Source organism: Lachnospira intestinalis (genome assembly GCF_040095895.1).
GTDB lineage: Bacteria > Bacillota > Clostridia > Lachnospirales > Lachnospiraceae > Lachnospira > Lachnospira intestinalis.
Map to the genome: position 1 here is coordinate 1 of NZ_JBBMFS010000009.1, position 57,671 is coordinate 57,671.

Consider the following 57,671-nt stretch of genomic DNA (forward strand, 5'->3'; position numbering starts at 1 on the left):
GTAACTTAAAAATCGTATTTTTATAGGAAAAAGAGGCTGGTACCCTAACGATTTTCAATCGTTAAAGCGACAGCCCCATTATACAAAAGGCACTTCGTGCCAGTGGTGCGCTCTTTTTATGGCAGACACGGTTAATCATTTGGTTGTGACCGGGTCTGTTTATTTGACTTCTGTGGATATACGTTGTGCCAGTTCGGCTACTGTTTCCTGTGGAAGTTCTGTATGAAATGCTACCTCTGTGATACTTTTACTGCTTTTTAGAAGCTTTACAGCAGACTGGACTTTTTTAATTCCGGCAGCTTTGGCATACCGGGTTAAGTCACCCATCTGGAAGAGCCGCCGTAAAGCTGATTTTTTAGTACCTGTGGTATTGATGTTTCTTCACTACTGATAATTTCAAAACTGGAATCCGTAATCCGTTCCTGCTCACTGCCGTCGGGCATTTTAATAAAATGCTCATTTTGCAGCAGGCAGACGGTTCCTTTCTTTTATTATACTGGACTTGTGGGATTGTCGACAAGCATTTCAATGAATTTTCTAAAATTTTTTCAAGTCTTTTGGGATTTCAAACCGGTTATAAATGGTGTCTGAACGAATATAGAATGACATTTCAGAATCCGCAGTAAATTCCAAAAACCGTGAAAAAATACAGACGAAATCTAAAAAACTTAGATTTCAACAGTTAATCAGATTTTAAACACATATTAATTGATATAAAACTGTGCTTAAACTGTGATTTAGAATATATTCTATTGGTACAATAACATATTATTGCACATTTGGCAATAGCAATGGAAAATACAATAAAATCAGTGGTTTTTACTAAAATACAGCCAAAAATCAGTTGTCGTCTCTTGTCGAATATAGTACTCTAGAACTATATAAGGCTAATTTCTATACAAAAGAAGAATGATACTAAGGGAAAAAATAAACAAAAAAGGAGAGAGAAAAATGGACAGAATTCAACGCAAAAAACCGGAATTCCGGCGGATTGCAGCGATGATTATGGCGGTAGCCATGATTATTTCCGTGATACCGTTTCCGGAAGGGCTGTTTCATGTAACAGCGGCGGCAGCAGTAAAGATGTCGGCAACATGGACAGCTGCCAATTCAACATTAACCGATTCCGACGATGCCGAGGCGGCAAGTGTAAAAGGCGGAAAACTTACCAATGATACAGGCGATACGATTCAGATTTCAGGAACAGCCACATTTACAAAAAGGGATAGTGACTTTCTGGCAAATAACGGGGTGTCTTTGGACATTCCGGTTGTAGAGGGCGCAAAGACCTGTACGCTTACAATCGTATCTTATTATGATATTACAGAAAGTAATGCAAATCCAGTGCTTGTAAGCGGCATGGAGAATGTAAAAATCACAAGAACAGGAACAGGCGACTGGTCAACTTATACGATTACCGGTACACCGGATAAAAATGTGTCGGCAGTGACACTCACCATGCAGAAGCAGGAGTATTTTAGGTCTGTACAGGCAGATTCTTCAACCAGCCTTGCAGTGACTTCTGCCGGCTTTGCCGAAGGCGGGGACACGACGGCAGAATGGACTTACAGCAACGGAAGTGTAGTAGCTTCTAATTCGGCAAGCTCCATTCAGAAGACAACGGGAACCTATACAAATACAGACGGGGATGTCTTATATGTAGATGCATCTGCAGGTAAATTTGCACCGGATACGACTCAACAGTATAGAATCCAGATTAATGCAACAACCCAGATGACGATTCCGGCAGCGGGAGAGAAAGCAACTTTAACACTTATTATTAATAAAAATAATATTAGCACAGATACACAAAGCGTGCTAACAGATAAATATTTGAGTCTTTCAGGCACAGGTCTTTTAAAGGCAGAATGTACAAAAAATGAAGTGTATTTGGAAGATAACAATTACAGAAAAGTAGAAATTACCTGCTATCTGGATGGTGATGAAGGTGAATTAACATTAACAGCATTATCAAATACTTATTTTAAGTCCCTTGCCATTGCCTGTGAAACACTCGACAAGACAACGATTAAAGGAAGTATTACATCTTCTGCAGAAATCCCTGATGGAACAGCCATTGTTGCAACCAATCAGACAACAAAACTTTCCTATACGGGTGTAATTACAAACGGAACGTATGAGATCGCCGTTCCGGCAGAAGATGAAGAAATGACTTATGAACTGTCAGTCAGTGATGCAGAATATCAGATTGCATCCGGTGTGACAACACATGTTATCAGTAAAGACAAGAGTGCAGACATTACAGCGAATTTAAAGCTGGTGAAATTAAGTACCTGTGTTGTAACAGGCAGTATCAGCGGATTTGCTGATGATTATGATATCAGCAGACTGGATGTTTTGTTTAAGGCAGCTGGGGAAACAGAGTATGTGCCGGAAGTTACAGTAGATACAAAGAACAAGACCTATACGGCAAAGCTCGAAAAGGATATGCCGTACAGTGTAGCATTACAGGGTGTCAATGACTATGAACTGACTGCACCGGCAGAAAATGTTACCTATTCAGAAGACAGTACACTGAATATGACGGTAGCATTAAAGCCTACGTATCAGGTATCGCTTACGCTGCCGGATACACCGGATTTAAGCGGTAAAAATATCACGTATACCTATATAAATCAGGATGACGGATATACTTATATATTTAGTAATAAGGAAGCAATCTCATTAAGAGACGGTACGTATCTGTTACAGCTTTCAGGAGATTTTCTTGCACAGCCGTATTGCGTAAAGAGTGGTTTATATGTAACGGTTGCAGGGAAAAAAGCTGCACAGACACTTACATTTGAAGAAGTGACAAGCTGGTCCTTTGTATACAGTGATGATGGAAATTACTATCAGCAGAGTATCAATGGAACAACCGGTTATTATAATGGACTTTATGTTGATGCAGCAACAGGTAAGCTTGTACCAAACGGTCCTACACCGAATTCAGCACAGTTTACGACAGGCGCAAAGATTTCCGTGCCGGTCAGCGGAAAATGTACGATTTCGGTTGAAGCATATCAGGCGGAGCGTGCGCTGTATACAATCGGAGGAACTGCGGCAGATACGACAACGGCGGTTTCTACCTATACCTATGATTCAGAAGAAGCCGGAACGGTAGAAATCGTATCAACGGGAAGCGCATATCTTTGTAAAATATCCGTTGTCTATGCAGCAAAGGACGTAGAATATGTTGAACAGCCGGAAATGCCAAAGACATATGATTACGGTACACCGGATGCGCTGGTTGTACAGCCGACAGGTCAAAGACTGGTCGTTACACAGACAGGTGGTACTTTAACCGGAAAAGAAAGTATCAGTGACAGTGTCAGCTACTTTGGATTTAATGAAACAGCGGATATAAATAAGCTCACGGCAGATGTGACGATTTTAGAGTGCGGCACAAGCAGTTCTAACGGCGTGTTCTTTGGCGCATTTAACGGAAACGGCATTGCAACGGCAGGTATCCGTAAAGGTACGGAATTAAAGATGATTTATTCCAAATCTTCATCAGAAATGGTGGGTGCGGCAGGTGCACTGACAGGAAATGTGACTTTAGGAACACGTGTCAGATTTGAACTTGTAAAGACAGATGAAGGTCTGGTTATCAGCATTACACCAAAAGACGATAAAGAGCAGCAGATCGTTTATAAATATAGTTCAACAATGCTGCTTCAGACAGACCGTGAAAATACAGCCGTGTCCTATGGTTTTGTATTTGCAGGGGTCAAGGCTGTGATTCAGAATATGAAATATACGGCAGAAGACGGAACGTGTCTGTATGACCAGAACGCATGTTATTATGCGCAGGGTACGGCACCGGTAGTTGAAAGTGTAACAGCACAGCAGGCAGAAACAAGAGATTATATTACCGTAAGCTGGACGAATTCAGTAGAAGCAGACGGTGACGGTATGTATGTGCTTCAGGTATCAGATGACGGCGGTCAGACATGGAAAAATGTGGACACGGCTATTACAGATACAACATACCGGTATGAGCTGAAAAATGCCGGGGATTATAATTTCAGAGTCTGCGGAAAACTCGGTGTAAGCGGAGAGTACAATGACTTTGTTCAGACCGATGCGATTACGGTGATAGCACCGTTAAGTACACCGATTGTCAGCATTTCCTCAACGTCAGACAAAGTAAAGCTTGCCTGGGATAAGGTATATGATGCAACAGCGTATGACGTATACCGTTATTCTTATGATGACACAGAGGAAAATGCTAAGAAAATTGCAACGACAACAGAATGTGCTTACGAGGATACGGACGTAACTGAAGAAATGCCGTATTACTATTATATTGTTGCCAATTCTTACATTGGAACCACATTGGATAACTACAGCAATCCGTCAGAAACGGTATGGGCAGTGCCAAGTGCCGGACATAAGGGAGATTATGTATACGAGGATGATGCGGTAGGATTTACGATTACAAAGAGGTCTTATGACACCGTATTTGATGGTAAGATTACCCTTGAAGGTGTCGTTGAAAAGATGGCAGATGTTTCACTGGTGATTAACGGAGAAACAGTAGACACACAGAGTGTGAAAGCCAAAGAAAACTTTGCATTTGACGATAAGGAGATTGCACAGGGCAGAAATGATGTGGAATTACGGTTCACGGATAAAGATGGCAATATCACAAGAGAAACCTTTAATTTTGTGTATCTGACGAATTATCAGAAAGTGGTTGATGCTGCTTATGATGGAACAGACGGCGAAGAGGTAAATGGAATTGCAACCTACAAGACCGTACAGGCAGCAGTCAATTCTGTAGCAGCGTCCAATGAACGGCGCGTTGTGATTTTTGTTAAAGAAGGCGATTACGAAGAACATCTTTCAGTGACATCACCGTATATTACACTCATTGGTGAAGACAGTGAAAAGACAAGAATTTATTATGATACCAAAGAATGGGTCGGCGGTGACATGAGCCAGCGCTGTGCAGTCAGCATCGGAAAGGCGGCAACCGGATTTTCAGCAGAAAACCTGACCATTGAAAATACATATAAATACCTTGGTGACGGTTCGCTTTCCAATGAATCCTGCGATGCATTAAGAAATGATGCAGAAAATACTTTGTATGTTAATGTAAGAATTTTAGGATATCAGGATACACTTTGTGCTAATGCAGGAACACAGTATTATTACAAGTGTTATATTGCAGGAAATGTAGACTTTATTTACGGAAATGAGCCAAGGGCATTCTTTAATGACTGTAAGCTGGTATTCCGTTATAGCGCAGCTAAAAATTCCGGCTATGTATGTGCTCCAAAGACAGGAGCTGATGCGGCATACGGACTGACATTTTACAAGTGTCGTGTGCTTTCGGAAACGGGCTGTTCAGGCAGCAGATATTACCTTGCAAGACCGTGGGGAGCAGATGCCTATATTACATGGATTGACTGTTACATGGGTAAAATTCTCCGTGCCAATACTGCAAATCCGTATTCGGATATGAGCGGAAATCCGGCAGCAGGCGCAAGATTCTTTGAATTTGGAAGCTTTGGACCGGGTTATGCAATTAATGTTAACAGAAGACAGATTTCATCCGCAAAGGCGGAAGAAATGACAACCACCGGTTATTTAGGCTGGGATCCATATACAATCGTAGCGATGATTGGCGGAAGATATGTGGGAACCGTAAATACTGGTATTGAGAACAAATTTGTTGAGAAAGAATACGTATCCGATACCTATTCCGGCATGGAAGGTGATGATACCGGACTGGATAAATATGTACTCGAAGGATACGCACAGAGCGGAAAGACAACCGGCGGCGGATTATTAATGGAATCTTCTAAGGATTATTACACCGCAGGTTCAGCCGAAGAATTTTTACAGGCTATCCAGAGTATAAAAGCAAGCGGTAGACCGTCCGTGCTCGAACTGACAAGTGATATTGCACTGGGAACGAACGAGGTTGAGGGCTTTGAGAATTACAAAGCATTTATTACGGCACATAAGCTTGCACCGCTGACACACCCGACACTGATACAGACAGGTGTATCCATGTTAAAGTTACAGGATATGAGTAACTTGACGATTTACTCAAAGAACGGTGCAAAGATTACACATACCTGCATTGATATTACAGGTTCAAGCAACATCATTATCAGAAACATCGAATTTGATGAAATCTGGGAGTGGGATGATGCAACCGAAGGCGCATATGACCGTAATGACTGGGACTACATGACAATTGAAAAGGGAAGTTCCAATATCTGGATTGACCATTGTACGTTCTATAAAGCATATGACGGTGTGATTGATGTTAAGACACCGGTAGACAGCAGCAACGTAACCATTTCATGGTGTGAATTTTTACCGGCGAGTGAAGACAGCGTATTTTTTGATACGATGATGAATGCCATGAAGGAAAATCCGGACAACTATCCGTATTATAAACATTTACTGGATGCGGGCATGACAGATCAGCAGATTTATAACTATGCATATGGACAGAAAAAGACACATCTGCTCGGACAGTCCGATACAGATACGTCAGCTAAAAACATTACCGTAACACTGGCAAACAATTACTACAAGGATTCAATGGACAGAATGCCAAGACTGCGTTTTGGTACGGCACACGTTTATAATTGTATTATGGATGCACAGGATTTAAGAAATATGCGTCTGGATATCCAGAATACAGTCGGTTCGGCATTTTCACAGAAGATTGTAAGCAACGGCGCTTCTTCGAACTGCGGTGCGCACATGCTTCTTGAAAACTGCTATATGTCCGGCATGACTAACGCATTAATCAGTGGTAACGGTGACAGTGAGGCCGGCTATATTAATGCATTTAACACGATGTATCTGCTGGATGGCAAAGAACAAGAATTAAAGATAACCTTGAACACGAATAAAGAAGGCGAAACGGCATTAGTTCAGGACAGAGGAGAATTTATAGAAAGTCTTCCATACAGCGGCTACACCCTGTACGCGGCATCAGACCTTGAAACACAGGTACAGCCTTACACAGGTGCCGGAAAGCTGACGATGACAACACTGCAGTGGGAAAAGACAGCTTACAATGATGTACATAAAGAACACACAGAGCATACATGGAATGACGGAGCAATCGAAAAAGAAGCAACCTGTACCGAAACAGGTGTAAAAGTTTACACTTGTACAGTCTGCGGAGACACAAAGGAAGAAGAAATTCCGGCAACAGGACATGTATGGGATGAAGGTAAGGTTACAACAGAAGCAACGACAGAAGCCGAGGGCGTAAAGACTTATACCTGTACGGTCTGCGGTGAAACAAAAACCGAAGTTATTCCGAAACTTGACGACAACAAGGGCGATGACAACAACGGTAAAACTGATGTAAGCATTGATGTTGTTGCAGGTGAAAATACACCGGCAGTTGCAGTTGAGGGAACAACCGATGACATTGTAAAGAAGGTTCTGACACAGGAAGAACAAAAGTCTGCGGCCAATGGTGCAAAGACAGCGATATCTCTTCATATAGCAGATATTACCGCAACCGTTTCAGATACAGAGAAGGAACTGATAGCAAAGAAGTTATCAGACGGACAGAGTGCCGGAATGTATCTTGATATTGTATTAAAAGCGGAAGTTGGAGAAAGTACCCGTGTTGTTACAGATACAAATGAGGCGCTGACAATGAAGATTACAGTTCCTGAGAGCCTTCGCAATACGGATACATCAAAGAAGAGAACGTATGATATTGTAAGAGTTCATGGAAAGGATGCAGTTGTTTTATCTTCTGAATTCAATCAGGATGATATGACCATTACATTTACAACCGGTCAGTTCTCAACTTACGCAGTTGTGTATAAAGATACAGCCGTGACACCGGAGCAGCCGACAATACCGGAACAGCCGACGACACCGGAACAGCCGACGACACCGGAACAGCCGACAACACCGGAACAGCCGACAACACCGGAACAGCCGACAACACCGGAACAGCCGACAATACCGGAACAGCCGATGACACCGGAACAGCCGACAACACCGGAACAGCCGACAACACCGGAACAGCCGACAACACCGGAACAGCCGGAAAATCCGACAATCCAGAATACGGAGAGTACGGAAAAAACAACAGCGGCAGACAATGCAGCAGAGGAAACACAGGTTCAGACAGGTGATTCTGTTTCATCTGGCAAGGTGGTCGGCATCGTGATTATTCTGATTGCCAGCATGGCAGTGATTGGTTTTGTACTTTTTAAAAAGAAAAAAAACGATACAGAAGAATAGTTGCAGATATCATAGGCGGGGAATTTTGACCGCAACATCTGATTGCATAAATAATTAAAAAAATGAAAAAAAGCGGGCGCTAAATGAGAGTTAGGCGTCCGCTTTGTCTTGTAAAAAATATAAATTTATGATATCTTTAATAAAAAGGATTGGATAAAAAATAAAAGCTGTATACAGGAATAAATTTATATGCAGAAGTTATTGGAGTAACGGATTGGAGTTATTATGATACGTGTGGATGTAAAAGATTTAAAAGGTGATGAAATACTGGCAGTCCCTGTGATGTCAGCATCTGATACGGTTCTTGTACAGTCCGATACAGAGTTAAAGGAAGAATATATTCAAAAGCTGACGGACCAGCGGATCGGCTATGTATATGTAAAAGAACAGACCGGCAGCGGACAGATTGTAAAAGAACGGAAAGAAGAAAAAGAGCCGCAGCAAAAGAAAATATACAGGCTGGATGAAACGACAGACCGTTCAAGGGAAATTGTCGCGGGGATTCTTGACAGACATATTTATAAACATAATTCGGATTTAAAAAAGATTGGAGAGGCGGCAGAAAATATTATTGATTCTGTACTTTCAGACCATGATGTCCTGACCAATGTGACGGAAATCCGCAATGTCAGTACAGATATGTATACACACTGTATTAATGTGTGTTCATTATCAACCATTCTGGCATTGAAGCTGAAGATGACAGAGCGTCAGGTACATAATGTGGCGCTTGGGGCGATTCTGCATGATATTGGTTTAAAGTATATCCGCGTACCGTATGAGAATATTAGTATTGAAGATATGAATTACAGGGATTTACTGGAATATAAAAAGCATACCATCTATGGATACAGCTCTGTAGAAAAAGAAGAATGGCTGTCCGATACGGCAAAAGAGATTATTCTTCTTCACCATGAAAACGTAAAGGGAACAGGCTTTCCGTTCCAGCAGAGAAATGGCAAGTTAAAGGCAGAAGTGCGCTTAGTATCCGTTTGTGATGATTTTGACAGCCTGGTGAGTGGAATCGGTAACCGGAAGATGAAGATTTATGAAGCCATCGAGTATATCAAGGTGCATACGGGCATGGAATATGATGCGACCATTGCGAATAAGCTGCTTGAATCGGTAGCAGTGTATCCGGTTGGCATGAATGTCATGACGAATGAAGGAGAAATCGGTGTGGTTGTACGCCAGAACCGGGAGGTTACAGACCGTCCGGTAATCCGTATGCTGCGATATGCAGATGGAACAGATTATAAAGAAGAAGTGGAAAAAGATTTGTTAAAGTATCTGACGGTATTTATTGTCGATACATTATAAGCAGAGGAGTTTATTCAAAAATAATATATGAATTTATATATGAGAGCGCTTGGATTTTCAAGGATGGATTCCAAAGCTGAGGCAGAATTTATACAAGAGGGGATAAAAGAGTGCATTGATGAGGGGCTGGTGCTGAAAAATCAAAAATTAAACAGGGGTTCAATGGTGGTAGCAGCAGGCGAATCCATGGGCGTTTATATTTATGGAAGATATGAGGAAAACCGGTTTGTCTATGAATATCATTTTCCATTTTTAATGGGAAGCGTGGGAACGCAGAATGATGAGATTACGATAGAGCGGCATCTGGATAAGGAGTCGTTTGCAGCAGTCTGTGATGAGGCAAAGACAGGGGTTACGCTGATTTTTTATTTACAGAATATTATGGATTATCTGGATTATCTGGTTAAAGCAGCAGGGAATCAGAAGCTTCCGGAACTGCTGGACACAAGAGGTGCTTCCGTAAAAAATCCGGTTCCGGGTAAACGGGCAGTCATGACGGCATTATCCATTGGCGGGATGATACTGCTTCCAATCCGCAAAAAGCAGGAAAAGGATAAAGAAGCGGAGGAAAGCAGAAGACGGCGTATTGCGGCAGCTAAAAGGGGTGATGAACAGGCAATGGAGAGCCTGACCCTTGAAGATATTGATACTTATACGGAAATCTCACACCGTATTATCCATGAAGATGTGTTTTCCATCGTAGATTCAACATTTATGCCGTGCGGTGTCGAATGTGACCAGTATTCTGTGATGGGGGAAATTCTGGAGTTGTCGGAGGTAAGAAATACTTATACAGATGAGAAAGTCTACCAGATGACACTGGAATGTAACAATATGGTGTTCCGCATGGCGATTAACGAAGCGGATCTGCTGGGGGAACCGGCAGTCGGACGGCGTTTTAAGGGACAGGTATGGCTTCAGGGCAGAGTGCAATTTTAATAAAATGTTAATAAAATATTAATTTTGCAAAATAAATGGCAATTTATAGGAGATTGTGTTAATATGAAACAGTGAATAACTATAAGAGTTTAAGAATATTAATAGGAGATGAAATTATGAGTAAGAAACTTCGTGGAATCGGAGTGCAGCTTGTCGGATTTTTTGTACTGGCAATTTTGATTCCAACATTGATACTTGCATTCAGGGCAATAGAAACAACAAAATCAGCCCAGACAGAAAATTTGAAGCTGACAAGTGTACAGACATTACAGGAAACCAAGATGGGATTTACTAATTATCTGAAAAATATCAGTCAGCCAATAGACCTTTTAACAAGAAATGATGCCGTAAAGCATCTGGAAGACAGGGGCGATTATGATACGAATGTAACAACAGTACAGGATGCATTAATTGCTTCCGTTAAAGTTACAAACGGTGCAGAAAGAGCGTATTTTTCAACTGTTACGGGACACCTGATCACAGGCTGGACAGAGTGGGATAATACAAAGAATAAGCTGGGTAACAAAAAGTCTATCCAGGACGGTGTGAATAATACAGCAAAAGACTGGTATAAGTCTACAATCGGTTCACCTGCAAGAAACAGCGTATATGCACAGTTTACAGATCCTTATACAGATTCACAGGGAAATACTGTCATTACCGTTTCACAGGAAATCAAGTATTCAGATAACAGCAACTATGGTGCAGTTGCCATGGATATTAATTTTGAAGAAATGACCAATTATGTACAGAGCATCGGTCTGTTAAATACAGGTTATGTGGTTCTTGTAAACAAAGATGGTAAGATTATTGTAAATAACGATAAGAATACATATTCTTCAGACAGTGTAAGCAGCTACAATTTCTGGAGTAAGTTAAACGCAGAGTCGCCGGAAGAAATTTACAATGTTCAGGATTTTGATGAAAAGATTAACGGAAAGACAGTACACGTTGTAGTAGCCAGAGATGAAATTACAGACTGGACACTGGTTGGTTTTATCAGTTCCAATGAAACAGCAAGCGTTGTGAATAAGATTGTTAATGCAACGATTTCATCCGGTATTATTTCATTTATCATCGGTATTGTCATTGCATTATTTGTAACAATGATGTTTACAAAGGAAATCAAGAAGATTAACAGTGTTATGCAGGCTGTTGCAGACGGTGATTTAACACAGAGAATTCCAATTAAGAAGAAGAATGAGTTTGGTGAACTTGAAGGTAACTTTAATGAAATGGTTGATAATGTATCCATACTGATTAAGGATGTGGAAGAACGTTCACAGGTTATTATCAAGGCATCAGATAATATTTCTGAGATTTCCAAGACAACAACCGAAACAACAAATCAGGTTTCTGAAGCAATCCAGAGTGTATCCATCGGGGCACAGGGGCAGGCGGAAAGCACGAACAATGCGACGAAGGAAGTTGAAAATCTCGCAGAGAGATTACACGAAACAAAGGCATATGTCAGTGATATTAACGATATGTCGATTGAAACCCAGCAGATGAGTAACAAGGGTATCACGATTGTAGAAGATTTAATCGGCAAGGGCGAGCAGTCTATTGAAAATTCAAAGATTTCCCAGTCCGTTGTAGATGAAATGATTCAGAGTATTGAAAAGATTAACTTCATTTCCAATGCCATTACAGAAATTACAGAACAGACGAATCTGTTATCACTGAATGCAAGTATTGAAGCGGCAAGAGCAGGTGAGAGCGGCAGAGGTTTCGCAGTTGTAGCAGATGAAATCAGAAAGCTTGCAGAACAGTCACAGCAGTCAACCGATGAAATCAAGCAGATTGTTGCCGAGATTACAGATAAGTCTGCACTGGTAGAAAAGACACTTGATGAAACGAACCAGATTATCACTGAACAGAACCAGTCTATTCAGGATACAAAGGATCTGTTTAATACAATTTCAACCTCTATCAACGCTTTAACGGAAGGTCTTGACAACATTGCCAAGTTAAATGAGCAGATGGATAACAGCAGAGGAAATGTAATTGACAGAATGGAAGATGTCGCTTCTATTTCTACAGAAACAGCAGCTGCATCCGAAGAAGTAACTGCTTCCGCAGAAGAAGTTAATGCAACAATGCACAATTTAAATCAGTGCACAGTAGAGCTTGATGAAATCGCAGTTGCATTAAAAGAAGCAATCAACAAGTTCAAGTTACAGTAGGCATAACGAGAAAGCAATTGACCGTTTTAGCTAATTGTGATAGAATAAGGACAGTCTGAAATCTTCAGACTGTCCTTATTTGTTCTCTTAGTTAAATGGATATAACGAGCGCCTCCTAAGCGCTAGTTGTGGGTTCGATTCCCGCAGGGAACAGTTGAAAAGAATGCAGCAATGAATTTAAAATCATTGCTGCATTTTTTGCGCGCTACAAGCACATAGCTTATGCAGATTCAAACCGTCTGCTCCTGATATCATAAAATAAAATATGGATACTTTTTCTGTAGTTCATGCCATAAATCGCTAGAAAATGGCATTAAATTACAGTATTATTATAAGTAGCAGAAATGAATGGATTATTTTATAATAAGGAGTAAATGATGGCAGTTTCACGAAAAGGACAGATTGATATGACGATAGGTCATATTATGAAAAACATTATACTGTTTGCGATACCAATTATTATTGGAAATGTTTTGCAGCAGTTATATACAACAGTCGATGCACTTGTAATAGGTCAATATTGTGGTGATACATCGCTGGCGGCGGTCGGAACGAGTTCGCAGCCGGTTGAAGTATTATTATGTGTTTTCTTGGGAATAGGAACCGGTGTGTCTATTCTTATATCACAATATGCCGGAGCAAAGGAATCCGATAAGGTTGTTTCAATATGTGGAACCTCAATAACATTTATCTATATTATAGGAATTCCGGTTGGAATTCTGGGGTGGTTTGCAGCACCGTATATTCTTGAATTTATGAAAGTTCCGCAGGATGTATGGGATGCTGCACTAATCTATACGAGATTAGTATTCTTAGGTACGCTTGGAAATCTGGGCTATAACATGAATGCCGGAATATTAAGAGGACTTGGGGATAGCAAGGCTTCATTATGGTTTCTGGTTGTATCCTGTATTTCCAATATAGTGTTTGATTTAGTATTTGTTGCAGGATTTGGCATGGATGTGGCAGGTGCAGCACTTGCTACAAGTATAGCGATGTTTATTTCATGGCTTGTAAGTATTGCTTATATAAGAAAGATGTTTCCGGAGATTCAGTTTACATTCCTGCCACGAAGATTTTCAGGAAAAATGATGAAGGATATCCTGGCAATTGGTCTGCCTGTCGGACTTAATAATTCGCTGTATTCATTAGGGCATGTTGCATTACAGACTTTTAATAACTCCCAGGGCGCCGTATTTATGGCAGGGGGTGCAGTAGCAGGAAGAATTACGGGCTGCTCCAATATAGCAATTACCGGCTTGTCTTCGGCAGCCACTACATTTTCAGGGCAGAATTACGGTGCAAAAAAATATGATAGAATTAAGGAGGGACACTGGAAAATTCCAATATGTTCCGGACTTATTACCCTTGGCTGTGGCTTATTTTTCATTATGATACATAAACCGTTGATACGTTTCTTTTCATCAGATGAAATGGTGCTGATGTATGCGAGCAGACATGTTGTTGTCATGTTGCTTTCCCAGTGGTTCTATGCTATTTTTAATTGTATAATATCTATTGTAAATGGAACAGGAAGGGTGCGTTATACGACCATTGTTAATATTCTCATGCTTTGGGCAGTCAGAATTCCAAGTGCATATATTATTAACAGATATTTTGATGGAACATGGGTAATGCTGTGTTTTCCAATATCTTTCAGTTTTGGAATGTTTGCAATGATAGGTTATTACCTGTTCTCACCGGCATGGAAGGAAGTTATGAGACTGGCAGAGAATAAACCACAAGATTATTGACATTTGTTTAACTCCCATGTATGCTGCGGCATCGCTTCCGGTGGGGGTATATGGATGCTATGCTTGTACTTCCGGCTAAAAGCTGTGGATTTATGGAGGAATAGAATAATGTCAAAGGATGAATATTTAATTACAGATGCACCTCTTAAAGCATTGACTGTTTTTGCAATGCCTATGATTCTGGGAAGCTTTTTCCAACAGATATATAATATGGCTGATTCAATTATTGTGGGTCAGTTTGTCGGTTCTTCTGCACTTGCGGCAGTTGGAGCCTGTGCTGCGCTTACGAATGTATTCATTTGTGTGGCACTTGGTGCCGGTGTAGGTGCAGGGGTGCTTGTGAGCCGCTACTTTGGTGCCAGGGATTATAGTAAAATGAAAACAATCGTATCAACATCATTGATTAGTTTTCTGATTCTAAGCATACTTCTGGGTGTATTTGGTTTTGGATTTTCTAATATAATGATGAATGCATTACAGACACCTGCTGATATACTGGATGAAGCAGTATTATACCTGCGTGTTTATTTTGTAGGATTTCCGTTTTTGTTTATGTATAATATCCTTTCAACGATGTTCACCTCAATCGGTGAGTCAAAGATTCCGCTGGGACTTCTGATATTTTCTTCTATTCTGAATATTTTTATGGATTTTTGGATGGTAGCAGGCTTAAGGCTTGGCGTGTTTGGTGCAGCGCTTGCAACGCTGATTGCACAGGGGATTTCTGCTGTTTTTTCACTTCTGATTTTCTTTTGCCGGATGCGCCGGTATAAAAGCAGCTTTAAACGGTTTGACAGGCAGGAGTTATATTCAATGCTTCAAATTGCTGTACCATCTGTTTTGCAGCAGTCTACAGTATCTATTGGCATGATGATAGTACAGGCGGTTGTAAATCCATTCGGTACACAGGCGCTTGCAGGTTATTCGGCAACAATGAGAGTAGAAAATGTTTTTTCCCTGATTTTTGTATCCATTGGAAATGCCGTTTCACCATATGTTTCCCAGAATCTGGGTGCAAAACAGAACCAGCGTATCAAAAAAGGATACCATGCTGCAATTGTATTAGATATATGTTTTGCAGTTCTTGCCTTTATAGTGATTGAAACATTACATACTCAGATTTCTTCGTTATTCCTGGGTAAGGATGGAACCGATTTAGCATATCAGGTGTCCGGGGATTATATGAAATGGCTTGGCTATTTTTTCATCTTTATGGGTATCAAGATGGCAACAGACGGGGTTCTTCGTGGACTTGGAATCATGCGGCCATTCCTCATTGCTAATATGGTAAATCTTGCAATCCGTCTGTTGGTTGCCCTTATATGTGCTCCGCGTTTTGGCATTGCATATGTATGGCTTGCTGTACCGGCCGGCTGGTTTGCCAACTTTCTAATTTCCTATGCGGCACTCAGAAAATCATGGCCGGCTGAAAAACCAGCCGGATTTTAATAAAACTGCAAATTACAATGTATAACGCCCTGTTAAAAACAGGATTGACAATTGGCAGTATAACAGATATAGTAAAAGATGCAAAAACAAATAGATGTGAACAGAGTAGAAGTCATGCGTAAAGTGTCAATGGACGGGAAGTTGCCATTGGACGAAAAATCCCTGTAAAGCGGATTTGCGATGTGCCTTCGCATCCGCTGTCAGAAAATATAAAGCATTCATTTCCTGAGAACGGGTATGAATGCTTTTTTGTTTACATAAAAAAAGAGGAAAAGATGGAGAGTGAAAAAATAAAAGCGGGTGTCCGGCTGATATTAGAAGGATTGGTGAAGACATGAAACGTGTAAATCTAATATATAGACATCCTTTATATCAGAAAAAATATAATGCGCTGCAAAAGGCTGAGGAACACCGGGAATTTTGTAATCATACGCTGGAGCATTTTCTGGATGTAGCAAGACTGATGTATATTTATTCGGTGGAACAGGAACTGTCCATATCAAAAGAGGTCATATATGCAGCGGCATTTATGCATGATATCGGAAGAATAGATCAGATAGAAAAAGGGATTCCACATGAAATGGCGGGAGCGGCCCTGTGTGACAGAATCCTGCCGGACTGCGGTTTTGCAAAAGAAGAAATCAGCCTGATAAAGGACTTTATTCTACATCACCGGATAAAAGACACCGGCGCGGACACGCCTTTATACGAAATGTTATACTGGGCGGATAAGAAATCAAGAAACTGTTTTGCGTGCGCGGCGCAGGCGGAATGTAACTGGGACAGACAGAAGATGAATCTGGAAATTGATTATTAATAAGCTGCAGGCAGCAGCAGATAAGGAATGGAGATTGTATGAAAATAGGTAATAAAGAGTTTGATTTAAGCAGCCACTGTTATATAATGGGAATTTTGAATGTAACACCGGATTCTTTTTCGGATGGCGGTAAATTTAATACGCTGGATGCAGCATTAAAGCATACAGAGGAAATGATACGGGATGGAGCGGACGTCATTGATATCGGAGGGGAATCCACCAGGCCGGGACATGTAGTGATTTCTGAAGAAGAAGAAATTGCAAGGGTAACGCCGGTGATTGAGGCGGTGAAAAAGCATTTTGATATTCCGGTTTCAATTGATACCTATAAGGGGAAGGTCACACTTGCGGCATTGCAGGCGGGAGCGGACCTTGTAAATGATATCTGGGGCTTTAAGCATGACCCGGAAGTCGCAGCATATACAGCAAAATATAATGCGGCATGCTGCCTTATGCATAACAGGAATGAAGCCGTATATGATGATTTTCAAAAAGATTTTATCCGGGATATGCAGGAGTGCATTGCAATTGCAAAGAAAGCCAATGTACCCGATGATAAGATTATGCTGGACCCCGGCGTGGGATTTGGCAAAACGTATGAAATGAATCTTGAGATTATCAATCATCTTGAAATCATGAAGCAGCTCAATTATCCGGTATTACTTGGAACGTCCAGAAAATCCGTGATTGGACTGACACTTGATTTACCGGCGGACGAGCGGGTGGAGGGAACACTGGCGACAACGGTTATCGGTGTCATGAAAGGCTGTTCCTTTGTAAGAGTTCACGATGTAAAAGAAAATTACAGAATTATTAAGATGACAGAGGCAATCCTGTCAAAATAATAACAAAGATGGCAGATGAGAAATCGCCGCTTTACAACAAGCTGTTTAGAAATGAGGATTAACGTGGATAAAATTTCAATTGATAAATTAGTTGTGTTTGGAAACCATGGTGTTTTTGAAGCCGAGAATATGTTAGGACAGAAATTTCTGGTTTCTGTCGTGGTGTATACCGATACCCGGAAAGCGGGATTGACGGATGATCTGGCGTGTTCCGTAAATTATGGGGATGTAAGCCGGGATATTTTAAAGTTCTTTCAGAATAATACATTTAAACTGATTGAAACCGTTGCCGAGAAACTTGCACAGGAATTACTGCTGCGGTATGATTTGGCGGAAAAAGTAGATGTGAAAATAGAAAAACCGTGGGCACCTGTTGCGATTCCCGTAGACAGTGTCAGTGTTGAAATATCAAGAGGATGGCACAGGGCATATATTGCAACCGGGTCGAACATGGGCGATAAAAAAGCATATCTTGACGAAGCTGTAGAAAAACTAAAAAACCATTCGTATTGTAAGGTCGTAAAGGTATCCGATTATATTACGACAGAGCCTTACGGCGGTGTTGAACAGGATGTCTTTTTAAATGGGGCATTAGAGATTAAAACACTGCTGTATCCGGAAGAACTGCTGGCGCTTCTTAACAGAATTGAGGCAGAAGCGGGGCGTGAACGGACCATACACTGGGGACCGAGGACATTGGATCTGGACATTTTGTTTTACGATGACTGTATCATAGATACCCCTGCGCTGACCGTGCCGCATATAGATATGCAGAACCGCGGTTTTGTATTAATTCCGATGGCACAGATTGCGCCGTATCACAGACATCCGGTTTTAGGCTGCACGGTAGGACAGCTGTTAAGCAGACTGGATGGTTCATTATCATAAATTTAAAATCAAGAGGAAAAGTATGATATATACAGAAGCAGAGCATTTTATAAAGGAATCACATAACGGAGTCATAAGGCTTGGTCTTGGCAGAATAGAAGAATTACTGGAAAGACTGGGCTGTCCGCAGAAAAAGCTTAAATTTATCCATGTTGCGGGAACTAATGGAAAAGGTTCTGTGTGTGCCATGACAGCAGAAATTCTTAAAGCGGCAGGATATAAGACAGGGCTTTTTACATCGCCGGTGATATCTGTGTACCGGGAACAGTTCAGGATAAACGGAGAAATGATTTCCGAAGAAGAATTTGTAAGATATGCAGAGTTGGTAAGAAATGCATGCGCAAAGATGACAGATGTTCCGTCTGAATTTGAAAAGGCTGTGGCACTCGCTTTTTTATATTTTAATGAAAACAGGTGTGATTTTGTGGTGCTGGAAGTCGGCATGGGCGGTTGTGATGATGCAACCAATGTAATTGAAGTTCCGGAGGTTGCAGCAATTGTCAATATTGATTATGACCATATGGGATTTCTGGGGACAACACTGGAAGAAATTGCGCAGAAAAAAGCAGGGATTATTAAAGAAAACGGAACGGTCGTAATAGCCGGACAGAGTGAAACCGTCATGAATGTACTGATAAAAAGATGTCAGGAAAAGAAAGCCGGTTTTAAAAGCACGGATGTACAAAATATTAAAATTACGGACAGAAGCATACATGGACAGACCTTTGGGTATAAACAGTATGCAGGCATAAGACTTTCTTTATTGGGAGATTATCAGTGTGAAAATGCTGCGGTTGTACTGGAAATAATGGACTGTCTGATCCGGAAGGGATATCGGATACCGGTAAATGCAGTTTATGACGGAATGAAAAACGTTTACTGGCAGGGGCGGTTTGAAATTTTGTCAGAAGCACCGCTGTTTATTGTTGATGGTGCGCATAACCCGGATGGAATCAATGCGCTGCGCTCAAATTTAGAAAACTACTTTGCAGGCGAAAAGTTTATTTTTATAACAGGAATCCTGCGCGACAAGGATTCCTGTCAGATGCTTAGGACAATGCTTCCATACGCAGCCGCTTTTATCACGATTGCACCGGACAGCCCGCGTGCCATGAGTGCGGATGAGTGCGCAGATGCAGTCAGAAAATGCGGTTATACAGGAGCAGTATCTGTAATGGATACCATAGAGGAAGCAGTTCAGTTGGCATATAGGATGAGTCAAAAGAAAAATACCGGCGTGTGTGCGTTTGGTTCTTTATACAGTGTGGGAGCAATAAGCAGGGCAGGGACAATGAAGCTGCGATAAAACAATTTTAATAAATAACCTTCTTGTATAAAAAAATACATTGACATGTTAGCACTGACATGTTAGTATGATGATAACAAAGAAATAAGACATGTATTTTATATTTAAGGAGGTATTTTATAATGGAGATGACGTTAAGGTGGTACGGACCGGGATATGACAGTGTTACCCTTAAGCAGATCAGACAGATTCCGGGAGTAAAGAATGTCATTACGACGCTTTTTGGAAAGCAGGCAGGGGAACTATGGCTGCCAAAGGAAATCGCAGAGCTTAAAAAGATTGTCAACGATGCAGGACTTGGAATTGCAGGGATTGAATCTGTGAATGTGTCAGATGACATTAAGATTGGAACTGCAAAAAGAGATGAGCATATTGATAATTATATTAAAACGCTGCAGGCACTGGGCGAAGCGGATATTCATATGGTATGTTATAATTTTATGCCTGTATTTGACTGGACGCGGACAGAGCTTGCAAGGGTACGGCCGGACGGCTCGACGGTATTGGCATATAATCAGGACACCGTAGATATGATTGATCCGGAACATATGAGGGAATCCGTTGAAAAAATGTCCAATGGCTTTGTAATGCCGGGATGGGAACCGGAGAGATTAGACAGATTAAAAGAGCTTTTTGAAATGTACCGGGATGTTGATGCAGAAAAGTTGTTTGATAATCTTGTATATTTTCTGGAAGCAATCGGACCGGTATGTGAAAAGTATGATATTAAAATGGGAATTCATCCGGATGATCCGGCATGGCCGATTTTTGGCCTCCCAAGAATTATGACAGGAAAGGATTCAGTTACCCGTCTTCTTGATGCAGTTGATAAGCCGTATAATGGAATTACTCTTTGTACAGGTTCATTTGGTTCAAACCAGAATAATGATATTTGTGAGATTATTAAGGCATGCAGAGGCAGAATTCCGTTTGCCCATGTAAGGAATCTTAAATATAATTCACCGAGGGATTTTGAAGAGGCTGCACATTTATCATCAGATGGCTCAATGGATATGTATAAGATTATTAAGACTTTATATGATACCGGATTTGATGGGGCAATAAGACCGGATCATGGCAGAATGATATGGGATGAAGTTGCAATGCCGGGATATGGTCTGTATGACAGGGCATTGGGAGCAACTTATCTGAATGGCTTATGGGAAGCCGTAGACAAGTCAGGACAGTAATTTGCTTATACGGTATGTTGTAACGCAGATATTACACAGCCGGTTGTTTCTGAGCAAAAACAACCGGCTATAATGGCAGATGGGAAATTATCTTTGCGGATATCTCATTGCATTTTCGTAACAGGCTGCTCAGAAATGAGGATGAATATGAAACTTTCAATAGATGGAATTAAAGATAAAACAGCATGGGAAGAGGCAGGTATAAAACTGCCGGCATATGATGTCAGAAAGGTAGCAGAGAATACAAAGGCATCACCGGTATGGGTTCATTTTGGTATTGGCAATATCTTTAGAATTTTTATAGGCGGAATTGCTGATTCGTTAATTGAGCAGGGGGTGTCAGATAAAGGGATTACATGCGTGGAGACCTTTGATTTTGATGTTGTGGATAAGATTTATGAGCCGTTTGACAATCTTGTTATGGCGGTTACACTAAAAGAAGACGGAAGTACAGACAAGAGGGTACTCGGTTCTCTTACGGAAGCGGTGAAGGCACAGTCGGCATCAAGGCAAGCCTGGTCAAGATTAAAGGAGATTTTTGCAAATCCGCAGCTTGAGATGATCTCATTTACAATTACAGAGAAGGGATATGCCCTGCGTGATGCAAAGGGTGCATTTTTCCCATTTATCCAGAGTGATATAGATAATGGACCGGATAAGGCGGTATCGGCAATGGCAGTTGTGGCAGCACTTTTATTTGAAAGATTTAATACATGTAAAGCACCGCTTGCGGTCGTTTCTATGGATAACTGTTCACATAATGGAGAAAAGCTGAGAAATTCAATAACGGAAATGGTCCGCGAGTGGCAGAAAAAGGGCTATGTAGGACAGGATTTTGCGGACTATGTCAATGATGAAAATGTAATATCATTTCCATGGTCCATGATAGATAAAATAACACCAAGACCGGCAGATTCAGTGGCTGCAGCATTAGAGCAGGCAGGAGTTGAACAGATGAAGCCTGTGATTACGTCTAAGAAGACTTATATTGCGCCATTTGTTAATGCGGAAGGACCACAATATCTGGTTATTGAAGACAGATTTCCAAATGGAAGACCACAGCTTGAAAAAGCAGGTGTGTATATGACAGACAGGGATACTGTTAATAAAGTGGAGCGGATGAAGGTGACGACCTGTCTGAATCCGCTGCATACAGCACTCGCAGTATATGGATGCATTCTGGGATATAATCTTATTGCAGATGAAATGAAGGATAAGGAACTTTCAGAGCTTGTAAGACGGATAGGATTGGTTGAAGGGATGCCGGTGGTTACGGATCCGGGTATCATTTCGCCTGAAAAATTTGCAGATGAGGTACTTCATGTAAGAATACCGAATCCATTTATGCCGGATACACCGCAGAGAATTGCAACGGATACATCACAAAAAGTTGGCATACGATATGGCGAAACGATTAAAGCATACGTTGAAAAAGAGGGAAGTGCAGAATCACTTACGGCAATACCGCTTGCAATTGCCGGATGGTGCCGGTATCTTCTTGGCGTTGATGACAATGGAGAAAGCTTTGAATTGTCAGCAGACCCTATGGCAGAAGAATTAAAGGCACAGCTTGATGGTGTAAGATTTGCAGAACCATCGTCCTATACAGGCCAGCTTAAAAATTTATTGTCAAATGCGAATATATTTGGTATAAATTTATATGAAGCGGGAATCGGTGATAAAATTGAAGAACTGTTTGTTGAAGAAATTGCAGGAAAAGGTGCAGTAAGAGCAACACTTAAAAAATATCTGTAATGTAGAACAGGCGGTTTCTTATGGATGGAAAGGCTGCGAAGCGATGGAAAAATCATTAAATGAAGAAACTTATGAAAAGCTGAAATATGACATCATGAATTTCAGGCTGTTGCCAGGAGATTCCATCAGTGCCCAGAAAGTTGCACTGCGGTATGATGTGTCAAGAACACCGGCAAGAGAAGCCATTGTGAATCTTGAGAAAGAAGGTCTTTTAAAGATTATTCCACAGTCCGGGACCTATGTGGCATGTATTAACTGCAGACGTTCTGCACAGGAGTGGTTTGTCAGAAAAAGTCTTGAGATGGGCATGGTTGATGCTGTTTTTGAAAATGCGGACAGTGAGCTGCTTGACAAAATGGCGATTCTGAATGAAAGACTGATTCATTACACGGAAGAAAATGAAAAAATTCCAAGAATAGAGATTGATAATGCGTTTCATGAGTTGATTTATGAGTGTTCCGGAGAATTGCTTGCCAAAAATATCATTCAGACACAGATGAGCCATTATAACAGAATCAGATATCTTGCAGAGTTGAATAGTTCTATCAGTGCAAAAACAAACGATGAACATGAGATGCTTATAGAAGCTATTAAAAAAAAGGACAAAAGAATGTATCTTAGAGTTATAAAGGCACATATCAGCAGAATTTTTAATGAACTGGACAAATTGAAGGGAATTTATCCACAGTATTTTGAGAAAGAGTAAAAAAAGCATTGAAAACCCATATCTGGGTTTTCAATGCTTTTTTTGTATCAATTCACGGTATTGTGTAGGTGTTTTATTTTTTGTTTTTTTAAACAGCTTCGTAAAGTAATTGACATCATTTATTCCACACTGGACAGCAATATCTTGAATGGGAAGCATGGTAGTATTAAGAAGATAAATAGCATGATCCATCCGTTTGCCATTGACGTAATTTGTCAGGGTGGTACCGGTTTCTTTTTTAAACAGTGTCGACAGATAGCTGCTGTTTAAAGAAAATTCAGTGGAAATTGCAGTAAGGCTTAAATCTGCTGTCAGGTTAAAGGATATATAATTAATGATATTCTGTACGGGTTTGCTGTATGTCCGCAGCGAATAAGACTGCACCAGCATGCAGTATCGTCGTGTAATATCGTTTTCAAGGGCTTCGAGCTGGGCAATGGAAGTGCAGGCCTCAATTTTAATTGCAAATTTACGCGATATTTCATCCAGATGAACGGGATGTACATAAGCAGACTGGGCAGCTTTGCGGCAGATGGTATTAAGAATAATCATAAAATTCTTTCTGTCGCGTATGGTGTCTGTCAGGCGCGGCTTTATATCAGAAGCATTGAGATGCCTCATATTTTCAATGGATTTGTAATCTCCGTGTGCAATAGATTCCATGAGCAGGGTTTCTTCCTTATACCGCATTTCCAGCATTTCTATAGATTGTCGTGTCGGTTCGGGTGTTTTGTCATTATACATATATTGTTCATTATTTTTTGTCAGAACACGTTTTTTTTCAATTGTAAAATGTGTCCACAATTTGCTGCACAGCGTATTTATAATACTTTCGATGCAGCGCTCATCTGTAAAAACAGGGAGGGCTGCATAGTATAACTGCATAAATTCATTGAACCGGGCCGGGATGGAATTGTAAGTGCATAGCTCCGTTATCCGCTGGTTGGTAAATTTTTCAAACGAAAAAGGTCCGGCGATAAATATTTTATCTGAATCCGGTAATTTTAAATAAATATATTCGCAGCAAAAGCTGTCGTGTATTATTAATATTGTATTATCCTTACTGTAAGTGCTGACGAAACGATTAAAATCATTCATCTGGCTGCGGTGGGCAGCATCATTCCATATCGTTTTTCGAAGACCGCCATCATACTGTTCGTTCCAGATAAATGGTGAATCGATAATATGGCATGAAATTTTCAGATGGGATAATATATCCATTGTATAATCTAAATATATTTTATAGTTCATATTACTCCCCATTTCTGAGCGACTTGTCGCGAAGATGCGATGAGAAATTCGCGTAGGCGGTTTCTCATCTGCAATCATGGCTATTTGTTTTCGCTACTCCCCGATAGTTATTTGTATATTTTGATCCATATGTGTAAAAATATTATAACAGAAGTTTACGTAAAAACCAAATTATAAAAAACATTCGGATAATAAGTATAATTTTATGCTGACGGATAAACATTAACATGTCAATAATATAAATCTAACATGTTAGTAGAATATTAATGCATTATAGTATAATTTTTACCATAAAAATTGCACAAACAAAAATTGTACTAATTATACTAAATTTAGTAATAACCGGAATCTGTAAAACACGTTATGATTAAACCATAGAAAAGAAAACAAAATATTTAAGGACGGTCTTTAAAAATTATAAGGTGTACAGGAGTACAGGAAACGGAGGATATTATGAAAGAGAATAACGGAAAGGTAAAGCCTTTCGGGATGAAGGACAGACTGGGCTACATGTTCGGGGACTTCGGTAATGATTTTACATTTATATTGTCAACAATGTTTTTGCTTAAGTTTTATACGGATGTCATGGGTGTTTCAGCAGCAATAGTCGGTCTGATGATGATGGCAGCCAGATTTGTGGATGCGGTCACGGATGTTACGATGGGACAGATTGTAGACAGAAGCAGACCCGGGAAGAAGGGTAAATTCGCTCCATGGATTCGAAGAATGTGTGGTCCGGTTGCTTTAGCATCATTTCTGATGTATGCAACATATTTTAAAGGAATGCCAATGGGCTTTAAGATTTTCTGGATGTTTTTCACATATCTGCTCTGGGGCAGTATATGTTATACAGGCGTTAATATTCCTTATGGTTCAATGGCATCAGCAATTTCGGATAATCCAACGGACAGAGCTTCTCTTTCCAACTGGAGAACAATTGGTGCAACACTTGCACAGACAGTGATTGGCGTCGTATTACCGCTTGCAGTATACTATACAGATGCAGCAGGTAATAAAGTATTATCCGGTGAGAAAATGATGATAGGTGCGCTTGTATGTTCTATCGGAGCAGTCATCTGTTATATGCTCTGCTATCATATGACAACAGAGAGAGTAAAGGTTGAGCAGAATACACAGAAGTTTTCATTTAAGGAGCTTATTAGTGAAATCGCCCATAACAAGGCATTAATTGGCATCATAGTATGTGCGTTATTATTCCTGCTTGCACAGTTATCACTTAGCAACATGAATAACTATATATATCCGAATTATTTTGGTAATGTTTCAGCGATGTCGCTGGCAAACCTGGCAGGAATGGTTGTTATACTTGTTCTTTCTACTTTTATAGTAAAGCTGTCAGCAAAGGTCGGTAAGAAAGAATTATCAGTGATTGGAAGTATAATAAGTGCAGCAGCATTTTTAATATTATTCTTTATTCACACAGATAATGTATGGGTATGGATTGTACTGGTACTGATATCATCAGTAGGAACCGCAATGTTTAATATGGTGATATGGGCTATGATTACAGATGTAATTGATGATTCAGAAGTAAGAACAGGTGTCCGTCAGGATGGAACCATATATTCAGTATATTCATTTGCAAGAAAGTTAGGACAGGCCTGTTCGTCAGGAATATCAGGGGTACTGCTCTCAATCATAGGTTATACGGCAGCTACGGCACATGATCCTAAGGTGGTAGACGGCATTTACAATGTAACCTGTCTTGTGCCGGCATTAGGAATGATACTTCTCTTCCTTGCATTACAGTTTTTATATCCTCTTAATAAGAAGAGAGTGGAAGAAAATGCAAAGATTCTTAAGGAAAGAAGAGAAGCGAAGGTGCAGTAATATTTCCGGGCATTTACTGCCGGACATATTGAAGAATAAAATTTATTAATAAGTTTAAATATCAGGAGGAATGAATTATGTTATATCCAATTTTAACACAGTCAAGATTATTAAGCGATTTAAGCGGAGTATGGGATTTTAAGTTAGACAATGGCAAGGGGTTTGACGAAAAGTGGTATGAGGCTCCATTAAAGGATGCAGATACAATGCCGGTTCCTGCTTCATATAACGATTTAAAAGAAGGCGTTGATTTCAGAGATCATTATGGATGGGTATTTTATCAAAGAAATATTTCGGTTCCCGCATATGTAAAGAGCCAGAGAATTGTGCTTCGTTGTGCAGCCGTAACACATTTTGCTAAGATTTATCTGAATGGCAAGTTAATCTGTGAGCATAAGGGTGGATTTCTTCCATTTGAAGTTGAATTAAATGATGTATTAGAAGATGGAGATAATCTTCTTACAATTGCCGTAAATAATGTTATTGATTATTCTACACTTCCTGTAGGCGGCAAGGCAAATATGATGAGTGGATTGATGGGAGGCGTAGGTCAGAGTGATTCCGGAAAGCCTCAGAATAATCCTAATTTTGACTTCTTTAACTATTGTGGTATTACAAGACCGGTTAAAATCTATACAACACCGAAGACATATATTCACGATATTACGGTGACATCAGATATTGACTTTGGAAAAGCTGTACCATCAGCAACACTTCATTATGAGGTAGATATTGAAGGGGCGGATAAAGATAATACAGCATGTAAAGTAGAAGTATTTGATGCAGAAGGCAAAAAGGTTGCCGAAGCAGATGGCATTTCAGGGGAAATAAAACTTGATACGGTAAGATTATGGCAGCCGTTAAATGCGTATCTTTACCGGATTAAGGTAACGGCAGGGGAAGATGTATATACACTTCCTTATGGAGTAAGAAGCGTAAGAGTAGATGGAATCAGATTCCTTATTAATGAAAAGCCATTTTATTTCAAGGGATATGGAAAGCATGAGGACACATTCCCAAATGGACGCGGAATAAATCTTCCTATGAATACCAAGGATATAGCGATTATGAAGTGGCAGCATGCGAACAGTTTCAGAACGAGCCATTATCCATATAGTGAAGAAATGATGAGACAGTGCGATGAAGAAGGCATTGTAGTGATTGATGAAACAACGGCAGTAGGTGTTAATCTTAAGTTTGGCGGCGGTGCAAACTTCGGCGGTGAAAGAATCAGCACATTTGATAAGGAACACGGGGTGCAGACACAGGAACATCATAAGGATGTTATCCGTGACCTCATATCCAGAGATAAGAATCATGCTTGTGTTGTAATGTGGAGTATTGCCAATGAACCGGATTCATCGGATGAGGGAGCATATGATTACTTTAAGCCATTATATGACCTTGCAAGGGAACTGGATCCACAGAAGCGTCCTTGTACACTGGTAAGTGTTCAGGGAACGACGGCTGATAATGACTGTTCCGCTAAGTTAAGTGATGTGATCTGTCTTAACCGTTATTATGGCTGGTATTTTGGCGGTCCTGACCTTGAAGTATCTGAAGAAGGACTTCGTAAGGAACTTACAGACTGGGGTAAGCTTGGTAAGCCGGTTATGTTTACGGAATATGGTGCAGATACAGTCAGCGGACTTCATGATACGACATCTGTTATGTATACAGAGGAATATCAGGTTGAGTATTACGAGATGAATAACAGGGTATTTGATGAATTTGATTATGTAGTAGGTGAGCAGGCATGGAACTTTGCAGACTTTGCTACAAGCCAGAGTTTATTAAGAGTCCAGGGGAATAAGAAGGGCTTATTCACAAGAGACAGAAAACCTAAGATGGTAGCACATTATTTCCGTAACAGATGGAATAACATTCCTGAATTTGGTTACAAAAAATAAATGAAGCGTTCTTTTTAGACAGCCGGTAAAAGCCATAAAAAAGACTTGCGTAAAAAAGGCGGTACCGTAAGGATAAAAATATCCTTGCGGTACCGCCTTTTACGGAACAATGCCGGAAGCATATTACCGGTATTTTCCAAGACGCATTTTAAAATCCGAATAGCCAAAATCGGTGAGTTTTACAAAAGCGCCGTCTGTCTGCATTTTGTAAATATCCGGGAGCGGCATACCGTTAAATGTATTATTTTTGCAGGTAGAATAAATTGCCATATCCTGAAACACCAGCAGACTGCCCTCATGTAAAGGCGCGGCAAACGTATAATCGCCAATCACATCTCCGGCAAGACAGGTAGGCCCGGCTAACCGGTATACAAAATCAGGATGCGTTGAATCTGCGTTTGTGGCAGGTTTATCTGTCACCGCTTTGGCACCATAAAGTGGCGGCATATACGGCATTTCAATCACATCCGGCATATGGCAGGCGGCACTGGTATCCAGAATGGCAATGTGTGTCCCATTGTTTTCAACAATGTCTAAAACGCGGGTAATGAGATAACCGGCATTTAAGGCAACGGCTTCACCCGGCTCAAGGTACACACACAGATTCCATTGATCCTGTGCATAGGTGATACATTTTTCAAGCCGTGTAATGTCATAATCGTTGCGGGTGATGTGGTGTCCGCCACCCATATTCAGCCATTTCATCTGCGGCAGAATATCACCGAAGCTGCGTTCCACGGCGGCGAGTGTTGTTTCCAAATCATCGGAATCCTGTTCACACAGCGTATGAAAATGCAGACCGTCAAGCAGGGAAATCCATTCACCTGTCATTTCACGGTTCCATACGGCGCGCGTTGTACCAAGGCGGCTGCCGGGCGCACACGGGTCATAGATCGCATGTCCGTCCTGTGTGGAACATTCAGGATTAATGCGCAGGCCGATGCTTTTGCCTGCCGCTTTTGCTTTTTGTGCAAATTTTTTAAACTGATGCGGCGAGTTAAAGACAATATGGTCCGCGTAAGTTAAAAGCTCCTCAAATTCATCATCGCGGTAAGCTCCGCAGAATACGTGAACTTCTTTATCCGGCATTTCTTCCGCACCGAGCCTTGCCTCGTAAAGTCCGCTGGCTTCCGTACCCGACAGGTATCCGGAAAGCAGCGGGTAAAAATCATAATTGGAGAATGCTTTTTGTGCAAGCAGAATTTTACAGCCTGTGTGTGCGGCAACGGAGGCAAGAATTTCTCCGTTATGCCGCAGGACATTCTCATCAATGATATAGGACGGTGTCGGTAATGTGCCGAAAAGGTCTGTTATATGCGTTGATTTTTGGCTCACTAGTCCACCAGTACCGGGTTGTGGTTTTCACGGCGAGGCAGACCGTATTTGTCGAGTGCATCAAGGAACGGGTCCGGGTCAAATTCTTCCACGGTGTAGACACCCGGCTTATCCCATTTCTTTGTCAGAAGCATTAACGCGCCGCACATGGCTGGTACGCCGGTCGTAAAGCTGATTGCCTGACTTTCCACTTCTTTGTAACATTCCTGATGGTCGCACACATTATAAATATAGTAGGTTTTGTCTTTGCCGTCTTTCTTTCCGGTGAAAATGCAGCCGATATTGGTTTTTCCGTGTGTACGTGGGCCAAGGCTTGCAGGGTCCGGCAGCAGTTCCTTTAAAAATTTAATCGGCACGATTTCATGCCCTTCAAAATTGACCGGAGTGGTTGAAAGCATACCCACATTTTCAAGGCATTTCATATGGGTCAGGTAGCTTTGTCCAAATGTCATAAAGAAGCGGATTCTTTTGACTTCCGGAATATTGACGGCGAGAGATTCCAGTTCCTCGTGGTGTAACAGATACATATCCTTTTCACCGACACTGTCAAAGTTATATTCACGCTTAATGCTCATCGCAGGAATTTCAACCCATTTGCCGTTTTCAATATAGCTGCCCGGAGCGGAAACCTCACGCAGGTTGACTTCCGGGTTGAAGTTCGTGGCAAAGGCATAGCCGTGGTCGCCGCCGTTGCAGTCCAGAATATCAATGGTATCAATTGTGTCAAATTCATGCTTTTTGGCATAGGCGCAGTAAGCCTGTGTAACACCCGGGTCAAAGCCGCAGCCAAGGAGTGCCGTCAGTCCCGCTTTTTCAAATTTTTCGCGGTAAGCCCACTGCCAGCTGTAGTCAAAGTAAGCGGAAAATCCGGCTTCCTTACAGCGTTTTTCATAAATGGCGCGCCACTTTGGGTCATCGGTATCTTCCGGTTCATAGTTGGCGGTATCCATGTAATTAACACCGCAGGCAAGGCAGGCATCCATAATTGTTAAATCCTGATACGGCAGGGCGATATTCATAACCAGCTCCGGCTGATAGGCTTTGATTAATGAAATCAGTTCGTCCACACTGTCTGCATCAACCTGTGCAGTTGTGATTTTTGTTGCGGTTTTGTCTTTAAGGCTTTCAGCTAAAGCATCACATTTTGATTTGGTACGGCTTGCAATACAGATTTCCGTAAAAATATCACTTGCCTGACAACATTTTCTGATAGCTACATTGGCAACGCCGCCGCAGCCGATAATTAAAACTCTACTCATACGAATCCTCTTTTCTATTACAACTTGTTGTGAAGCGAAAATCTTTGATATAAGGATTTTCGCGTTTAATACAGCGCCAGCAGCATTTCGCGCAGCACCTTACATGCGCAGGCGGTAGAAGCACCGCTTGTATCCAGCATCGGCGCAAGTTCATTGATGTCCGCGCCTACGACATTTGTCCGGCTGACGAGCAGCAGGGAAGTAAGAAGCTGCGGGAAGGTTACCCCTCCGGCTTCCGGTGTACCCGTGCCAGGAAAAACGGACGGGTCCAGACAGTCTAAATCCACGGTCAGATAAACCGGTGTATTATCCTTTTTCAGCTGGGCGGTCAGCGCTTCCAGTCCGTCAAAATCAAACGGGTGCATATCTGTATGTTCTTTTGCAAATGCAAATTCTGACCGTTCACCGCTCCGGATACAAAACTGGTGAATCCGTCCGTCCCCTACAAGGTCAAAACAGCGGCGCATGACGCAGGCATGGCTTAATTTAGCGCCAAGGTAGTCATCACGCAAATCAGCATGGGCATCAAAGTGAATAATATGCAGACCGGGGTATTTGGCAAGGACGGCACGCACATTTGCCAGTGTCACCAGATGTTCGCCGCCGATTAGAAGCGGCAGTTTATTATCGTTTACAATCTGTGCCGCCGTTTTTTCAATGTCAGCCAGTGCCGATTCGGCAGAACCGAAACAAAGCTCTAAATCGCCGCAGTCAAATACGGAGATATCTTCCAGATCTTTATCCTGATACGGGCTGTACGTTTCCAGCCCGAAGCTTTCGTGGCGGATCGCGGCTGAGCCGAAGCGCGCACCGGGGCGGAAACTGGTGGTGGAATCAAACGGTGCACCGAATAAGACAATCCGTGCAGCAGCATAATCCGCGTCACAGCCGATAAATGTTTCAACATTTTGTTTCATGCTTCAACCTCCTCAAGCATTTTTTCAAGATAGGCAGGCAGATAAAACGAACCGATATGTAACTTGGTGGTGTAGTAGTTCGTGCTTAAATGCAGTGCCTGCCACTGACGGGCTTCAAAGTCGTCAACCGGGTGGTATTTTTTGCTGGCAAAGCCAAACAGCCAGTAACCGGCGGCATATGTCGGAATATGTGCCTGATAAACGCGGCTGATTGGGAATGTATTCACAATCCGTTTGTGGCTTCTTTGCATGGCTTCCGCATCGTGCTTGTAAAACGGACTGCCCTGCTGGTTGACCATAATGCCGTCTTCACGCAGTGCGTTGTAGCAGATACCGTAAAATTCGCGTGTAAAATATCCCTCTGACGGACCAAACGGGTCGTTGGAATCGACAATAATCAGGTCATATTCATTGGAACAGCGGCGGATAAACCGCAATGCATTGTCAAAATAAATATGCACACGGCTGTCATCTAATCGGCACGCATTTTCCGGCAGATAGGCACGGCACGCTTCAATTACTTCGCCGTCCATTTCCACGAGGTCAATGCGTTCTACGCGGTCATAGCGGGTCAGTTCCTTTACGACACCGCCGTCCCCTGCACCGATGACTAAAATATCCTTTGCATTTTTATGGACGGACATCGGAACGTGTGTAATCATTTCATCGTAAATAAATTCGTCCCGCTCGGTAAGCATGACGTTGCCGTCCAATGCCAGCACTCTGCCGAATTCCGGGGTATCAAAAATATCAATCTGCTGATATTCGCTTTTCTTTGAATATAAATGGCGGTTCACGCGCAGGCTGTGTTTGACGTCCGGCGCATGACATTCGCTAAACCATAATTCCATGAGGTTTTCCTCCGTCTGTTAAAATGTTGATATGCTCGATTTTCGGGTCTTCCGGACCGGTCATGGAACAGCCCTTTGACTTGGCATATTCAATATAATCAAGAATTTCACCGGTAATACGCTCGCCCGGTGCCAAAATCGGGATTCCCGGCGGATAGCACATGACAAATTCACTGCATACCGCACCGGCGCTTTCACGTATCGGTACGCTTTTCTTTTGTGCGTAAAATGCTTCCTGCGGACTGCATACAACCTCCGGGTCGATATACTCCTGACTTAACAGACCGGCAGAATCTTTCTGATACCGTCTGCGGATTTCCGCAAGCGCGCTCACAAGCCGTTCCAGCTCCTGCGGACGGTCGCCGATAGAAAGGTAGGCAAGAATATTTCCGATGTCGCCAAATTCAATCTGGATGTCGTATTCGTCCCGTAAAATGTCATAGACCTCGATTCCCGCAAGACCGATGTCACGGGTGTGGACACTTAACTTTGTCGGGTCAAAGTCGTAGATAGAATTGCCGTTTATCAGCTCCCTGCCAAAGGCGTAATAACCACCGACCGCATTAATTTCCTCGCGGGCGTAATCTGCCATTTCAATGACTTTACGGAAAACCTCCCTGCCGCGCAGTGCGAGATTGCGGCGGCTGATGTCAAGACTGGACATTAAAAGGTAACTGCCGGAGGTCGTCTGTGTCAGGTTGATAATCTGGCGCACATGTCCGGGATTCATATTCGGACCGGTTAAAAGCAGGCTCGACTGCGTTAAGCTTCCGCCGCTTTTGTGCATGGAAACTGCCGCCATATCTGCGCCTGCCGCCATTGCGGAAACCGGCATATTTTCACCAAAGTAAAAGTGTGTGCCGTGTGCTTCGTCGGCAAGACAGAGCATTCCGGCGCGGTGTGCCATATCGACGATAGCGCGGATATCGCTGCAGATACCGTAGTAGGTCGGGTTGTTTACTAAGACCGCAACGGCATCCGGGTGCTTTTCGATGGCATTTTGTACCTGCTCACGGCTCATGCCGAGTGAAATGCCAAGGCGGTGATCCACATCGGGATTGACATACACGGGAATCGCACCGCATAAAACCAGCGCATTAATTACACTTCGGTGGACGTTTCGTGGCAGGATAATTTTATCGCCGCGTTTACAGCAGGATAAAACCATGCTCTGTACGGAGCTTGTTGTGCCGCCGACCATTAAAAAGGCATGGGCTGCGCCAAAGGCCTCTGCGGCAAGAATTTCCGCTTCTCGGATAACGGAAACGGGGTGGCATAAATTGTCAAGCGGCTTCATGCTGTTGACATCAATGCCAACGCACTGTTGACCGAGAAATTCCGTAAGTTCCGGGTTGCCCCTGCCGTGTTTGTGACCCGGGACATCAAACGGAACGACACGCATTTCGCGGAATTTCTGGAGCGCCTCGTAAATCGGCGCTCTGGACTGGTTGGATAAATTTTTCATAGTACACCTCAAAATAAAAAAAACGCAGGCTGTAATTACACAACTTGCGTTCAATATCTCAAATATAAATATGTCATGATTCAAAATAAACTGCAACCGGCAGGACAAGGTACAAATCCATCCTGTGTACAGCAGAATATTTTTAAGACAGGGATATCATATCAGGCATACAGAGTCTATATAGCAACACTACTTTTACTACTCTTATTGACCATTTCACAAGTTTGCGTAAATACGCATTTCGGTTATAAAGTAACCAACTTATAAAACTGAGCTTCTAACTCAATCAATAAGGCGGCAAGCCGCCAATCGGCAGTGGACCCGGCTGTCCGTATGGCCTTGACTCTGAATAAAAGAGTGGTCCTTGTAAAAATCGCTTGTAAGACTCCGGCAGATACTTTTGCCTTGTCTTGAATCCGTTTTGAGTTTTTCCAAAACGGACAACGTAACATTCAATGTCACAATGGTCGTATTATAATACGCAAAATGTTTTAAGTCAATAGAAAATAAAAAAGTCTTTGTTGTGCAAATTTAATAAAAATTTCAAATATTTCAAAAAAATATGGTAAAACAGTACAAAAATCTTAAAATGTGTGGTACGATATACCCAAAGTTTTTAGGAATTGTATATACGGTAGAGGAGAAAGTGTATGTTTAAAAAGAAAAAGCAGGCGGGGCTGTTACCCGGGCAGGATGCGCATCAATTATTAGAAGCAATGGATAAGATTGCAAATGGGAATTTTGAGGAAGCAGATGTTACACAATTTAAAAATCCGGTATATGCAGAAAAAATCAATGCAATGCTGCACGCATTTAAGAATGCCAATAATCCGGTTGTGATGCGGTTAAATGAAACGATGGGCGTTATCGGGGATAATACACTCATTAAAGACACATTAGATCAGGTCGAAACCCAGACCAAATCAATACAGGATATGGAAAGTGCGAGCCGGCATCTGGAGGACTCCATTGAAAACATTTCAGAAGCCATGGGACATATCCGGGACAATACCCATGAAATTCTGTCGTCCTCGCAGAATGTAACCAATGATATGAATGACAGTATTGAAGCGGTTACGCAGTCGTCTACAAGAATACAGGCGATTAATGACCGTGTGCAGGATTTTAAGGGTAAAATCGGTAAAATCGAAGAAATTGTAGATTTAGTTAAAAAAGTTGCCAACCAGAGTAATCTTTTGGCGCTGAATGCATCTGTAGAAGCAGCCAGAGCCGGTGAATCCGGAAAAGGCTTTGCCGTCGTTGCAGACCAGGTGCGCCAGCTGTCTATTAATACCGCAGAGTCTGCCGAAGATATTGTAAAATACGTATCGGAGTTAAAAACGAATATTGACGAGCTTGCTACGGCGATGGAAGAAACGACACAGAGCCTTGGCGAGGGCAGTAAAAAGGTTGAAAAGTCCCTGGCGGCATTAGAGCAGATGAACGGACAGATGGACAGTATCCGCGGGCGTGTGGACAGTATTTTTGATGATATTGATACACAGACCGGCGTTACAAAATCCTTTGCAATGCAGATGGGAAATATTTCTGAAAGCTACAGTGTTTTATCCAAAGACTGCTTACAGTCGGGACACCGTATTTTTGAGGTGGGCCGGTATCTGGATAAGACAAGAAGTGATCTGGTACGCGGCTGTTCAGAAATTACACAGCAGGACTGGATGCGTGTATTTGAAGTGGATCACTATGTGCTGACCTGGCGTGTATACAACAATATTGTGGGATTTGAACATTTACAGAAAAAGCAGGTGGACAATCCGGCAGGCTGTAAGCTTGGTAAGTGGTTAAACAGGCAGACCGATGAAAGGCTGGTGCGCAGCAGTGAATATACGGCACTGGTAAAGGCACACAACGATTTACATCATTTTGCAACACTGTCATGGCAGGCAAAGGAAGACGGCAATACAGAAAAAGCACTGGCGTATTTTAACAACACTTACGGAGCATTTATGGAGTATGACAAAGCTTTAAAACATTTGCAGCAGAGAATGAAAGAACTTGGCTACAATACCGATACACAGATTGCTGCTTTTGGCGGCAGATAAAACGCTTGAAAATTATCCTATCTTGTGCTATGCTTTCATTGGTTTTAGTATTGAGCGGCATTCGGAGATGAAGCTGCATCAGATGATAGTGCGTTGCCACACGATTACCCCGGCATAAGAAAAGCACAGCGAAGCATCATTACGAAAGTAAGAGCTATCGCGGTGGCAGGACTTGTGCGTAAGCGGGAGAAAATGAGGTGATAGCATAAGAATAGGAATTATCGGCGCCGGGAAAGTCGGTGTGACGTTAGGAAAATATCTTAGCGAAGCACACATTCCGGTAACAGGATTTTACAGTAGAACAAAGGAAAGCGCTGCATGGGCGGCAGCTTTTACAAAGACAGCCGTATTTGACGGTTTAAAAGAATTAATAACAGCAAGCGATACCCTTTTTATTACGACACCCGACGGTGTAATTGCAGATGTATGGGATTGTATTGCAGCGATGGATATGGATTTATCCGGTTATAAGATCTGCCATTTTAGCGGCTCATTATCATCTAATGTATTTTCAGGAATAGAACGCACCAAAGCGTGCGGTTGTTCTATTCATCCAATGTACGCGTTCAGCGATAAAGAAACTTCCTGGTTACAATTTCAAAAAGCATATCTGACAATGGAAGGCAGTGAAAAAGCGGTTGCGGTTATGCGCAGTCTGTTTGAAGGACTGGGACACACCGTATACGGGTTAGACAGTGCGGACAAGGTAAAGTATCATGCGGCGGCAGTGCTTGCAAGCAATGCAGTTGTGGGGCTTTTTTATTCTGCACAGCAGCTTTTATCTGAATGCGGTTTTGCAGAAGAAGAAAGCAGAAAACTGCTTGCACCGCTGATAACGGAAAATGTGTCTTCAATTGTAAAAAACGGGTGCGCAAAAGCCCTTACAGGTCCTGTCGAGCGGGCAGATGTACAGACTGTAAAAAATCACCTTGCGGCATTGCAGGGGAGTGACGAGGAAGCGGTTTACCGGAGTATTTCAAAAAAACTGACAGCGTTGGCAAAGTGCAGAAATCCGCAGCGGGATTATACGGCACTGGAAAGGATTATGGATGAAAAATACAGTACAGACCTTTAAAGAAGCAAAAAAGAATCACATGAAGCTTGCAATGCTTACGGCATATGATTATTCAACCGCAAAATTGCAGGATGAGGCGGGAATCCATGGAATATTGGTGGGCGATTCCCTTGGTAATGTAATTTTAGGATATGAAGATACAATTTCCGTGACCATGGAAGATATGATTCATCACGGAGCGGCAGTTGCCAGAGGTGCGAAAAATGCACTGGTCGTTGTGGATATGCCGTTTATGTCATATCAGACCTCGGTGTATGACGCGGTGGTCAATGCGGGAAGGCTGATGAAGGAAGGCCGTGCCAATGCAGTAAAATTAGAGGGCGGCGTATCCGTATGCCCGCAGATTAAGGCGATTACCGATGCCGGAATCCCAGTTATGGCACACCTCGGTCTGACACCGCAGAGCATTAATGCATTCGGCGGCTTTAAGGTGCAGGGAAAAAATGAAGCGGCGGCACGAAAGCTGATTGACGATGCAAAGGCAGTTGAAGAAGCAGGCGCATTTGCGCTGGTATTAGAGTGTGTACCGGCAAAGCTGGCAAAAATCATTTCAGAGCAGCTGACCATTCCGACAATCGGAATCGGTGCGGGTGCAGGCTGTGACGGACAGATTCTGGTTTATCAGGATATGCTGGGCATGTTTTCGGATTACACGCCGAAATTTGTCAAGCGTTTTGCCGAAGTCGGCAGTGTTATGAAAGAAGCCTTTGCAAATTACATCAAAGAAGTGCAGGCAGAAACGTATCCGGCAGAGGAGCATACGTTTAAAATAGATGATGAGGTTTTGGGAAAGCTCTACTAAGATACAGGGAGTGGATTGTGGGAGTGTGCAGCACGGAACAATCCACAGGTGTCATAGAGATATGTAAATAAAAAAATGCAGGCACAGCATGTTCCGGCGGTACTGTTTTTAAGCAAAAGCAGACGGTCCGTATGGAAAGCAGACAGAATGTGCCTGCGGGAATGGAGATAAAGATTAAAATGAAGATAGTAGAAACGATTGCAGAAGTCAGGGCACAGGTAAAAGAATGGAGAGCACAGGGATTAAGTGTCGGTCTTGTGCCGACCATGGGATATTTGCATGAAGGTCATAAGAGCCTGATTGACAGAGCCGTTGCGGAAAATGATAAGGTTGTTGTCAGCGTGTTTGTCAATCCGATGCAGTTTGGTGTGGGTGAAGATCTGGAAAGTTATCCACGCGACATGGAGCGTGACAGCGCTTTGTGTGAAAATGCAGGTGCGGCGCTGATTTTCCACCCACAGCCGGAAGAAATGTACCACAAGGATTTCTCCTCTTTTGTGGATATGAATACGCTGACGAAAGGTCTTTGTGGAAAAACACGTCCGATTCATTTCCGCGGCGTGTGTACGGTTGTATCAAAATTATTCAACATTGTACAGCCGGATAAGGCATATTTCGGACAGAAGGATGCACAGCAGCTTGCCGTTATCCGCCACATGGTATCGGATTTGAATTTCGGCATTGAAATTGTGGGCTGCCCGATTGTCAGAGAAGCAGACGGACTGGCAAAAAGTTCCAGAAACACCTATTTAAACGAGCAGGAAAGAAAAGCGGCAGTTGTTTTAAACCAGTCTTTACAGGCAGCACAAGACCTTTACGAAAACGGAGAGCGCAGTGCGGCAGTACTGTCTGCGGCAATCCGTGAAAAGCTGGCGGCAGAACCGCTTGCAAAGCCGGACTATGTGGAAATTGTGGACTGGAATACGTTAGAGCCGGTAGAAACGATTCAGGATTCTGTCTTAATGGCGATTGCCGTATACATTGGAAAGACAAGACTGATTGATAACCGCATTTTATAAGAAAAATTTGAAAAAAATTTCGGAAGGGAAGAAAAACGATGCAGCTTACAATGTTAAAAGGAAAAATTCACAGAGCCGTTGTGAAACAGGCAGAATTAAATTATGTGGGAAGTATCACGATTGACCCAAAGCTTATGGAAGCGGCGGGCATTCTGGAATATGAGCAGGTACAGATTGTCGATGTGGAAAATGGAAACCGTTTTGAAACGTATACGATTGACGGAGAGCCGGGCAGCGGCATGATTTGTTTAAACGGTGCGGCGGCAAGACAGGTGCAGGTCGGCGACCATGTAATTATCATGGCATACTGCCAGATGGATGCCAAAGAAACCGCAGACCACAAGCCAAAGGTCGTCTTTGTCGATGAGGAAAATCATATCAGCCGCGTTTCCAATTACGAAAAGCACGGACAGCTATCGTAAGAAACGGTACTTTGCAGATAGATAAAACTCTGATATAATCAAAGAACAAAATAGCTGCACAGACAGCGGATTGGTGATAATGATGAATTATATTGTATTAGATTTAGAGTGGAATCAGAGTGCAAAGGGGAAAAAATATACACTGCCGGGCATGCCGTTTGAGATTATCCAGATGGGTGCCGTAAAACTGGACAATAAATTTGATGTCATAGATGAATTTGACAGGCTGGTCTGCCCGCAGGTGTATCCGGTGCTTCATTCTGTCTGCGGGGAAGTAACGGGCATTACACAGGAAATGCTTGCGGATGGGGAGCATTTTGTGGATACTGCACTGGATTTTTTAGAATGGTGTGGACAGGATTACATTTTCTGCACCTGGGGCAGTACGGACCTGGTGGAATTACAGCGTAACTTAAATCACTATGCCATAGAAGCGGAATTTCCGATGCCGTTTTTATTCTATGATGTACAGAAATTATACAGTCTGTGTTTTTTAAATGGAAAAGAAAGACCGGCACTCCAGACAGCAATCGAACAGCGTGGCATTGCGGAAAAGGAGCAGTATCACATGGCACTGTCTGATGCACGGTATACGGCACAGCTTATGAAACTGCTGGACTTTGAAAAGGTGCGGGCATTTTACAGTATTGACACGTACCGCGTGCCAAAGCGGCGCAAAGATGAAATCTGCATGAATTTCGGCAATTACAGTAAATATATTTCGCGGGTATTTGATACGCGGGAAAAGGCGGCAAATGACAGGCTGGTGCGCTCCTGCAACTGCTTTTTGTGCGGAAAGCCGATGGAGCGGAAAATTAAGTGGTTTGCGACAAACGGAAAGACGTATTACGGTCTGTTTTTTTGTGAGGAACACGGGCTGATAAAAGGACGTTTTAAGATTAAACATACCGATGATGAGCAGTATTATGCAGTGAAAATTTTAAAGCGTACGGACGATGCAGGTGCCGAAAAGCTGCATGCGCGCCAGTTACAGGAGCGGGAACACAGAAGACAGAGAAGGTTAAATAAGCAGGAGTAAGATAGCAGCGTGGATATAGGTGTGGCATATAAACTATGCCACACTAAAACAAATCCAGCATATTATCCAGATACACAGCCTCCCGCACATGAATCTGATATTCGGGTTTTGTCATATAATATAGAAGAAATTCTAAAATCAGTGCGCTTCCCAGACCTCTGCCTTCAATTTTAAAGTTGGAAAATCCCATTGGCAGATAAATATTTTGAATATCATCAATCCCGATAAAACCGGGATTTGTCATGGCTTTGGAAAAACGGTAGCCAGTCTTTGCATCCGGTGCATTACAGCGGTGGTCAGGACAGTCTTTGCCGAGATTGTTAAGGCTTACGGCTTCATAACAGCGTTTTCTGTCCATACAGCCAAAGAAACAGCATTCGTTGCACAAAAATTCCACCTTGTTTTTTTGCAAATCCGGCAAAGTATTGAGTCTGTCAAATGCCTTGTTCAATCGGAAGTCCGGTACAACATACAGAAAATCATCATTTTTTACTTCATTTAAAAAGTCCGCAAAATCTGTCAGAACCTTGGTTGTCGATGACACAAAATATAGGTTTGGATAGTGTGATTTTAAGTAGTCCAGTAATAAATCCGAGTGAATAATCACACCGTTTTGTACACGGTCATTTTCCGAGAACAGGGCACACAGCGCATTGCATTTTTTATCAGCAAGGTGTACGGGTTCTAACTGCGAGTTGCTAAAGGTAAGCCGTGCTGAAATGCCGTATTCCCGCAACAGTGCTAAAACCTTGCGCGGCTCCCGGTTTCCCGATTCAACACGTCCGCCGCCCCAGATACAGTCGGCCGGTGCACCGTAGACAGAAGCAATGTCACACCAGTCGTAAAAATATTCCCGGTGGCTGTAAAACAGCGGCAGGAAAACGCTGTATAAATCGTAAAATTCAAACAGGCCGGGAAGGTGGTAATATGCGGTTTTTGTGGTTGAGTGTTTCATAAATGCCTACAAAATCGCGTAAATAACAGCCAGTCCGATGACAATCTGGATAATCGCAAAACGAAAGACAACCTGAGCGTCAGACCATTCTTTGTTCTTGCGCATATGGTCATGAATCGGTGTGCGGATATTTTTCATCAGATTAATATGAAGGAAACGCATAAACGAAACCTTAATCAGTCCGAGACCGCCGTCTAAAATCAGCATAATCGCCACCGGAATGTATAAAAGCGGGTGGTGCAGCTTTAAGAATACAAATGCAATAAAAATACCGATTGCACGGGAACCGGCATCGCCCATTAACAATTTACTCGGTGAAGCGTTAAACCACAGATAGCCTAAAATACATACAATCATTAAAAGCACTACATGACGGAAATACGGTTCAATGTCAAATACACGGAACAGCACGTAAGCAGTGGAAAGCGTTACGGCAGAAAGTGTGCCGCACAGTCCGTCCACGCCGTCAGAGCAGTTGGTCACATTAATACTTACCCAGATTAAAACGACAATTAAAAATCCGTAAATCAGCGGATGCAGTGTTACGGTTTTTGAAAAGAATGCCAGTTCAAAGGTATTCGGGTTGTAATGCAGATAAGTAAATGCAGCCATTAAGGCAATGACAAAATCAATCAGTCCTTTTTTTAATTCGCCCCACGGAGAAGAAGAACTGTCATCTAAGTAGCCGCTTAACATTGCCGCAAGCGTTAAAATCAGATAAATGATAATTTCCGCATCCAGTTTGATAAATAACACGCAGGAAAGTGTGAAAGTCAGTATAAAGATAATTCCGGCACCACGCGGCTTGCCAACGGATTTGGAACCGTTGATGGCATAGGCACGTCCGGCATCGCGCGGAAGGATATTCTTGCCTAAAGCAATGGCTGCGCAGGTCAAAATAAATGCAAACAGCACACTGATAAAAGTAACTTCTTTTATCAAATCAGAACTGATTAAATTGTAAATCATTGTAATACGTACTCCTTTTTTGTATACATCATTATATATGTTTTTCCCAAAGTATAGCACACTTAGTTTTAGTTTTGTACAAAAAAGCAAAAAAAATATAAATAGTATTTATCTGTAGAGTATGGTACAATTAATAATCATAAACGTGCAGACAGCAGAATAAAATTTGTAAAGGCGGAGGCGGAATATTTATGGCTAAAAAAGACTCAACAGATGTATTTATGACAGAACTGGATGCGTATCTTTTTGGGGAAGGTACGCATTATGAGATTTACAACAAGATGGGCGCACATAAGGCAGTAAAGGACGGACAGGAAGGGGTCTATTTTGCGGTGTGGGCGCCTCATGCAAAGGATATTTTTGTAGTCGGTGATTTTAATGACTGGAAAGCCTACGGATACGATATGAAACCGGTATCAGACGGCGGCATTTATGAATTGTTCATACCGGGTGCAAAGGTTGGTCAGATGTACAAGTTCTTAATTGTGACACCGCAGGGAGAAGCAATTTATAAAGCAGACCCGTATGCCAATGAAGCCCAGCTTCGCCCGGACAATGCATCTATTATTACGGATTTGACAGGTTTTCACTGGACCGATAAAAGCTGGGTTGAAAAGAAGAAAAAGGAAAATCATTTAGAAAGTCCGATGGCAATTTACGAATGTCATCTCGGCTCATGGAAAAAGAAAGAGGACGGTACCAAAGACGGTTTTATGAATTACCGTGAGATTGCGCCGGAGCTGGCAGACTATGTAAAGGATATGGGCTATACGCACGTGGAACTGATGGGTATTGCAGAATATCCGTTTGACGGTTCATGGGGCTATCAGGTAACAGGTTATTATGCGCCAACCAAACGCTACGGAACGCCAAAGGATTTTATGTATTTTGTGGATTACATGCACTCGAAGGGAATCGGGGTTATTTTAGACTGGGTACCGGCACATTTTCCAAAAGATGCATTCGGACTGGCGGAATTTGACGGACAGTGCCTGTATGAATATGCGGATTCCAGAAAGGGTGAACATCCGGACTGGGGAACGAAAGTTTTTGATTACAGTAAAAATGAAGTATCCAATTTCCTGATTGCAAACGGCATGTACTGGGTGGATAAGTTCCACGTAGACGGTCTGAGGGTCGATGCGGTGGCATCCATGCTGTATCTGGATTACGGAAGGACAGAAGGTAACTGGATTCCGAATAAATACGGCGGCAACGGCAATCTTGAAGCGATGAGCTTTTTAAAGCATTTTAACAGTATGATGCGCAAGCGTTTTCCGCAGGCAGTTACGATTGCTGAGGAATCAACGGCATGGCCGATGGTCAGCGGTGACCCGGACAACGGAGAATGCCTTGGATTTACATTTAAGTGGAACATGGGCTGGATGCACGATTTCCTTGAATATATGAAGCTTGACCCGTATTTTAGAAAGTTTAACCACAGCAAGATGACGTTTAGTTTAATGTATGCGTACAGTGAACATTTTGTGCTGGTGCTTTCGCATGATGAGGTTGTTCATCTGAAATGTTCAATGCTTGGTAAAATGCCGGGCGACCGGGAAAGCAAGTTTGCCAACTTAAAGCTTGCATATGCCTATATGTGCGGACATCCGGGCAAGAAGCTGTTATTTATGGGGCAGGAATTTGCCCAGTGGAACGAGTGGAGCGAAGAACGTGCATTAGACTGGTATCTGTTAGATGATCCGTCCCACAAGGAAATGCAGCAGTTTACGAAAAAGTGCATGAAGCTCTACAGCAGTTATCCGTGCCTGTATGCGACGGATTATAAGCCGGAAGGTTTTGCATGGATTAATGCCAATGATGTGGACAACAGTGTGTATTCGTTTATCCGCATCAGTCCGGATGGCAAAAAAAACCTGTTGTTTGTACTAAACTTTACGCCAGTGGCAAGAAAACAGTTCCGTGTCGGTGTTCCGGCAGACTGCAAGTACCGTCTGGTGCTGGGCAGCCACGAAAAGATACAGGCAAAGCAGCTGACTGTGGATAAAGGGGACTGCGACGGATATTCCCATTCCGTACTGGTTGATCTGCCGGAATATGGAATTGCGGTTTATGAATTTACGGCAAAGCAACTTGAGAATAAAACACGGATTTAATAGGATATCAGGGTCAAAAGGAGCATACACATGAAAAAAATCGGATTTATCGGTGTCGGCATTATGGGAAAATCTATGGTCAGAAACCTTATGAAAGCAGGATTTGAAGTGTCCATTTATGCGCGAACCAAGGCAAAGGTTGAAGATGTATTGCAGGAGGGTGCGTTGTGGTGTAATTCTATCGGAAGCTGTGCGGCAGGAAAAGATGCCGTGATTACGATTGTCGGTTTTCCGAAGGATGTGGAAGAAGTATATTTTGCGGAAGGAAATATACTTGACAGTGCCGCCGCCGGTACATACCTTATTGATATGACGACCACCAGTCCACAGCTTGCAATAAGAATCTATGAAAAAGCAAAGAAAAACGGACAGCACGCGCTGGATGCGCCGGTTACGGGTGGAGATACAGGTGCAAAAAACGGAACACTCTCGATTCTAGCAGGCGGTGAGGAGCAGGATTTTCATGCCTGTATGCCGCTTTTTGAAGCCATGGGGAAAACGATTGTATACGAAGGCAGCGCAGGCTGCGGACAGCACACAAAAATGGCAAATCAGATTATGATTGCGGGTGCATTGTCCGGCGTGTGCGAAGCATTTGCTTATGCGCAGAAGGCAGGACTTGATATGGATAAGCTGTACGCTTCCGTAAAGGACGGTGCGGCGGCGAGCTTTCAGCTTAGTTCCCTTGGCGCAAAGATTTTAAAGGACGATTACGCACCGGGATTTTTCTTGAAGCATTTTATCAAGGACATGAAGATTGCCGCGCAGAAAGCCAAAGACCGTGATGTCAATCTGGAAGTTTTAAATACGGTGCTTGAAATGTATGAAACGCTGGAAGACAAAGGGATGGGTGATTTAGGCACACAGGGACTGATGAAGTATTATGAGGAATCCTAAATCGGACTAAATGAAATGTAAAAATGTGACGAAATACTATCTATAAGACGGTGTGTCTATAGATAGTATTTTTTTGAGGTGAAAAGAATGGATTTAACAATTGCAGCATCAGAACTGGCAAAAGGCACCGACAAAAGTCAGGGTGCATCAATTAATATAAAAAACAATACACAGACAGAGGGAAGCACAAAGGCAGCAGACTTTGCCAATGTGCTGATATCCGGTATGCAGGTGAATCAGAAGGAATTAGACCAGAACACATATCATTCTTTATTAAAGGAAACCGATGATGTCAAAGAACAGCTTATGCAGAGCGCGACCAATGCCAAAGCCAATTTAAAGGCACTGTTCCAGCGCCTTTCCGGTGCAGATGCCGTAAAGATTGATGAGGACGGATTTAACCTGAATGATTTGTCACAGGAAGAAATGGTCGGTATCGTGGACCGCATTAAGATTGAACTGGCATCACACGGCAAGAAAGTTTATTTTGCGGGAGAGGGATTAAGCACTGATGAGATTGAACAGGTTGTCGGCAGTACGGGCATGGCAGAGGAAATCTCCAATCAGATGAGCGCAGGCAATCTTCCGGCAACACAGGAAAATGTGGAAGAACTTGCAGGCGCGGTGGATAAGGTTTCACAGATTTCCGATTTAAGTGGAGAAGCGAAAAATTATCTGGTGAAAAACCGGCTTGCACCGACAATTGATAATGTATACAAGGCAGAGTATATGCAGTCACAGGGCAGTCAGGGACAGCAGAACGCAAAGGTGACGGTAACGGAAGATGAATGGCAGCAGTTAATGCCGCAGGCGGCGGCGGTTATCGGACGCGCCGGTCTTGAAGCCAATGGGGCAACACTGTCAACCGCACGGAATCTGCTGGAAAATGACATTCCAATCACCAAAGAAAATATTTTATATAAAGTACAGTTAGACAGCTTAAATATTTCGGATTTACAGTCCGGGGACGGCTTAAAACAGCTGATTGGCAGTATTGTAAACGGTATGGCACAGGGAGAGAATGCATCGGATACGCTGTTAATTAACAGTACGGGAACGTATCAGACGGTTGCCGATGCAATCAGTACCGTATATAATGCGGACATCCGCCATGTGGCCTATGTAACGGAAAATGATGAAACATTTAATATTGAAAATTTAAGAAATGCAATGAACAGTGTCGATGCGGCTTCTTACCGTTTTCAGTTTGAGATTGGAAGCAAAGAAAGCACCATGGATTTTGTGCAGGAGAATGTACAGGATTATCAAAATGAGCAGGTTTATGACCGCTACGAGCAGTTACAGCAGATTCGTATTTTAATGACTGCCGATGCCGGACTGTTTCTTGCAAAACAGGGGGTCAATTTAAATGCCGAGCCGATTGCAAGTCTTATTGAACAGCTTGATGCGTATCATCAGGCGGTGGCACTCTACGCTGAGGATTCACAGGCACAGCAGAATACGGCAGGTGGTATGGCACAGCAGACAGCCGGAACGGCAGGCGCAGCACAGAACAGCCTTGAAGGTCAGACACAGGCCGCAGTGGCAGGACTTTCCGGAACAGACAGCACAATGAATATGATTGTATCGTCTTACCAGACGGTAATGCAGGTCAAGCGCGCGCTGCATGATATTAAATATGCACCGGATGTATCGATGGGAGCGGTTGTCAAAGAAAAAGCCGAAAATGAAGTGATGACGATTGCCGACTTTGCGCAGAAGGGAAGTGCGTTCAGACAGCAGTTTGAGCAGGCGGGACAGGAATACAGGGCAGTCGGAACAGAAGTGCGTAAGGACCTTGGCGATTCGCTCAAAAAAGCCGTAGATGCCAGCACGGAAGACATTTTAAAGGAACTGAATCTTGAAAATACACAGGCAAACCGTGATGCAGTACGTATTTTTGCGGAAAATCAGATGGAGATTACAAAAGAAGGTGTTGAAAATATCAAGGAAATCCACAGCACCCTTCAAAATCTGATTCGGAATATGAAACCGGAAACGGCACTTGCGATGATCCGTGAAAATATCAATCCGATGACAGAAGACATTCATACGGTCAATGCATACCTGACGGAAATGAATGCACAGCAGGATAACGATAAAGAGGAAAAATACAGCCGCTTTTTATATAAGTTAGATCAGACTGACGGAATTAGTGAGCAGGAGAGAAACCAGTTTATCGGCATTTACAAGATGATGAACATTTTTACAAAGGATGCCGGAGCGGCAATCGGAACACTGGTCAAGCAGAATGAAGAAATCACCATGGAAAATCTGTGCAAGGCATATAACAGCAGACGTGCCGCAGGCATGGATTATACGATAGATGATGAGGCAGCAATTCCACAGATTCAGGAAAAGGTGAATTATTTCGGTAATTTATTTGAAACAACAGGGGAGCATGTGACACCGCTGTCGTTAAAGACAGTACAGCAGGAACAGCCGATTGACGAACATTCGGTTGAAGCCTTCTGCGAGGATATTGAGGCAGCTTATGATGAAGATGCAGAAGCGGCTTATTATGATGAATACTTAAATACACTGCGTAGTTCATCTGCCATGGAAGAGGCGGTTATCAAAGAACTGACAGACAATGAACAGCCGGTAACGGTCAATCAGGTGCTTGCAATGGAACACATTATGCAGTCAGGCTATTATAACAGTGTATTTGGTGAAGATAAAAAAGACACTGCAAAAGCAGAGACATTTTTAGAAAAGTCAGGTGACAGACAGGCACTCGAAGCAGCATATGATGATCTGGAAGAGGATGCCGCAAAAGACCTTGAAACGGCAGTTGCCGCAGATGACAACCAGGATTACGAAACAATCCGCGATTTGAGAATGCGTTACAGGGAAATCGGGTTAATCCGCAATTTAAGCCAAAGACATGATTACCGGATTCCAATGGTGACAGAGGAAGGTGTCGGCATGATTCACCTGACACTGGTACAGGATGCCAAAGAAAAGGGAAGAATTTCAGTTCACTTAAATACGCAGGAGCTTGGAACCGTTTCCGTAGAAGCAAAGGTCGGCAGTGACAGCGCCGAATTATACGGCATTTCCGATACGAGCGCCGATAAGCTTTCTGAAAAACTGGAGCAGGCGGCAGAAGAACTAAAGGAAAACAACGGATTCAAAGAGGTGGAAGTCCACTGTCAGGATATCCGTACCGTACGCCGTGTAATGTATGATAAAGCGGCAGAAAGCGTGGCATCCGATAAACTGTACAAGGCGGCAAAGACGATAGTATATGCTTTGGCGGGAAAGACAGAAAACGCATAAGCGTAAACCGGCAAATGTGAAATTTTATGGAACAGGCTTATGGTTTCTTAGAAATAAACCGATATAATCAACAGATGTTTTATTCAGACAACAGAAAGGACGTATAGACAATGAGAATAGCTACAAATGTTTCTGCGATTGTTTCCAACAATGCTTTGCAGAAGTCACAGGACAGATTAACAAAGTCGATTGCAAGACTTTCATCAGGATATAAAATTAACAGTTCATCAGATGATGCCGCAGGATATGCAATTTCCGAAAAAATGAGATTACAGCTGCGTGGTTTAAATCAGGCGGATAACAATGCGGCAGACGGTGTATCCGTACTGCATACGGCAGAAGGTGCGATGGAAGAAATCCAGAGCATGCTTGCCAGAATGAAGGAGCTGTCTGTACAGGCAGCCAACGGAACAAACTCCGTTGATGAACGCAGTGCGATCCAGAGCGAAATTGACAGCTTAAATTCAGAAATCGACAGAATTTCAAGCAACACAGAATTTAATTCACAGACTTTAATCAGTGGTAATCTTTCAAGACGTGTTTACTCTAATTATGAAGGTGTCAATCAGATTGAAGTATCGGATAATTTTGTGGCCGGAAATTATGGCATTACCATTACACAGGATGCAAGACAGGCAATTGTGGTTGGTAACGGTGCGGTTACCATGAGTGATACTGCAACGGTTACAAAGGAGCAGGCAGGAACAATCAGTATGAACGGCTATGGGATTGAAATTTCCGAGGGAGATACACTCGCAGGCATTATGGGTAAGCTGGTTGACGGTGCGGATAAGATTGGCGGACGTGTTTTTGCAATTACGGCAGGTGCCACAAACGATACAAAGGTAAACGGCACAGATTATGCAGGCTATGAACCGCAGACAAGCTATGCCGGTAATAATATTGTATTTATGACAAAAGAAAGCGGCAGTTCAAAAACCATGAATATCACATGCAGTAATGCACAGTTAGCAAATATGCTTGGAATTGCCACAGCAGCAACAAATAGTGGCATGTATGCAGAAGGCAGTGACGTACAGGCCGAATTTACTCTGGACAATGACGGCAAGCGTGTGGGATTTGCAGACAGCGCAGTTATTTCAACAAGCGGCACAAGAGTAACGGTAAAGGATGTCAACAACAGAACATTTGTAACGGATGTACCGTCAAATGTGGCAGGTACACAGTTTTCTGATACAGCAAAAGCAGATGATAAGTCTACGGCAACAAGCACACAGACTGCAAAGGTTACACAGGAAGTAACAGATGTGGGAACGATGAGCGTTCATGTCGGTGCCAATGAAAATCAGGTGATTCTGATAGACATTCCGGCAGTTACAAGTTATACGCTCGGAACAGAAAATTTAAATGTCATGACATCGGTTACGGCAAGTGAAGCCATTGATACCATTGATACGGCTGTTGCTTATGCAAACCGTGTCCGTTCCCAGATGGGTGCTTACGAAAACCGTTTTGAGCATACAACCAACAACTTAGGAACAGCGTCTGAAAATCTGACATCAGCCATTTCAACCATGACCGATACAGATATGGCAGAAGAAATGACAGAATACACTTCATTAAATGTTATGACACAGGCGGCAACTTCTATTCTGGCCCAGGCCAATGAAAGACCGTCAACCGTACTTCAGATTCTTCAGTAAGAAGGTTTCAGATTATGAAAAGTGATTCGATTAAAACGTATTCTTACCGGGTGTCACAGGCATCAAAGTCGGATTTGATTGTTATTTTATATGATATTGCAATAGAGTCGGTGCAGGATGCGCAGGCGGCGTACCGGGAGAAAAACGATGATGAATATCATGCGTCCTTAAAGCGGGCGAAGCGTGTCGTAGATGAGCTGGAAAGCAGTCTGGATATGCAATATGATATTTCAAAGGAATTGTTTAAAATATATGTTTCCATGATGCGTTTTCTTGTAAAGGCAGATGCAGGGCATGATGTGACGGTACTGGATACAGTGATTTCCATGCTTTCAAAGCTTCGGAGGTCATTTTATGAGGTCAGCAGACAGGATACAACCGGTCCGGTCATGCGCAATGCCGAACAGGTCTATGCGGGACTGACGTATTCTAATATGGGTACTTCAACCGAAATCGCTGAAAACGCATCGGGAAACAGAGGATATACCGTATAGCGGATACAGTATACAAAATACGATATACAACAGGGCAAATACAAGATAAATCCAATAAGATATTTGCGGAATGCAAAAGTATATCGGAAAAACCAAAAAACTCCTTACAGGCTAAGCACCCTGTAAGGAGTTTTTTGGTTTAATAAAGCTGGTTGAATATTTTTTTACAGCTGTTACCGGCGGCGTCTGTGGTGTCTGCGTGCGTGCAGGCTGCGGCGTCTGGACATCTGATAATCCCTAATGAAGCAGATAAGAATGACAACGGCGGCAAAGACTGCCACAATTACCCAGATGCTGATAGAAAAGCACCAGCGCGGCTGAACCGTTTCAGTATCAGCATCCTGTGAAAGATACGGTAGGCGGTTATCCGTGTGTGCCGTGCCTTTACTGAATGTCAGTAAAGAAGTGGCAACCGTGTTATCGCCGTATTTAAAGCGGATCCCTGTTGTATAGGCATTGTCAATTTCTTCCGGCGTGTAATTTTCATTGACCGCCAGCGTAATATCGCTTACATTCGCATGATTTGGAATGGTCAGCGTAGAAGCACTCAGACTGAAATTTTCAGGATAGCGGCTGTATACAGCAGACTGATAATAATTTGAACCCGAAAAATAAGAGGAAATGGTATCGCTTGAAGCGGTAATTTTCTTAAAGTTATCAAATCCCCAGTCAAACAGTGTCCGTGTATCCGTAAAACGGATATTGGAATCGGAACAGTTAAAAACAACGCAGATCAGGCGCATATCATTTTTTTCCGCAAAGGTTACGAGTGTAAAACCGGACTGGTCCGTAAAACCGGTTTTGCCGCCTTTGCAGTATTCATAATACATCGGACGGCCTTTTAACATCTGGTGTCTGTGACGGAAAGTACGGCTTTCACCGGTCAGATTTGTAGGTCCGATGGTGTACGTATCTTCTGTCGAATCAATATTGACGAAAGTAGAGTTGTTATAACAGCCGCGGGCAATCATTGCCATATCGTAAGCCGTTGTATAATGGTTCGGGTCATAAAGACCGCTTGCGTTGGCAAAGTGGGTATTTACCGCACCCAGTTCTCTTGCACGGGCATTCATCATTTCTACAAAATTTTCCAAAGAACCACCGACATGCTCTGCAAGACCATAGGCAATTTCATTGGCGGAATACAGTAAAAGTCCGTACAAAGCCTGTTCAACCGTATACTGTTCGCCGACCTTTGTTGCAAGGTTAGAATCTTCCCATGTAACCGAATTGGCTGCGGCACGTGAAAAAGTAACAGTTTCGTCCATACCGCAGTTTTCCACGGTTAAAAGACCGGTTAAAATTTTTGTGGTACTGGCAGGATAACACTTGGTATAGGCATTTTTTTCATAAAGAATTGCCCCTGTATCGGCATCAATCAAAATCCCGTTCCCCGCTGAAATTTCCGGTGCCTCCGGCCATGAAACCCCAGACTGTGCAGACTGCTGTGTAGAAGCCCCCGCCTCCTCTGCATAAGCTGTTGAAAATGTATAAGAAACCGAAGTGGTCAATGTTGTAAAAAGTAAAGCAACAGACAGCACCCTGTTAATCCATTTGCTGCGCATAAAAACCTCCATATAACAAAAATTCAATTAAAATCGTTTAATTACTAGTTTACGCTAAGAAAAACTTTCTGTAAAGTAGTAGTTGTGTAAATATAGGGGAATATTATATAATGTGCGTAAGCAATGAGCCGTGCCGGCTGAAAGAGGAAAAAAGTGCTGTGCTTGCACAAAGCACTTTTAGACGATTTTAGCCGATAGGGCGAATGCCCGACAGTCCGGGAAAGCTGAAAGCTTTCTCGGACGAGCACGGCGAATAGAGCCAACACCCAGCAAAGCCGGAGGCGAGCGTCCGAGAGAAGCAATAGCGGCTGCGAAGCAGACATTTCCTTTTCTTGCGTTATTAACGAGCGAATATTCTGCGAAGCAGAATGCAGAGCGCGTCAGCGCGAATTCGCGAGTGCGGGTAGAGAGCAGAACTGTGCTTGCACAAAGTTCTGCTTTAAGCTTGAGGAAGATAGGGCGAATGCCCGACAGTCCGGGAAAGCAGAAAGCTTTCCCGGACAAGCACGGCGAATAGAGCCAACACCCAGCAAAGCCGGAGGCGAGCGTCCGAATAGAGCGGCTGCATCAGCGCGAATTCGCGAGTGCGGGTAGAAAGCAGAACTGTGCTTGCACAAATCATCCCCACATGGCACACAATATACGAAATCATTCAGTTAGGAGAAATAAATATGCGACTTAGAAATGTTCCCGGTGCAAGGGAAGTGATGGTAGAAAATGAATATGTATTTACAGAACCGGAAGGCATGAAAGGCACATGGCATGAAGTGTTTGGCAATGACAACCCGGTGCGGATTGAAATCGGCATGGGCAAGGGAAGGTTTATTTCAACACTTGCCGCACAAAATCCCGATATTAATTATGTAGGAATCGAAAAATATTCCAGCGTGCTGCTTCGTGCCGTTGAAAAACAGGAAGAATTGCAGCTGCCGAATCTGCGTTTTATCAGAATGGATGCAGAAAATATCTGCGAAGTATTCGGTGCGGGAGAAGTTGACCGTATTTATCTGAATTTCTCAGACCCGTGGCCAAAGGACAGACATGCAAAGCGACGTCTGACTTCACGCCAGTTTTTTGCGCGGTATAACGTCATTTTAAAACAGGACGGACAGGTCGAATTTAAAACAGACAACAAGGATTTATTTGATTTTTCCGTGGAAGAAGTCAAAGAGGCGGAATGGAAACTGACAGCCTGTACATATGATTTACACCACGATGCAGCTTTAAATGAAGGAAACGTCATGACAGAATATGAGGAACGTTTTTCCAAGGCCGGCAATCCGATCTGTAAACTGATTGCCAAGCGGTAATACTGCATATAATGATATCGGGGGCAAAAGCCCTCAACTATGATATCTATGGATGATTCCGTGCTACGCACTCCTACGTCTACGATCCGCTTCGGTTCACGCTAAACGTATGCCACTGGCACATAGCACCCTGATATCATATAATATAGAAAGAACATGAAACCGGAGCGTGAAAACAGTGCGTGTCTGTAAGTCAAGATGGCTCAACAGCCTTTCAAGAGAAGCGTATTGCAGAAAAAAAGTCAATAAAAAACTGCTTCGTTTTTGCAGAAGCTGGAATGAGGTCAAAAAAATAGTAAATACCCGTCCGGGCTGTAAATACAAATGAATGTACAGATAACAATACAAGAAATTTTGAAAAATATACAGAAAAAACGGTCAAAAGACACAGAATATAGGAAAAGATTTACAATAAATTAACAAAAGATATGCCAAAAGTCTCATTTTCATAAAAATAAGAGTATGCTACCATTACCCTTGCGATGACTAAAACGAAGGGAAGGTGTTTATGAAAATGAAAACAAATCGCAAAGTAAAAAAGCTGTTTTCCTATGTGCTGACGGCAGCCATGGTAATAACAGCAGTGACACCGGCTTTTGCAGGAAAAGTAAAAGCGGTGGCAGCAGGTCTGACACTGACAGAACAGTCCGGCTGGCTGGAAAGTGCATATGTGGAATGGCAGCCTGTTAAAAATGCAGAAGGCTATGTCGCATATGTAAAGGAGGCTTCCGCATCAGATGATGCGTATGAGAAGCTTGACGATACGTTAATCCGTCAGTACGCAGATTACTGGAGAGCAGATGCACTCGGTTTAAAAGAGGGCAGCTATGTGATGAAGGTAACAGCCGTATTAAAGGATGGAAAGACGGTTTCTGAATCAACTTCTTCATTAGAGGTTGAAAAGTACGACAGAAGCGGCTTTGCATTTTCTGAAAATTCAAAGTTTCAGACGGGTTCAGGTGCTTACAATGATGACGGTACATTAAAGAAGGATGCACAGGTGATCTATGTGACACCGGAAACAGCAAAGACCTGTACGGCCGTTGTAAACGGCAAGGAAGTAACAGGTTTCCAGTCAATTTTAGATGCAAAGCAGAGCGCAGGAACAAAAGATACTTCGCCGCTTGATTTTCGTATCGTAGGCTGTGTTACGGCAGATGATGTAGACCATTTTTCAAGTTCAGCAGAAGGTATTCAGCTGAAGGGTAAGAGTGCTTACACCGAAATGAATATCACAATCGAAGGTGTCGGTGAAGACGCAGCTGTTCATGGATTTGGTTTTCTTGTAAGAAACAGTGGAAATGTGGAATTCAGAAATTTTGCAGTAATGGCATTTATGGATGATGGTGTATCCTTAGATACAAAGAATTGCAATATCTGGGTTCACAATATGGATATTTTCTATGGCTCAACAGGTGGTGATTCAGACCAGGCAAAGGGTGATGGTTCTGTGGATATTAAGGGTGCATCTACCAATGTAACCGTATCGTATGTGCATTTCTGGGATTCCGGAAAATGCTCTTTATGCGGTATGAGTGACAGCGCAGAATTTCTTGTAACGTATCATCATAACTGGTTTGATCATTCTGATTCCCGTCATCCGAGAATCAGAGTTGCCTCAGTCCATATTTACAATAATTATTTTGACGGCAATGCCAAGTACGGTGTCGGAACAACCAAGGGAAGCTCCGCATTTGTAGAAGCAAACTACTACAGAAACTGCAAGAATCCGATGATGAGTTCAATGCAGGGTACAGATGCATTAGGACAGGGTACATTTTCAGGTGAAAACGGCGGTATGATTAAGGCATACAACAATATTACAGTTGGTGCTTCAAGCTTAATTTATGCCAATTCCGATGCCGGAACAGCCAAGGCGGATGCAGTAAGCTTTGATGCTTATCTTGCTTCTTCAAGAGAAGAAACCGTGCCATCTTCTTATAAGACCGTTGCGGGTGCAACAACGTACAATAACTTTGATACAAGCAGTGACTATGATTTAGGCGTAGCAGAAGAAGATATTGATGATCCGCAGGATGTACCGTCAATTGTTACAAAATATGCAGGACGTATGAATGGCGGTGACTTTGACTGGACATTCCAGGAATCCGATGATACCAATTACAGCGTTGATACAGCCTTAAAGGCAAAGGTTGTTAATTACAAATCCTCTGTCCTTGCAATCGGCGGCTATAAAGGTGTAGACGTAGAACCGTCCACAACCGAAAAAGCAACTGAAAGCACAACAAAGGCAACTGAAAGCACGACAAAGGCTACGGAAGCTACAACCAAAGCAACCGAAAGCACGACAAAGGCTACGGAAGCCACAACAAAGGCAACTGAAAGTACAACAGAAGCCACAACAGAAGCTCCGACAACAGCACCGGCAGAAACAACTGCAAAGGTACATAATTTCTCAACGGACGGAACAAGCAGTGATTTCTATATGATTTCCGGTAAACTTTCTTCCAATAAGGGTACAGTAAGTTATAACGGACTTTCGTTAGATACCTGCTTAAAGATTGAAAGCAAGACAAAGATTACATTTACAACGACAGACAAGGCAGAACTGGTACTGGTTTTCAATCAGAAGAACAGCAGTGACATCAAGGTAGACGGAACTGTTTACACATTGACAGACGGTATTTTAAGTCTTGAAATTGAGGCAGGCAGCCACGAAATTACAAAGGAAAGTACAGGTAATCTGTATTATATGTCTGTTTCACAGCAGTCAGAAACACCGACAACACCTGTGACACCGACAGAACCGACACAGCCGGAGCAGCCGACAACACCGTCTGAACCGGAAACACCGACAACTCCGTCAGAACCGGAACAGACAAAGTGTGATTTATACGTATCTCCATCCGGAAAGTCAACAGCAGCCGGTACACAGAATGCGCCGATGGATTTACTGACAGCGATTAACAGCATTTCAGCCGGATATACCATCTGGATGGAAGAAGGAACTTATAAGGCTTATGAACTGTATGGTGCGCCAATCGTAATTGCCGAGAGCAACAGCGGGGCAGAAGGCGCTTATAAAACCATCAGCAGCATAAACGGCGGAACAGTTACCATTGACTTTAGCGGAATGGCAGAACTGGGAAGCAACAGAGGAATCGTGTTAGACGGTTCTTACTGGCATTTTTACGATATTGATATCTGCAATGCAGGCGATAACGGTATGTTATTATCCGGTGATAACAATATCATTGAACTGTGCCAGTTCTATGCAAACCATGACTCCGGTCTTCAGATCAGCAGATACAACACTTCTGCCGATACGATTGACTTATGGCCGTCGAACAACCTCATTTTAAATTGTACGGCATTTGATAACAAAGATGAAGCAACCTGTGAAAATGCAGATGGATTTGCAGCAAAGCTGACCTGCGGTGAAGGAAATGTCTTTGACGGATGTATTTCTTACTGCAACAGCGATGACGGCTGGGATTTATACGCAAAGCCGGCAACTGGTTCTACAGGCGTTGTAACGATTAAAAACAGTGTAGCTTTTGGTAACGGTAAATTAACCAACGGCGAAGGTTCGGCAAACGGCGATATGAACGGATTTAAGCTGGGCGGAAGCAATAAGCAGTGTCCGACACCGCATGTTGTTACCAACTGCATTGCATTTAACAACGGTGCAACAGGATTTACAGACAACGGAAACGGCGGTGCAGTGACACTGACCAACTGTACTTCTGTAAACAACGGTATGTATAATGCTGCAAAGGCAAATTATATGTGCTACAGA

General features: G+C 42.7%; 39 protein-coding genes, 1 tRNA gene and 1 riboswitch (1 of these 41 running past the window's edge). Of the genes, 29 read left to right on the plus strand and 11 right to left on the minus strand.

Features of this window, described 5'->3' with window-relative positions; genetic code table 11:
* Window positions 1-159: 159 nt before the first annotated feature.
* Both WMO37_RS10525 and WMO37_RS10530 read right to left on the minus strand, forming a co-directional pair.
* Window positions 160-327, minus strand: a complete 168-nt coding sequence (locus WMO37_RS10525) for a hypothetical protein (protein WP_349154978.1) — start codon at window positions 325-327, stop codon at window positions 160-162.
* Window positions 315-443: a hypothetical protein gene (locus tag WMO37_RS10530; RefSeq protein WP_349154979.1), complete on the minus strand. Its 129-nt coding sequence runs from the start codon at window positions 441-443 to the stop codon at window positions 315-317. Before WMO37_RS10530 ends, WMO37_RS10525 begins: the two co-directional genes overlap by 13 nt.
* A 508-nt stretch (window positions 444-951) precedes the next feature.
* Between WMO37_RS10530 and WMO37_RS10535 the strand changes: the two genes are divergently transcribed.
* The 14 genes from WMO37_RS10535 (at window position 952) to WMO37_RS10600 (ending at window position 23,399) form a co-directional block, all read left to right on the plus strand.
* Entirely contained in the window at window positions 952-8,244 is a 7,293-nt protein-coding gene (locus WMO37_RS10535; RefSeq protein ID WP_349154980.1) for a pectinesterase family protein, read from the plus strand.
* A gap of 225 nt (window positions 8,245-8,469) precedes the next feature.
* Window positions 8,470-9,564 carry an HD-GYP domain-containing protein gene (locus tag WMO37_RS10540; protein ID WP_349154981.1) on the plus strand — a complete coding sequence of 365 codons (1,095 nt, stop codon included), beginning with the start codon at window positions 8,470-8,472 and terminating at the stop codon, window positions 9,562-9,564.
* A gap of 27 nt (window positions 9,565-9,591) precedes the next feature.
* Window positions 9,592-10,503, plus strand: a complete 912-nt coding sequence (locus WMO37_RS10545; RefSeq protein WP_227090883.1) for a DUF3881 family protein — start codon at window positions 9,592-9,594, stop codon at window positions 10,501-10,503.
* A gap of 116 nt (window positions 10,504-10,619) precedes the next feature.
* The gene (locus tag WMO37_RS10550; RefSeq protein ID WP_022432456.1) at window positions 10,620-12,689 is read left to right on the plus strand and encodes a methyl-accepting chemotaxis protein; all 2,070 of its coding nucleotides are present in this window, start codon (window positions 10,620-10,622) and stop codon (window positions 12,687-12,689) included.
* Between the two features lie 81 nt (window positions 12,690-12,770).
* Window positions 12,771-12,842: transfer RNA gene (locus WMO37_RS10555), tRNA-Arg, on the plus strand.
* A gap of 224 nt (window positions 12,843-13,066) precedes the next feature.
* Window positions 13,067-14,443 (plus strand): MATE family efflux transporter, encoded by a 1,377-nt coding sequence (locus tag WMO37_RS10560; protein ID WP_022432455.1) that lies wholly within the window; start codon window positions 13,067-13,069, stop codon window positions 14,441-14,443.
* A gap of 108 nt (window positions 14,444-14,551) precedes the next feature.
* Window positions 14,552-15,892 (plus strand): MATE family efflux transporter, encoded by a 1,341-nt coding sequence (locus WMO37_RS10565; protein WP_349154982.1) that lies wholly within the window; start codon window positions 14,552-14,554, stop codon window positions 15,890-15,892.
* A gap of 99 nt (window positions 15,893-15,991) precedes the next feature.
* A riboswitch (THF riboswitch) is annotated at window positions 15,992-16,094 on the plus strand.
* Between the two features lie 132 nt (window positions 16,095-16,226).
* The gene (locus WMO37_RS10570; RefSeq protein WP_349154983.1) at window positions 16,227-16,709 is read left to right on the plus strand and encodes an HD domain-containing protein; all 483 of its coding nucleotides are present in this window, start codon (window positions 16,227-16,229) and stop codon (window positions 16,707-16,709) included.
* 38 nt (window positions 16,710-16,747) lie between these two features.
* Entirely contained in the window at window positions 16,748-17,554 is an 807-nt protein-coding gene (gene folP / locus WMO37_RS10575) for a dihydropteroate synthase (RefSeq protein ID WP_227090925.1), read from the plus strand.
* Window positions 17,555-17,617: 63 nt separating this feature from the next.
* Window positions 17,618-18,442 carry a 2-amino-4-hydroxy-6-hydroxymethyldihydropteridine diphosphokinase gene (gene folK, locus WMO37_RS10580; RefSeq protein ID WP_022432451.1) on the plus strand — a complete coding sequence of 275 codons (825 nt, stop codon included), beginning with the start codon at window positions 17,618-17,620 and terminating at the stop codon, window positions 18,440-18,442.
* A 22-nt stretch (window positions 18,443-18,464) separates the two neighbouring features.
* Window positions 18,465-19,748 carry a bifunctional folylpolyglutamate synthase/dihydrofolate synthase gene (locus tag WMO37_RS10585; protein WP_022432450.1) on the plus strand — a complete coding sequence of 428 codons (1,284 nt, stop codon included), beginning with the start codon at window positions 18,465-18,467 and terminating at the stop codon, window positions 19,746-19,748.
* 122 nt (window positions 19,749-19,870) lie between these two features.
* On the plus strand, window positions 19,871-20,938 hold the full coding sequence (gene uxuA, locus WMO37_RS10590; protein WP_349154984.1) for a mannonate dehydratase: 1,068 nt from the start codon (window positions 19,871-19,873) through the stop codon (window positions 20,936-20,938).
* A 147-nt stretch (window positions 20,939-21,085) separates the two neighbouring features.
* Window positions 21,086-22,693 carry a mannitol dehydrogenase family protein gene (locus WMO37_RS10595; protein WP_349154985.1) on the plus strand — a complete coding sequence of 536 codons (1,608 nt, stop codon included), beginning with the start codon at window positions 21,086-21,088 and terminating at the stop codon, window positions 22,691-22,693.
* A 43-nt stretch (window positions 22,694-22,736) separates the two neighbouring features.
* Window positions 22,737-23,399: a GntR family transcriptional regulator gene (locus WMO37_RS10600; RefSeq protein ID WP_349154986.1), complete on the plus strand. Its 663-nt coding sequence runs from the start codon at window positions 22,737-22,739 to the stop codon at window positions 23,397-23,399.
* A 30-nt stretch (window positions 23,400-23,429) separates the two neighbouring features.
* Here WMO37_RS10600 and WMO37_RS10605 read toward each other — a convergent pair whose 3' ends face one another.
* Window positions 23,430-24,650, minus strand: a complete 1,221-nt coding sequence (locus WMO37_RS10605) for an AraC family transcriptional regulator (RefSeq protein WP_349154987.1) — start codon at window positions 24,648-24,650, stop codon at window positions 23,430-23,432.
* Between the two features lie 453 nt (window positions 24,651-25,103).
* Between WMO37_RS10605 and WMO37_RS10610 the strand changes: the two genes are divergently transcribed.
* Both WMO37_RS10610 and uidA read left to right on the plus strand, forming a co-directional pair.
* Window positions 25,104-26,501, plus strand: coding sequence for an MFS transporter (locus tag WMO37_RS10610; RefSeq protein WP_022432445.1), 1,398 nt, complete (start codon window positions 25,104-25,106; stop codon window positions 26,499-26,501).
* Between the two features lie 77 nt (window positions 26,502-26,578).
* A complete protein-coding gene (uidA, locus tag WMO37_RS10615) occupies window positions 26,579-28,411 on the plus strand; it encodes a beta-glucuronidase (protein ID WP_022432444.1) in 1,833 nt (610 codons plus the stop codon).
* Window positions 28,412-28,534: 123 nt separating this feature from the next.
* Here uidA and nspC read toward each other — a convergent pair whose 3' ends face one another.
* The 5 genes from nspC to WMO37_RS10640 form a co-directional block, all read right to left on the minus strand.
* The gene (gene nspC, locus WMO37_RS10620; RefSeq protein ID WP_349154988.1) at window positions 28,535-29,746 is read right to left on the minus strand and encodes a carboxynorspermidine decarboxylase; all 1,212 of its coding nucleotides are present in this window, start codon (window positions 29,744-29,746) and stop codon (window positions 28,535-28,537) included.
* Window positions 29,746-31,005 carry a saccharopine dehydrogenase family protein gene (locus tag WMO37_RS10625; protein WP_022432442.1) on the minus strand — a complete coding sequence of 420 codons (1,260 nt, stop codon included), beginning with the start codon at window positions 31,003-31,005 and terminating at the stop codon, window positions 29,746-29,748. The genes nspC and WMO37_RS10625 overlap by 1 nt, the downstream gene beginning before the upstream one ends.
* A 65-nt stretch (window positions 31,006-31,070) precedes the next feature.
* Window positions 31,071-31,922 carry an agmatinase gene (speB, locus tag WMO37_RS10630; protein WP_349154989.1) on the minus strand — a complete coding sequence of 284 codons (852 nt, stop codon included), beginning with the start codon at window positions 31,920-31,922 and terminating at the stop codon, window positions 31,071-31,073.
* Window positions 31,919-32,773 carry a polyamine aminopropyltransferase gene (gene speE, locus WMO37_RS10635; RefSeq protein WP_022432440.1) on the minus strand — a complete coding sequence of 285 codons (855 nt, stop codon included), beginning with the start codon at window positions 32,771-32,773 and terminating at the stop codon, window positions 31,919-31,921. Before speE ends, speB begins: the two co-directional genes overlap by 4 nt.
* Window positions 32,757-34,238, minus strand: coding sequence for an aminotransferase class I/II-fold pyridoxal phosphate-dependent enzyme (locus WMO37_RS10640; protein ID WP_022432439.1), 1,482 nt, complete (start codon window positions 34,236-34,238; stop codon window positions 32,757-32,759). The genes speE and WMO37_RS10640 overlap by 17 nt, the downstream gene beginning before the upstream one ends.
* A gap of 650 nt (window positions 34,239-34,888) precedes the next feature.
* Between WMO37_RS10640 and WMO37_RS10645 the strand changes: the two genes are divergently transcribed.
* From WMO37_RS10645 to WMO37_RS10670, 6 genes are all read left to right on the plus strand, one after another.
* A complete protein-coding gene (locus WMO37_RS10645; protein ID WP_349154990.1) occupies window positions 34,889-36,301 on the plus strand; it encodes a methyl-accepting chemotaxis protein in 1,413 nt (470 codons plus the stop codon).
* A gap of 217 nt (window positions 36,302-36,518) precedes the next feature.
* Window positions 36,519-37,376 carry a Rossmann-like and DUF2520 domain-containing protein gene (locus WMO37_RS10650; RefSeq protein ID WP_320055243.1) on the plus strand — a complete coding sequence of 286 codons (858 nt, stop codon included), beginning with the start codon at window positions 36,519-36,521 and terminating at the stop codon, window positions 37,374-37,376.
* A complete protein-coding gene (gene panB / locus WMO37_RS10655; RefSeq protein WP_349154991.1) occupies window positions 37,351-38,178 on the plus strand; it encodes a 3-methyl-2-oxobutanoate hydroxymethyltransferase in 828 nt (275 codons plus the stop codon). Before WMO37_RS10650 ends, panB begins: the two co-directional genes overlap by 26 nt.
* Before the next feature lie 179 nt (window positions 38,179-38,357).
* Entirely contained in the window at window positions 38,358-39,197 is an 840-nt protein-coding gene (panC, locus tag WMO37_RS10660; protein ID WP_227091056.1) for a pantoate--beta-alanine ligase, read from the plus strand.
* Between the two features lie 38 nt (window positions 39,198-39,235).
* Window positions 39,236-39,619: an aspartate 1-decarboxylase gene (panD, locus tag WMO37_RS10665; protein WP_349154992.1), complete on the plus strand. Its 384-nt coding sequence runs from the start codon at window positions 39,236-39,238 to the stop codon at window positions 39,617-39,619.
* 82 nt (window positions 39,620-39,701) lie between these two features.
* Window positions 39,702-40,658 carry a 3'-5' exonuclease gene (locus WMO37_RS10670; protein ID WP_349154993.1) on the plus strand — a complete coding sequence of 319 codons (957 nt, stop codon included), beginning with the start codon at window positions 39,702-39,704 and terminating at the stop codon, window positions 40,656-40,658.
* A 43-nt stretch (window positions 40,659-40,701) separates the two neighbouring features.
* Here the strand turns inward: WMO37_RS10670 and WMO37_RS10675 are convergent, their stop codons facing one another.
* Both WMO37_RS10675 and WMO37_RS10680 read right to left on the minus strand, forming a co-directional pair.
* Window positions 40,702-41,613 (minus strand): hypothetical protein, encoded by a 912-nt coding sequence (locus WMO37_RS10675; RefSeq protein WP_349154994.1) that lies wholly within the window; start codon window positions 41,611-41,613, stop codon window positions 40,702-40,704.
* A 6-nt stretch (window positions 41,614-41,619) separates the two neighbouring features.
* A complete protein-coding gene (locus WMO37_RS10680) occupies window positions 41,620-42,582 on the minus strand; it encodes an MraY family glycosyltransferase (RefSeq protein ID WP_349154995.1) in 963 nt (320 codons plus the stop codon).
* A gap of 191 nt (window positions 42,583-42,773) precedes the next feature.
* Between WMO37_RS10680 and glgB the strand changes: the two genes are divergently transcribed.
* From glgB to WMO37_RS10705, 5 genes are all read left to right on the plus strand, one after another.
* Complete coding sequence (gene glgB / locus WMO37_RS10685) at window positions 42,774-44,699, plus strand: 1,4-alpha-glucan branching protein GlgB (RefSeq protein ID WP_349154996.1); 1,926 nt, start codon at window positions 42,774-42,776, stop codon at window positions 44,697-44,699.
* A gap of 30 nt (window positions 44,700-44,729) precedes the next feature.
* Window positions 44,730-45,596: an NAD(P)-dependent oxidoreductase gene (locus WMO37_RS10690; protein WP_349154997.1), complete on the plus strand. Its 867-nt coding sequence runs from the start codon at window positions 44,730-44,732 to the stop codon at window positions 45,594-45,596.
* An 87-nt stretch (window positions 45,597-45,683) separates the two neighbouring features.
* Window positions 45,684-48,878, plus strand: coding sequence for a DUF6240 domain-containing protein (locus WMO37_RS10695; RefSeq protein ID WP_349154998.1), 3,195 nt, complete (start codon window positions 45,684-45,686; stop codon window positions 48,876-48,878).
* A gap of 110 nt (window positions 48,879-48,988) precedes the next feature.
* On the plus strand, window positions 48,989-50,542 hold the full coding sequence (locus tag WMO37_RS10700; protein ID WP_349154999.1) for a flagellin N-terminal helical domain-containing protein: 1,554 nt from the start codon (window positions 48,989-48,991) through the stop codon (window positions 50,540-50,542).
* A gap of 14 nt (window positions 50,543-50,556) precedes the next feature.
* Window positions 50,557-51,036 (plus strand): flagellar export chaperone FliS, encoded by a 480-nt coding sequence (locus tag WMO37_RS10705; protein ID WP_349155000.1) that lies wholly within the window; start codon window positions 50,557-50,559, stop codon window positions 51,034-51,036.
* A 173-nt stretch (window positions 51,037-51,209) separates the two neighbouring features.
* On the opposite strand, the gene WMO37_RS10710 is transcribed toward WMO37_RS10705, so the two are convergent.
* A complete protein-coding gene (locus WMO37_RS10710) occupies window positions 51,210-52,601 on the minus strand; it encodes a D-alanyl-D-alanine carboxypeptidase family protein (RefSeq protein ID WP_349155001.1) in 1,392 nt (463 codons plus the stop codon).
* A 671-nt stretch (window positions 52,602-53,272) separates the two neighbouring features.
* On the opposite strand from WMO37_RS10710, the gene trmB reads away from it, so the two are divergent.
* Entirely contained in the window at window positions 53,273-53,911 is a 639-nt protein-coding gene (trmB, locus tag WMO37_RS10715; RefSeq protein WP_022432424.1) for a tRNA (guanosine(46)-N7)-methyltransferase TrmB, read from the plus strand.
* Between the two features lie 508 nt (window positions 53,912-54,419).
* Window positions 54,420-57,671 carry the 5' portion of a right-handed parallel beta-helix repeat-containing protein gene (locus tag WMO37_RS10720; protein ID WP_349155002.1) on the plus strand. The gene runs 396 nt beyond the window's last position, so only the first 3,252 of its 3,648 coding nucleotides appear in the window; it begins with the start codon at window positions 54,420-54,422; its stop codon lies off the right edge, out of view.

Excerpts from the sequence above, each read along its gene's own strand:
- WMO37_RS10525 (WP_349154978.1), bottom strand. The coding sequence starts at position 327 with ATGGGTGACTTAACCCGGTATGCCAAAGCTGCCGGAATTAAAAAAGTC.
- WMO37_RS10530 (WP_349154979.1), bottom strand. The coding sequence starts at position 443 with ATGCCCGACGGCAGTGAGCAGGAACGGATTACGGATTCCAGTTTTGAA.
- WMO37_RS10535 (WP_349154980.1), top strand. The coding sequence starts at position 952 with ATGGACAGAATTCAACGCAAAAAACCGGAATTCCGGCGGATTGCAGCG.
- WMO37_RS10540 (WP_349154981.1), top strand. The coding sequence starts at position 8,470 with ATGATACGTGTGGATGTAAAAGATTTAAAAGGTGATGAAATACTGGCA.
- WMO37_RS10545 (WP_227090883.1), top strand. The coding sequence starts at position 9,592 with ATGAATTTATATATGAGAGCGCTTGGATTTTCAAGGATGGATTCCAAA.
- WMO37_RS10550 (WP_022432456.1), top strand. The coding sequence starts at position 10,620 with ATGAGTAAGAAACTTCGTGGAATCGGAGTGCAGCTTGTCGGATTTTTT.
- WMO37_RS10560 (WP_022432455.1), top strand. The coding sequence starts at position 13,067 with ATGGCAGTTTCACGAAAAGGACAGATTGATATGACGATAGGTCATATT.
- WMO37_RS10565 (WP_349154982.1), top strand. The coding sequence starts at position 14,552 with ATGTCAAAGGATGAATATTTAATTACAGATGCACCTCTTAAAGCATTG.
- WMO37_RS10570 (WP_349154983.1), top strand. The coding sequence starts at position 16,227 with ATGAAACGTGTAAATCTAATATATAGACATCCTTTATATCAGAAAAAA.
- folP (WP_227090925.1), top strand. The coding sequence starts at position 16,748 with ATGAAAATAGGTAATAAAGAGTTTGATTTAAGCAGCCACTGTTATATA.
- WMO37_RS10585 (WP_022432450.1), top strand. The coding sequence starts at position 18,465 with ATGATATATACAGAAGCAGAGCATTTTATAAAGGAATCACATAACGGA.
- uxuA (WP_349154984.1), top strand. The coding sequence starts at position 19,871 with ATGGAGATGACGTTAAGGTGGTACGGACCGGGATATGACAGTGTTACC.
- WMO37_RS10595 (WP_349154985.1), top strand. The coding sequence starts at position 21,086 with ATGAAACTTTCAATAGATGGAATTAAAGATAAAACAGCATGGGAAGAG.
- WMO37_RS10600 (WP_349154986.1), top strand. The coding sequence starts at position 22,737 with ATGGAAAAATCATTAAATGAAGAAACTTATGAAAAGCTGAAATATGAC.
- WMO37_RS10605 (WP_349154987.1), bottom strand. The coding sequence starts at position 24,650 with ATGAACTATAAAATATATTTAGATTATACAATGGATATATTATCCCAT.
- WMO37_RS10610 (WP_022432445.1), top strand. The coding sequence starts at position 25,104 with ATGAAAGAGAATAACGGAAAGGTAAAGCCTTTCGGGATGAAGGACAGA.
- uidA (WP_022432444.1), top strand. The coding sequence starts at position 26,579 with ATGTTATATCCAATTTTAACACAGTCAAGATTATTAAGCGATTTAAGC.
- WMO37_RS10625 (WP_022432442.1), bottom strand. The coding sequence starts at position 31,005 with ATGAGTAGAGTTTTAATTATCGGCTGCGGCGGCGTTGCCAATGTAGCT.
- speB (WP_349154989.1), bottom strand. The coding sequence starts at position 31,922 with ATGAAACAAAATGTTGAAACATTTATCGGCTGTGACGCGGATTATGCT.
- speE (WP_022432440.1), bottom strand. The coding sequence starts at position 32,773 with ATGGAATTATGGTTTAGCGAATGTCATGCGCCGGACGTCAAACACAGC.
- WMO37_RS10640 (WP_022432439.1), bottom strand. The coding sequence starts at position 34,238 with ATGAAAAATTTATCCAACCAGTCCAGAGCGCCGATTTACGAGGCGCTC.
- WMO37_RS10645 (WP_349154990.1), top strand. The coding sequence starts at position 34,889 with ATGTTTAAAAAGAAAAAGCAGGCGGGGCTGTTACCCGGGCAGGATGCG.
- panB (WP_349154991.1), top strand. The coding sequence starts at position 37,351 with ATGAAAAATACAGTACAGACCTTTAAAGAAGCAAAAAAGAATCACATG.
- panC (WP_227091056.1), top strand. The coding sequence starts at position 38,358 with ATGAAGATAGTAGAAACGATTGCAGAAGTCAGGGCACAGGTAAAAGAA.
- panD (WP_349154992.1), top strand. The coding sequence starts at position 39,236 with ATGCAGCTTACAATGTTAAAAGGAAAAATTCACAGAGCCGTTGTGAAA.
- WMO37_RS10670 (WP_349154993.1), top strand. The coding sequence starts at position 39,702 with ATGAATTATATTGTATTAGATTTAGAGTGGAATCAGAGTGCAAAGGGG.
- WMO37_RS10675 (WP_349154994.1), bottom strand. The coding sequence starts at position 41,613 with ATGAAACACTCAACCACAAAAACCGCATATTACCACCTTCCCGGCCTG.
- WMO37_RS10680 (WP_349154995.1), bottom strand. The coding sequence starts at position 42,582 with ATGATTTACAATTTAATCAGTTCTGATTTGATAAAAGAAGTTACTTTT.
- glgB (WP_349154996.1), top strand. The coding sequence starts at position 42,774 with ATGGCTAAAAAAGACTCAACAGATGTATTTATGACAGAACTGGATGCG.
- WMO37_RS10690 (WP_349154997.1), top strand. The coding sequence starts at position 44,730 with ATGAAAAAAATCGGATTTATCGGTGTCGGCATTATGGGAAAATCTATG.
- WMO37_RS10695 (WP_349154998.1), top strand. The coding sequence starts at position 45,684 with ATGGATTTAACAATTGCAGCATCAGAACTGGCAAAAGGCACCGACAAA.
- WMO37_RS10700 (WP_349154999.1), top strand. The coding sequence starts at position 48,989 with ATGAGAATAGCTACAAATGTTTCTGCGATTGTTTCCAACAATGCTTTG.
- WMO37_RS10705 (WP_349155000.1), top strand. The coding sequence starts at position 50,557 with ATGAAAAGTGATTCGATTAAAACGTATTCTTACCGGGTGTCACAGGCA.
- WMO37_RS10710 (WP_349155001.1), bottom strand. The coding sequence starts at position 52,601 with ATGCGCAGCAAATGGATTAACAGGGTGCTGTCTGTTGCTTTACTTTTT.
- trmB (WP_022432424.1), top strand. The coding sequence starts at position 53,273 with ATGCGACTTAGAAATGTTCCCGGTGCAAGGGAAGTGATGGTAGAAAAT.